A 57,671-nucleotide genomic window follows, 5' to 3' on the forward strand; every position below is an offset into this window, starting at 1 on the left:
TTTTGTCCCAGCCTCTTTTTTGTATTACATGATCCCGTTCTTTCCTGTCGGTAGGCTAATCCCTGCTTCCATCAAGGCATCATGGTAGAGTTTATAGTAGGTATGATAGACAGTCGTCTGGGTTCCATTTTGCGCAGTCATCGCAATTCGGAAGGAATAACGACCATTTTTTTCGATCTGTGGGCCTAAAATCGTAGGACCTGTCAACACCTCTGGGTGTTTATCTTGTTCAGACTGATTAACCTGAGCAATCACCTGATAGATCTTGTCGAGATCGGTATTTGCATCTAGCGGAATATCGATCAGCACGCGCATATCACCACGTGAGAGATTGCTGACGACGGTGATGTTGCGATTCGGAACAAAGTGGAGAGTCCCATCAAAGTCCCGCACCTGGGTCGTCCGAATTCCAACACTGCTGACGATTCCGGCAATATTGATAGATCCATTCGTGAGACGAACATTGTCTCCCACATCCAGCTGGCGTTCTAAAAGGATGAAGAAACCATTGACCAAATCGGAAAGAAAGCCCTGGGCTCCCATCCCAATCGCCACCCCAGCAATCCCAGCACCAGCCAAGAGACTAGAGACTGGAAGACCCAGTATCGACAAAATCCAGTAGATCAAGATGAAATACAAACAATAGTTTAAAAGGCTCTCAACCAAACGGAGAATCGTATTTTTACGGGCTTCATCCTGCACCGTATACTTAAAGGATGGGGTTAATATCCGCTTAACCAGGCTATGGATGACCTTTTTAGCAATAAAAAATAAGAGAAAGATAAAAATCAGAGAGATACATTTTGATATCAGATCATCAAAAATCTTCGTCCAGTCTATTTTACTGAAATAACGTTGGAAAGCTTGACTCATTTATTCGGGCCTTTCTATCAAAGAATAGTATGATTATATCAAATATTCGGAAATAAGGCTATTTTTTGAAAATTTCATTGCTTTTCCCCCCTCACTATCGTATAATATTCCTTAATTATTTTTTAAGGAGGTCTTACATGATTCATCGATTGATTACCACTTGGAATAAAACCAACCTTATGAAAAGGATCGCAATCGGGATTGTACTTGGTGTCATCCTAGCCCTTATCTTCCCGAAAGCAACTGGCATTGGACTCTTAGGAGAGTTCTTTGTTGGGGGGCTCCGTGCGATCGCACCCCTTCTGGTCTTTGCGCTCGTCGCAAACGCCCTCTCCCAACACCAAAAAGGGACAGAGACCAATATGAAAAAGGTCATCGTCCTCTATCTCCTAGGAACCTTTGCAGCTGCCTTCGTCGCTGTTTTGGTCAATTACATTTTCCCGATCACCATTACCCTGACTGGAAAGGCCGCTGAAGGATCCTCTCCAAACGGGATTGGCGAAGTGATTAGTAACCTCTTGCTCAAGATCGTCGACAACCCGGTCAATGCCTTGCAGCAAGCCAACTACATTGGGATCCTTTCTTGGGCAACTGTCTTTGGGATTGCCATGAGAGAGGCGAGTGAACATAGTAAAGACCTCCTCCAAACTCTAGCAGACATCACTTCAAAAATTGTTGAGTGGATTATCAACCTAGCTCCATTTGGGATCTTAGGCTTGGTCTTCACGACCATCGCTGGCCAAGGACTCAGTGCCCTTAGTAACTACGGGATTCTCTTACTTGTTTTGGTTGGTACCATGGCATTTGTAGCCCTGGTCATCAATCCATTGATCGTCTTTTTCATGATCCGCAAGAACCCCTATCCCCTTGTTTTTAAATGCCTCCGTGTCAGTGGGGTAACAGCCTTTTTCACTAGAAGTTCTGCAGCTAACATCCCTGTCAATATGCGTCTCTGTGAAGAGTTGGGGCTGAATCCAGATACCTATTCTGTCTCCATTCCACTTGGTTCAACTGTAAACATGGCAGGCGCAGCCGTGACGATCAATATTTTGACGCTCGCTGCTGCCAATACCTTGCACATTCAGGTTGACTTTGGAACTGCTCTCATTCTGAGTGTGGTAGCGGCTATCTCTGCTTGTGGAGCATCTGGAGTTGCGGGAGGATCTCTCCTTCTCATCCCTGTTGCTTGTAGCCTCTTTGGTATCACCAATGATTTGGCCATGCAAGTCGTCAGCGTCGGCTTTATCATCGGGGTCATCCAAGACTCTTGCGAAACAGCCCTCAACTCTTCGACAGATGTGCTCTTCACCGCCATCGCCGAAATGAGTAGCTGGCCAAAAGAAAAACGCTATTAAATGCTCCTATCTCAAATAGATAAGAAAACCCAGATCCATCAATCTGGGTTTTCTTATTTCTTAAAGTATTGTTTGCTTTCTTTGATGATGACAGGGGAGAGAGCTAAAAGGGCAATCAGGTTGGGCAAAGCCATCAGCCCATTCACAATATCCGCGATCACCCAGACCAGATCCAGCTTAAGGAATCCTCCTAGTCCAACCATAAAAACAAAGAAGGTCCGATAGAGGTTGATATGTTTAACACCAAATAGGAATTCAAAACACCGCTCTCCGTAATAAGACCATCCAAGAATGGTCGTGGTCGCAAAAAGCACTAAACATAGGGTCAGAATGATGCCTCCGACTGGGCCAAAGACGCCTGTAAACGTATCCTGAGTCAGGGTACTAGTACTGCCCTTAGCCGTCCACTCACCTGAAACCAAGAGCGAAAGTCCTGTCAAACTACAGATGATAATGGTGTCAATAAAGGTTCCTGTCATGGAGATCAAACCTTGCTCGACAGGTTCATTAGTCTTCGCCGCAGCTGCTGCAATGGGGGCAGATCCAAGACCCGATTCATTAGAGAAAACTCCACGCGCCACCCCTTTTTGGATAGCCATTTTGACCGTTGCTCCTGCGAAACCTCCCATGGCTGCAGTCCCTGTAAAAGCACCCGAAAAGACCGATTTCAAGGCTGGAAGCAATTGGTCCAGATGCAAGGCAATGATCGTGACAGTCGCAAAGATATAGGCAGCAGCCATAAAAGGAACCACTTTTTCAGAGACTTTGGAAATCCAGTGAATCCCTCCAAAGATGATGGTCGAAACCACCAGAGCAATCACTACACTAGCTACTTCTGGAGCTGTTCCAAAACTGGCTTGAAGGGATCCCGTAATGGAATTAACCTGGGTCATGGTTCCGATCCCAAAGAGGGCTACCAACACTCCTGCAACCGCAAAGAAAATAGCCAGTGGTCGCCACTTCTCTCCCATCCCGTGAAGAATGTAGTACATCGGACCACCTGAGATATGACCATTGTCATCCTTGGTCCGATAACGAATGGCTAAGAGCCCTTCTGCATACTTGGTCGCCATTCCAAAGAAGGCTGCCATCCACATCCAAAAGAGGGCACCTGGGCCACCTGTCTGAATCGCTGTAGCTACCCCTACAATATTCCCCGTCCCTACAGTAGCCGCTAGAGCTGTCGCAAGGGCTCCGAAACTCGAGATATCCCCGTGTCCCTCATCTTCTGTAAAGATCAAGCGAAAAGCTTTTGGAAGGTAGCGGATCTGAAGTAAACCCAAGCGAAGGGTCAGGTAGGTCCCTGTTCCTACCAAGAGCACCAACAGCGGGGCGCCCCACACTAGATTATCGAGTTGTTGAAAAAACTGCAATACATGATCCATTTTCTGTCTCCTTTTTCATCGACCACTCGACAGAAAAGAGAAAAAGAAAGAGCACATGTCAAACATGTACTCTGGTCCTGCTTAAAATAGGGGACTTCCCCTATTTTTCGCTCTGTCCTTTTACCTGAGAGTTTGAGTAGATGCATCCTCTACCTTGCCCCTTCGGTGCCATTTCTGGTCTCTCCAGAGTTCCGTCCATTCACAGTCACTCACGCTCCTACAAACTTCATTCGGTCGTATGTAATTTTCTCTATTTTAATCGATTTTCAAAAGTTTGTCAATCATTTCTGAAAATATCTTGTAAACTACCTGAAAATGCACAGTTTTTAATCACTCAAGGAGAAGTGATTGGTCATGAGGTTGCTAGCATCGAGCAAAATCTTGTCCAAGAGTTGATCTGTCGCTTCCTGGATTTGATCACTCATGGCTTGGTTTTCCGTCTCAAAATCAACGGTTTCACCTGCTGCAAGTGCACGATCGACTTTATTGATGCGTGCATGTCCCCAAGCCATTGTCGATTCTTGGTAGTCATCTAGATCCCCAACATGGTGAGCATAGTGAGGGTCAGCTAGTCCCGCAATAATCCGGTTAGCCCAGTAGAAGGAATCCGTAGTTACCTTAGCCGTCGTATTGGCAAAGTAGTCTGGCGTTGTATCCACTTGGGCAAAGAAAGGAACAGCTGTATTGTATGGCATGGAGCCATAAGAAATCCATTGGATGCCTGTCGTTTCTTGTGGTTTATTGGGACGCAATTGCAGAATCGCTGTCTGGCTGGTCCGGTTGATCCCGATCGTCCGGAAGGTCCGCTGACTCACGTGATCTCCTTCAGGGCCATAAGGATCGTAGATAGTGTCTTGGTAGTGGTTGCTCAAGACATATTTGACATCTTCAATCGTTACCTTGCGATAAGGTTTTTGACACCAAGGAATCTCAAAACTCCGTGGATCCTGCTCGATTTCAGGATTGAGGAAACGCTGGATGGCCCAAGCCCGCGGTGTATTGTAGTGACGGTCCTTGTCTTTTTGGCTACCAAAGGCATAGCGTGGATTAAAGCCTTTCCCTTCTTGATCCAGAATCAAATGGTGCTCTGTGACAAACTTTTCAAGATTCGGGTCACAAAGAAACTCATCGGGATTGCCAAATTCAAAATAATCACTTCCCAGTTGGTTCGGGTTAGTCACATAGGCATCATCTGGTACACGGCGCGCCATCCAGTGGTGACCTCCGATGGTTTCTAACCACCAGATTTCATTCACATCTGAAATGGCGATCCCGTTAGATTCATAGGTTCCGTACTCTTCTAAAATCTTTCCGAGACGCAAAACCCCTTCGCGGGCAGTCTTGACATAAGGCAAGACCAAGGTCAGCATGTCTTCCTCACCGATGCCACTCTCTACAAGAGGATCGGCCCCTAGCACACGGCTATTAGTCGTAATGGTCTCTGTCTCACTCATGGCGACATTGTAGATATTGATCCCAGCTTCTCCCCAGATCCCGTCTTTCGGAATGGCATCTGGTACCGCCGTATAGCGAACTGGATTATCTGGTAAGTCGATTTCAAAAGATGATAAAATAGACTTGTAATGACGCGGTTGATCTTCTGGTTTGACCACGATCAATTTCTTAGGCGTAAAAACGCCATTTTGAGAATCCTCTGTTCGTGCTACAATGGTCGAACCATCATAGCTAGCATTTTTTCCGACTAGAATCGTTGTACACGAATCTGCACTTTCACGTTTACGCATGCGTATCCTCCCAAATCATTCATTGCCTCTATTATAGCACTTTTAAAAGGGAGAACCTACTGAAAATCAGATTTGAAAACGGATCGCTTTCAATATTTTTCAATCATTTTCATTTTATAAAGTTTTAAAAACCCTAGCTGATAAACAGCTAGGATTTAGAATGTAGATAAAATTTTTACTTAAAACAACTTAACTGATATAGAATAATTAAAATTGATACATACTAATAGGCTCATTCAGACAAATACTGAAACTTTCCGCCGTGAGAAAAGTGCCTGAAACATAATTGTTTCATGCACTCGGGAGTTTTGAAACCTTAGGTTCAAAACTAAGTCATGGAACTTCTTCGAAGTTGGCTGACGTCCGTACTCACCTAAGGAAAGTTTCTAAGATAACTTTTTCTTCAATCTGGATCTAGCTGATGAACAACTAGGGCTTAACTTAGCCTTTAAACGTGACAATGGTTGCGCCGCTTCCACCTGCATTTTGTGGGGCATATTCAAAACTCTTGACATGCTTGTTGCGGCGGAGGTATTTTGTCACCCCTTCACGGATGACCCCTGTACCGATCCCGTGGATGATATCGACTTGAGCCATGTTGTTGAGCAGAGCCTGATCGATAAAACCATCTAGCTCTTGCATAGCCTCTTCATAGCGTTTTCCACGGAGGTCCAGACGCGCTCTCGGCCCGCTCGTGTTGGAGCGCTTGACGACATTCACCTGGCGTTTCTTAGGTTGAGCCGCTTCTTTTTCAGCCTTGATGAGGTTGAATTCTTTTTCTTCCAAGGTCATCTTGATCAAGCCGACTTGCGCCTCCCAGCGGCCATCTTTGAGTTGCTTGACCAGGGTTCCGCGTTGGCCATAGCTGATAACCAAGATTTCATCACCTACCTTAGGAGCACGCGCCTTTTTAGCTTTTTTCAAGACCTTGTTTTTAGAAAGGTCAACGGTTTCAGGCGCTAGTTTTTTCAACTGAGCCTTGGCCTCAATGATCTCATGTGGTTTTAACTGGGATTTAGCGTGAAGCCCTTGAAGGATACGGTCACTCTCTGAGAGGGCCATGTCCACAATTTCCTTGGCCTCTTCTCTTGCCTTATTGAGCTCTGTTTCTCTCTCTCTGGTCAATTCGTTATAGAGCTTTCGAAGAGCGCGATTGAATTTGAGATTTTCTTGCTCGACCTCTTGAATGGTATCCAAGCGCTTGCGACTTTCTAAGGTCTGCGCCTCCAATTTTTCAATAATTTGATTGACATCATTATCCGTATTGGTCATCTTCATGGCATCCTGGATAATAGTCTCAGACAAGCCCAAACGGCGGGCAATTTCAAAGGCATTGGAGCGGCCAGGAACTCCTTGCATGAAGCGATAGGTCGGACGCAGACTCGCTGTATCAAATTCCATGCTGGCATTTTGCACTCCTGCAGTCTCAATCCCGTAGGCCTTGAGCTCTGGATAGTGGGTTGTCGCCATGGTCTTAATCCCGCGTAAGCGCAGGTCTTCTAGAATGGCAATAGCAAGGCCAGCCCCCTCTTGAGGATCGGTTCCAGCCCCCAACTCATCCAGAAGGATCAAGGAGGCGGTATCCACTTGATGTAAGATAGATACGATATTGGTCATATGACTGGAGAAGGTCGACAAGCTCTGCTCGATCGATTGTTCATCTCCAATATCTGCAAAGACCTGTGAGAAGATCCCCACACGACTACCTGGATCCGCTAGGATGGGAAGACCAGACTGGGCCATAATTTGCGCTAGTCCCAGCGTTTTTAGCATGATGGTTTTCCCCCCTGTATTGGGACCGGTAATCACAATTTCTGTCAAGTCCTCGGTAAAATGCAGGTCATTCGCGACGGCATTTTCAATCAAGGGATGACGTAGTTGCAAGAGCTGAATAGAGCGATTGTTACTAACCTCTGGTACCACTGCCTTACAATCGCGCATAAACCGATACTTGGCCTTGATCAAGTCTAAGTGACCGATAATCCAAGCGTTGTTAGCAATCTCTGCTGCGTGAGGGCGCAGGGTGTCAGACAATTCCTCCAGAATCTGAATGATTTCATACCGTTCATCGGCTCGATGGTTGGCGATTTCTTCATTAAGATTGACGACTGACCGGGGCTCGATATAAACGGTATTCCCGCTGGCTGAGATATCGTGGACCACCCCTGCAATCCGGTTGCGATAGGTATTTTTTACGGGTAGAACATTGCGGCCATTCCGACTAGCAATCACAGCATCCGCTAACATATCGGCCTTGCTTTTCAGCAGGTCTTGTAGAATCTCTCTAACCTGGTGTTCATTTTCCTGGATTCGGCGACGGATTTTGGCCAATTTTTCACTGGCAAAAGACTCGACAAAACCTCCTTCGTTGATAGCTTGAAGCCCACCTTGTAGGCGAGGAAGATCCACCAAATTGTCAAAGAGGCGATTGAGGCTTTCCAGACGGACATTTTCCAAGTTGTCGTAGAAATCCTTGAGCTCATGTGTCACCCGAAGGACAGCTTTTAACGCTAGTAATTCATCAATATTGAGGGATGCCTCCATCTCCAAACGCTTGGCCACTGGACGAACATCTTGAATGGTCGACACGGCAAAACGAGGCTCTTCCAAGAGGATCTGCTCCATATCTTCTAGCTCCATAAAGGCCGTTTCGATGCTTTCTTTTTTATCAGTTGGAGTAAGGGCTGCTAGCTCCATCTCCCCTTGTTCTGTCTGTAGATAGGGTTCAAAGAGTTGCTTGACCTTGTCAAACTCCAGAATATCTAAGATTTTTTTGTTCATATTTCTCCTACAAAAAAAGTGAGCGTCCTTCTTTAAATCGGACTTGTCTCACTCCTTTCTTCATTTTTGCTCCTTAAGCTCCGATAATCGCAGTCACCCACAAGTTGTGGAACAGACTGGAACTGATCGGGGTATGAAGGATGATAAAGCGGATCAATCCACTTGCATTGAGTCTATTTTGGATGGAAGCCATGGGAACCGTTGAGAGGACAGTCAAGCCCATTTGAATGACCAAAAGAGTTATCACGACGGCGATCACCCCCGCTCCAATTTGATACTTGCGATCCTCCAGTTTTTCTGGCTGGGGTACCAAGTGCATAAAGATCCCGATCACACGACCAATCAGGTAGATCATCGCAAAAATCAACACATAAGCTAAACCTGCATAAAAGATGTCATCTAATTGAAATAGGTAGCGGTTGGCATAAAAATAATTCACCGATTGCTGGGTGGGACTCGAAAAAGGAACCCATAGAGACAACACCTTGGCCAGTCCCTTGTAGCTGCCACCTGCAATCAAGAGGGCCACTAAGGTCACTAGAAAATAATAGGACTGGAGGATAATCCCTCTTGCATAGCCAATATAAAAGCTCCATGCCAAAATCAATAAGATTAAGAAAGTTAACATGTATCTCCTCTTATTTGGATGATTTATCCTTTAAGTCGTCTAAAGCCTTGCGACGAAAATCATCTAATTCTTTTTCTTTGTCGTCAAACTCGATCTCGCGATTTAGTTGCATGGACAAACTATTTACTGCCAATAGGATCGCGATGGTTTCATCATCTGCCTCTGGCATTTGTTCCTTAATTGCTTGGTATTTTTCTTTCGCAACACGTTCGACTTCTTCCATAAACAAATTATCATGGTTGGTTGTTAAAGTGAGCGCTTTGTTTCCAAATGTAAATTTATATCTATTTAAGCTCGCCATAAAAATCACCTCACGGTATTATATCAAAAATGGCTAGCTTTGTCAGTAGCAAAGCCCCTCTTCACAGGGATTTTCCAGTGGATTCTTTCTTTCTTTTTGCTCCCTCTCTCCCTGAATTTGTGGTACAATAGTGGTTATGGAAAGTATGACACTCACTCCAACACAGGAGCAAATCCTTGATTTTGTCCATACCTATCGCCGTTCTCTCTCTCAAAGCAAGAATCCTCATATGGATTATTTCTTTCGACTAGAGGGAGCGACCGTTTCGATCTACAAGTCTGGAAAAGTCTTGCTTCAGGGCAATGACCTGACTCCTTACCTGGCCTTTTTCGGGCAAGATGCTGAGAACCCTAAAGGTTCTACTACTTCATCTGCAGGACAAGATTTAGCCATGATCGGAACCGACGAGGTTGGAAACGGCTCTTATTTTGGTGGACTCACCGTCGTTGCATCCTTTGTCACACCTGACCAGCACGACTGGCTAAAAAAGCTCGGTGTTGGGGATTCAAAGACCTTGGATGATCGAAAAATTCAGCAATTGGCTCCTCTCCTTGAGGAAAACATCCAGCACCAAGCACTCTTATTGTCTCCAAAGAAGTACAATGAAGTCATTGCTTCTGGCTACAATGCTGTTTCGGTCAAAGTGGCCCTGCACAATCAGGCTATCTATCTTCTATTGAATAAAGGAATCCAAGCAGAACGAATTGTGATCGATGCCTTTACGACGGCTAAAAACTACCAAAAATACGTGAAAGCTGAAAAAAATCAGGTCACCCAAGCCATTGAGTTGGAAGAAAAAGCAGAAAGCAAATATTTAGCGGTTGCAGTTAGTTCCATCATCGCCCGCAATCTCTTCCTTCAAAATCTAGAAGATCTGGGCAAGGAACTGGGCTTTAATCTCCCTAGTGGAGCAGGGGCGAAGTCAGACCAAGTCGCTGCTAAATTGCTTCAGACCTACGGGATGAAGGCTCTGGGTTATTGTGCCAAACTCCATTTTAAAAACACAGAAAAAGCAAAGAAATTACTAGAAAGATAAGTTATGTCAAAAAGAAGTTCAAAACAGTCATCTAGCTCACCAGTGGTGAGATTCCTTAAAGAATGGGGCCTCTTCAGTATTATTGTTGGTCTCATTATCGCCTCTCGCATCTACCTCTGGGCTCCGGTCAAGGTGGACGGCCATTCGATGGATCCAACCCTAGCAGATAGCGAGTATCTCCTTGTGGTCAACCACCTCTCAATTGATCGTTTCGACATTGTCGTTGCCAATGAAAAAGACGACGACGGCAAAACCAAGGACATTGTCAAGCGGGTCATCGGTCTTCCTGGAGATACCATCCAATACGATAACGATACCCTCTACATCAATGGGAAAAAGACCAATGAGCCCTATTTGAAAGACTACATTGCTCGTTTCAAAAAAGATAAATTGCAATCGACCTACACTGGAAAAGGGTTCGAAGAAAACGGAGAACTCTTCCGCCAATTGGCCAATACAGCCCAAGCTTTTACAGTAGACAAGGATGGCAATCCTAAATTTACCTTGAAGTTGCTCGACGATGAATACCTCCTACTTGGAGATGACCGGATCGTTTCAAAAGATAGCCGTCAGGTCGGAGCTTTCAAGAAAGAACAAATCAAAGGGCAAGCCGTCTTTAGACTATGGCCGATCTACCCTTTCAAAACTTATTAGTATAGATTAACAGACTGAGGCTGAGACAAGTATGTCCCAGCCTTGCTTTATAAAAAGGAAAGAAATGATGGAATATTATTTTTCTGGTACTATTGAGCGCATTATTTTTGAAAATCCTAGCAGTTTTTTTCGAATCCTCTTGCTCGATATCAGCGATACCGATGCCGAAAACTTTAATGATTTTGAGATTATTGTGACGGGCACCATGGCAGATATCATGGAAGGCGAAGACTACACCTTCTGGGGGGAGCTGGTCCATCATCCTAAATACGGAGAGCAGCTCAAAATCAGTCGCTATGAACGTGCCAAACCCTCTAGCAAGGGCTTAGTGAAATATTTTTCTAGTGATCACTTTAAAGGAATTGGTCTCAAAACAGCCCAAAAAATCGTGGACCTCTATGGGGACGATACCATTGACAAAATTTTGGAGGCCCCTGAAAAATTAGAAGAAATCACAGGCCTCTCCAAGAAAAACCGCCTGGCTTTTGTAGAAAAACTCCGTCAGAATTACGGGACGGAGCGCATTCTCGCCCAACTAGCCAACTATGGCATTCCCAATAAATTGGCCTTTCAGATCCAAGACTTTTATAAAGAAGAAACCCTCCAGATCGTGGAGCAACAGCCCTACCAATTGGTGGAAGATATCCAAGGCATGGGCTTTAAAATCGCGGACCAATTGGCAGAAGAATTGGGCATTGCTAGTGACGCTCCTGAGCGTTTCCGCGCGGGTCTGATCCACAGCCTCTTTAGCTACTCTATCGAGACTGGAAATACCTATATCGAAGCCAAGGATCTCCTGCGCTATACCATTGACCTGTTAGAATCAGCTCGGCCAATAGAATTGGATCCTTCCACTGTCGCCCAAGAATTAGGACGCCTCATTGAGGAAGACAAGGTTCAAAATGTGGACACCAAGATCTTTGACAACAGCCTCTTCTTTGCGGAGGAAGGCATTCGCAGCCATATTGGTCGATTGTTGGAAAAAGGAAAGCAAGCTTCATTTGAAGCCGAGAAAATCAACCGGGCTATCGAGGCGGTTGAAAAAGATCTGGGGATTCGCTACGATGCCATTCAAAAAGAGGCCATTCACCAGGCTATCCAAAACAAGGTCTTTATCCTCACTGGGGGTCCTGGGACAGGAAAGACTACCGTTATTAATGGGATGATCAGTGTCTATGCCCAACTCCACCAACTGGATCTTCGCAAGAAACAAGACCTGCCGATCCTCTTGGCTGCTCCAACGGGACGGGCAGCTAGGCGCATGAATGAGCTGACAGGACTTCCGAGCGCCACCATCCACCGCCATTTGGGGATGACAGGAGATGATGACACCAGCCACTTAGAGGACTATCTGGATGCAGACTTTATCATTGTGGACGAATTTTCCATGGTTGATACCTGGCTGGCTAATCAATTACTTAGCAACATTGCAACGGATACGAAACTCTTGATTGTGGGAGATGCCGACCAATTACCTTCCGTCAGCCCTGGTCAGGTCTTGGCTGATCTCTTGCAGATTCCGAGCATCCCTCAGACCAAACTGGAACATATTTTCCGACAGAGTGAGGACTCGACCATTGTCTCACTAGCAGGAGATATTCGCCAGGGCAAGCTTCCTCAAGATTTCACAGAACGAAAAGCCGACCGCTCTTATTTCGAAGCCGGAAGCGAACACATCCCTAAGATGATCGAACAAATCACTTCTGCTGCCCTTCGTAGTCAAATCCCTGCTCGAGATATCCAAGTCTTGGCACCCATGTACAAGGGCCAGGCCGGCATTGACAATATCAATACGCTCATGCAAGACCTTCTCAATCCAGCTGTCAAAGATCAGGTCGTCTTTGACACGCCAGACTGCCAATACCGCGATGGAGACAAGGTCATCCATCTGGTCAATGATGCAGAAAGCAATGTCTTTAACGGAGATATCGGCTACATTACCGATCTTCTCCCAGGAAAATATACAGAATCCAAGCAAGATGAATTGACTATCCAATTTGATGGCAATGAAATCGTCTATCCGCGCAATGAATGGTACAAGATTCGCTTAGCCTATGCGATGAGTATTCACAAATCGCAAGGAAGCGAATTTCCTGTGGTGATTTTACCCATTACCAATCAAAGCCACCGGATGTTGCAGCGTAATTTGATCTATACCGCCATCACGCGCTCAAAGAGCAAGCTGATTCTCTTAGGAGAATACAGCGCCTTTGATTTCGCTACTAAAAATACAGGTACAGCGCGCAAGACCTATTTGGTTGAACGCTTCAAGGAACTGGACGGAGGCGAAGCAACCACAGACTATTCTTCATCCCTTGCAACGGCTTCTGCTACAGTCGAATCTGCACGAAGCAAGGAAGAAACTGTTGAAACGAAAGCAGAGACGTCTAAACCTACTGTCTATCGACTAACAGAAGACAATCTCCACACCATCTCGCCTATGATTGGACTAACAGAAGAAGAGATTGCAGCCTTCTTTGATATCAAAAAAGACGACTAGTGAACAGACTAGTTGTCTTTTTCTTCCTCTACCAGAGGCAGTTCAGTATGATCGACGAAATTGGTCATGGTGACACCCAAGAGGCGGATTCCTGTATTTATCGATTCGATTTCTTGAAAAATGTGACGCGCTGAACGATTGATGCGCTCAGCATCTCGCGTTGGCTCCGTCAAGGTGATACGCTTAGTCAAGGTGGTAAAGTCTCCATAGCGCACTTTTAAGACCAAGGTCTTTCCTTGCTTGCCATGTTTTTCCAGCGATTGGGCCACCTTACTGGACAGATTGGCAATTTCTTCTAAAATATCATCCTCAGCATAAAGGAGCTTGCGGTAGGTCCGCTCTTTTCCGATCGACTTGCGGATGCGGTGACTTTTGACAGGGCTATTATGAATCCCTCGTGCCTTGCGAAAGAGATCATAGCCAAATCGCCCAAACCGATCAATCAAAGTCATCTCCGGGATGACTAAAAGATCCGCGCCAGTATAGACACCCATCTCATGTAGTCTCTCTACTGTCTTCTTTCCTACTCCATGAAATTTGGCAATGTCCATTTGGCTCAGGAAATCCTCAGCGTCCTCCGGTAAGACCACCGTTAGGCCACGAGGCTTTTGGTAGTCACTCGCCATCTTGGCCAAAAACTTATTATAAGAAACACCCGCTGAAGCTGTGAGATGCAACTCTTCCCAGATAGCATGCTGAATCAAGCGGGCGATTTTGACAGCTGATTTGCTCTGGATTTTATTTTCCGTCACATCTAGATAGGCTTCATCAATACTCATGGGCTCGATGAGATCTGTATAACGCTTGAAAATCTCACGGACCTGCTCACCTACTTCTCGGTATTTCTCATAATTTCCAGAGATAAAAATGGCTTGAGGACAAAGGTCCAGCGCTTCTTTAGAGCTCATAGCTGAATGAATGCCATATTTCCTTGCTTCATAGTTACAAGTCGAGACAACACCTCTCCCTCCTGACTGACGAGGGTCCTGGCCAATCACGACAGGCTTACCCTTTAAACTAGGGTTGTCTCTTTCTTCGACGGCAGCAAAAAATGCATCCATATCAATATGAATAATCTTGCGACTGGTATCATTCACTAATGGAAATATCAGCATTTTTCACCCTCCTTTCTTTCTATTATAGGAAGAAAATTTCAGAATTGCAAAAATCGGCTCTCCAGAAAACATGAAAATTGTTGAAAAACTGTGTTTGTTTTCAAAAATATAGTACAGTATCGCAGAGGATTTGAAACTGTATTACAAAAGAATCTGCTGTTTTTCGCAATTCGCCTTTGTGTAACCGATTTCTGTATGGTATACTACTATTGTAAGTGCAACAGATATAGTTGCTAGAAAGACAATAGAGGAAAATAAAAATGGTTGTTAAAACAGTCGTTGAAGCACAAGATATTTTTGACAAAGCCTGGGAAGGCTTCAAAGGTGAAGATTGGAAAGAAAAAGCAAGCGTTTCTCGCTTCGTTCAAGCTAACTACACACCATATGATGGAGATGAAAGCTTCCTAGCTGGTCCAACTGAACGTTCTCTTCACATCAAAAAAATTGTTGAAGAAACGAAAGCTCATTATGAAGAAACTCGTTTCCCATACGATAACCGTCCAACATCTATCGCTGATATCGCAGCTGGATATATCGATAAAGAAAACGAAGTGATCTTCGGTATCCAAAATGATGAATTGTTCAAATTGAACTTTATGCCTCGTGGTGGTATCCGTATGGCAGAAACTACTTTGAAAGAAAATGGATACGAACCAGATCCTGCAGTTCATGAAATCTTCACAAAATACGTTACAACTGTAAACGACGGTATCTTCCGCGCTTACACTTCTAACATCCGTCGTGCTCGTCACGCTCACACTGTAACTGGTCTTCCAGATGCTTACTCTCGTGGACGTATCATCGGGGTTTATGCTCGTTTGGCTCTTTACGGTGCTGACTACTTGATGGCTGAAAAAGCAAACGACTGGAACTCTATTACTGAAATTGATGAAGAATCAATCCGTCTTCGTGAAGAAGTAAACCTTCAATACCAAGCACTTCAAGAAGTTGTTAAATTGGGTGACCTTTATGGTGTAGACGTACGTCGTCCTGCCTTCGATACAAAAGAAGCGATCCAATGGACAAACATCGCCTTCATGGCTGTCTGCCGTGTGATCAACGGTGCTGCTACTTCTCTTGGACGTGTGCCAATCGTTTTGGATATCTACGCTGAACGTGACTTGGCTCGTGGTACATTTACTGAATCAGAAATCCAAGAATTCGTTGACGATTTCGTTATGAAATTGCGTACTGTTAAATTTGCTCGTACAAAAGCTTACGACCAATTGTACTCAGGTGACCCAACCTTCATCACAACTTCTATGGCTGGTATGGGTAACGACGGACGTCACCGTGTTACTAAGATGGACTACCGTTTCTTGAACACTTTGGACAACATCGGTAACTCTCCAGAACCAAACTTGACAGTTCTTTGGACTGACAAATTGCCATATAGCTTCCGTCGCTACTGTATGCACATGAGCCACAAACACTCTTCTATCCAATACGAAGGTGTAACAACAATGGCCAAAGACGGATACGGTGAAATGAGCTGTATCTCATGTTGTGTATCTCCACTTGACCCAGAAAACGAAGAACAACGCCACAACATCCAATACTTCGGTGCTCGTGTTAACGTGCTTAAAGCTCTTCTTACTGGTTTGAACGGTGGTTACGACGATGTTCATAAAGACTACAAAGTATTTGACATCGATCCAATCCGTGACGAAGTTCTTGAATTCGAATCTGTTAAAGCAAACTTCGAAAAATCTCTTGACTGGTTGACAGACACTTACGTAGATGCTTTGAACATCATCCACTACATGACTGATAAGTACAACTACGAAGCAGTTCAAATGGCCTTCTTGCCAACTCACCAACGCGCAAACATGGGATTCGGTATCTGTGGATTTGCCAACACTGTTGATACATTGTCAGCAATCAAATACGCTACTGTTAAACCAATCCGTGACGAAGATGGCTACATCTACGACTACGAAACAATCGGTGAATACCCACGTTGGGGTGAAGATGACCCACGTTCTAACGAATTGGCAGAATGGTTGATCGAAGCTTACACTACTCGTCTTCGCAGCCACAAACTTTACAAGAACGCTGAAGCTACAGTTTCACTTCTTACCATCACTTCTAACGTTGCTTACTCTAAACAAACTGGTAACTCACCAGTCCACAAAGGGGTATACCTCAACGAAGATGGTTCTGTGAACTTGTCTAAATTGGAATTCTTCTCACCAGGTGCTAACCCATCTAACAAAGCGAAAGGTGGATGGTTGCAAAACTTGAACTCACTTGCTAGCCTTGACTTTGGTTATGCAGCTGACGGTATCTCACTCACTACTCAAGTTTCACCACGTGCTCTTGGTAAAACTCGTGACGAACAAGTTGATAACTTGGTAACCATCCTTGATGGATACTTCGAAAACGGTGGACAACACGTTAACTTGAACGTTATGGACTTGAACGATGTTTACGAAAAGATCATGTCAGGTGAAGACGTCATCGTTCGTATCTCTGGATACTGTGTAAACACTAAATACCTCACTCCAGAACAAAAAACTGAATTGACACAACGTGTCTTCCACGAAGTTCTTTCAATGGATGATGCCTTGAACTAAGATTCAAATAGATCTTAAAAAACCAGTCGGAAACGGCTGGTTTTTTTCATCCCCATCGCAAGAGTATTCTGAATTTTGAAAGAGTTTAAGAGCTTACTATATAGGGTTTGACAGCGCTTTCTCCAAGTGTTATAGTAGAGCTGTAAATAAGATAGAAGGGGTGATCCTATGTTTTTAACATTTATTTTCGCTATTATTTGGCTCTTTATCCTGATTGCACTGATCTTTTTAGCAACCCTTCTCGTCCAGGATAGCACCGTGCAGCACCACCACCTGAGTTAACGAATGATAAACCTAAACAATAGCTATTCTAAATGAATTTAGAAAGGATAAGAAACAAACTAGAATTGTCAGATTTTAGTTCTGTCTCTCGTCCTTTTTTGCTATAATAGAAACAGATTATTTAGTAAGAAGGATATTATGGAAGAGTCAAAACTGATCAACCAAGTGATCGACGTCCTGATGTTAGCTGGAACCCTCCTGATAGAGAGCGGTTCTGAGATTCACCGGGTCGAAGATACCATGATCCGGATCGCCCATTCACAGGGAATCGTCGATTGCAATGTTTTAGCGATGCCAGTCGCTATTTTCTTTTCAATTGAGAATGCCAATGTCACGCGCATGAAACGGATCTTGCGGACCAATTACAATATCGAAAAGGTCTGTGATGTCAATCAGATCTCTCGTCAACTCGTCTCTGGAGAGATCGATCTCGAGCAAGCCTACCAAGCCCTGAGCGAGTTGAAAATGAAGCGAGTTCCTTATACCAATCTTCAGTTGACCATTGCGGCAACCCTCAGTGCTCCTTTCTTCTCCATCATGTTTGGAGGAAATTTCTATGATGCGATTGGAGCGGGTATTGCGACTGTCTTTGCCTTTGCTTTTTCTCTTGTCGTTGAGAAATACGTTCGCATTCCTTTTGCCACTGCCTTTGCGGCCGCCTTTGTCTTTGGTTTTTTGGCCCATATCTGGACGCGCTATAGTGGTTTTCCTTCCAATACCGATCTCATTATCGCAGGCTGTGTCATGCCCTTCGTTCCTGGAATCGCTATGACCAATGCCGTCCGAGATCTGATGAATTACCACCTCAATTCTGGGATGAGCAAACTCTTTGAGACTCTCCTCATTACTCTTGCACTTGGTGCCGGTACAACGGTCGCCCTCGTCCTTATGAAATAAAATGATGAACCTAACTGAATTTTTAATCCAAGCGGTGGCCAGTTTGATTGCCATCATCACCTTTTTAATCGTCCTAAATGTGCAGCGCTCCATGTTGATTCCTGGAGGAATCCTCGGTATGGGCATCTGGCTACTTTACTATATCCTGAAAGGGCCTACCAATGTCATCGTTGCAACCTTTATCGCAGCCATTGTCGGCTCCTGTATCAGTCAGATTTTAAGTATTATTCTCAAGACGCCTGTCGTGGTCTTTATGTTGTCCATTCTAGCCCCATTGGTTCCTGGATATATTTCCTATCGAACCACTTCCTTCTTTGTCAGTGGGCAATATCGCCAGGCAGTAACCAGCGTGACACTGGTGGTTATTCTGGCCTTGGTGATCTCCATCGGGATGGCTAGCGGCTCCGTTGTCTTGAAACTCTACCATTCTTACCAACGCCATCAAAAAAGAAAAATGACCAATGCCAACTAGCATTGGTTTTTCAAAACTTATCTATGTAATCGCTTGTATTTTTGTTTAAAAGTAGTACAATGATAGTGAAATAACAAATCCTTTAAAGGATGCGAGGTGCTGTAGGATGGTAAACAAGTATATCAAGTATCTTCCTTGGATGATCCTAGGAGCCTTCCCCTCCTATCAATCAGCGACTTACTATGCCCGTAATTCATTTGACTTGTTCTATCTGACCTTGAACTTTCTGATTGTGTACATCGCTTTAATCGTCTTCTACGAAAAAGTTCTAAGAGACAAATGCAAAGAACTCTTCATACGAATCATGAGCAATCCTAAAAAAGATAAGCAAGGATAAGAGTTGAAAAGTCATCTAAGGATGGCTTTTTTTATAGATTTTCTATTTTTTCTATGAAACATTGCAAAATCGGTCCCGAGAATGATTTCCTTGCTGATCTAGCTTTTTCAAGGGAGTTTTACCCTTAAATATGGTAAAATAGTAACGAAATATACTAGTAGATATCAAATAAAAAAGAGGTTAAGAATGACAATTGGGATTGATAAGATTGGTTTTGCGACGAGTCCTTATGTCTTGCGTTTAAAAGATTTGGCTGCTGCTCGTGATACTGATCCCGAAAAACTGAGCAAGGGTCTTCTCTTAAAAGAACAAAGTGTTGCACCGATCACAGAAGACATCGTCACATTGGCTGCTACTGCAGCAGATGATATTTTAACAGACGAAGATAAAGAAGCGATCGACATGGTGATTCTTGCGACAGAATCTGGAATTGACCAGAGTAAGGCTGCTGCTGTGTTTGTCCATGGCTTACTAGATATCCAGCCTTTCGCCCGCTCTTTTGAGATGAAAGAAGCCTGCTATGCTGCGACTGCTGCCTTGGATTATGCTAAACTCCATGTTGAAAAATTTCCACAGAGTAAGGTTTTGGTCATTGCCAGTGACATTGCTAAATACGGAATTGGAACTCCTGGAGAACCAACACAGGGGGCTGGAGCGGTTGCTATGCTGATCAGCCAAAATCCTCGTATTCTATCTTTTAACGATGATAATGTTGCCCAAACACGCGATGTCATGGATTTTTGGCGTCCAAATTATGCGACAACTCCCTTCGTGAATGGGATTTATTCAACGCAACAATATCTAGATTCTCTGAAAACAACCTGGGCGGAATACCAGAAACGGACTGGCCTTACCTTGACAGACTTTGCATCCGTCTGCTTCCATTTACCTTATCCAAAATTAGCTCTCAAGGGCTTGAAAAAAATCTTGGATAAGTCATTATCAGAAGAGAAAAAAGATCAATTACAATACAACTTTGATCAATCGATTCTATACAGCCAACGCGTGGGAAATATCTACACTGGATCTCTTTTCCTAGGCTTGCTATCACTACTGGAAAATGACCCCCAACTCAAAGCTGGGGACCGAATCGCCCTCTTTAGCTATGGAAGTGGAGCGGTTTCTGAGATCTTTAGTGCTAACCTTGTTCCTGGTTTTGAGCAACTCTTAGATCACAAACGCATGGAAAAACTGGACCAACGTACGGTTCTTAGTGTTGCTGACTACGAACGACTCTTTTATGAGGAAGTAGATCTAGATCCTAGTGGCAATCAAGTGTTTGAGCCTGCTACGCATCAAACTTTTGCTTTGACAGAGATCAAGGAACACCAACGCACTTACCAGAAAGTAGAAAAATAATGGCACGATTACCAGGTTTTGCAAAACTTTCTCCCACAGAACGCATAGAGGCCTTACTGAAGGAAGGCCTCTTAACTTGGGATGAAGCACAGATCTTAAAAGAACAAAAGGGACTTCCCCTTTCTATTGCAGATCAATTGACAGAAAATGTCTTGTCGACTTTTGACTTGCCTTTTAGCCTCGCTCCTTATTTCCTGATCAATGGTCGTGACTATGTACTTCCCATGGTCACAGAAGAGCCTTCCGTGGTTGCGGCTGCCAGCTTTGCAGCCAAGCTCATCCAACGTTCAGACGGCTTCACCACCCAGGTGCACCAGCGCCAAATGATCGGAGAGATTGCTCTGACGGAGGTTGAAGACGTGGAAGTTGCTAGCAAGCGCATCCTAGAAGACAAGGAAACCCTTCTTCAGTTGGCTAATAAAGCCTATCCTTCTATCGTTAAGCGTGGAGGTGGAGCGAGAGATCTTTGGGTCGAAAACAAGGGGGACTTTCTTATTGTCTACTTGGCTGTCGATCCTAAAGAAGCCATGGGAGCCAATATGCTCAATACCATGTTAGAAGCTCTGACTGATCGCATCCAGGAACTCTCTGGTGGTCAGGCCTTGATGGCAATTTTATCCAACTTGGCCACTCGCTCTTTGGTGAGTGCAAGGTGTGCCATCGATTTTAAAGCACTGAGTCGAAATCCTGAGGAAGCCATTGAGATTGCCCACCGGATGGAGCTAGCTAGCCAACTAGCCCAAGTGGATCCTTACCGTGCAGCCACTCATAACAAGGGAATTTTTAATGGGATTGATGCCCTGGTCCTTGCAACAGGCAATGACTGGCGGGCCATCGAAGCAGGAGCCCATGCCTATGCTGCACAAAATGGTTCTTACAAGGGTTTGAGTCACTGGACAAGTCAGCCGGAAGAGAAAAAACTCTATGGAGAGATCACCCTACCAATGCCGGTTGCGACAAAAGGAGGCTCGATTGGCCTCAACCCAACGGTTCAAGTCAGCCACCGTTTGCTAGGAGAGCCTTCTGCTATTGAATTAGCAGGTATCATTGCTTCGCTCGGTTTGGCGCAGAATTTCGCGGCCCTCAAAGCCCTTGTCACCACAGGAATTCAAGCAGGACATATGAAACTCCAAGCACGCTCCCTAGCCCTTCTAGCAGGTGCTAAAGAAGAGGAAGTTCCCCGATTGGTCAGCCAACTCCTTGAAAACAAACCCTTTAACTTAGAGAAGGCACAAACACTCTTACAAGAATTGAGAAAATAAAGAACTAAGACAAGGTTTTCGTTTTCAGATTGAAGACAAAGTCATTTTTGAAACTTTCCTTAGGTGAGTACGGACGTCAGCGAACTTCGAAGAAGTTCCATGACCTAGTTTTGAACCTAAAGTTTCAAAACTCCCGAGTGCTAGAAACAATCCTATTTCTAGCACTTTTCTCACTGCGGAAAGTTTCAGTGTATGTTTGAATGAGCCTATTGGTATGTGTCAGTTTTAATTATTCTGCATCACTTAGCTTGTTTTATGTAAAAAACAGTTTGTATACATTAAAAGAACTAAGACCCACGTCTTAGTTCTTTTGTGTTTGAAAAAAATTTCTTATTGTTTTAAAAATGGCAGATCAGGCTTTTTCTTGGTATAGAGCACCACTTCGATAAAGGTCCCTACTTGGACGGCAAAGAGCAGTCCGACGAGAAGATTAATCCGATGGTCTGTTTCATAAAACGGAGAGTTCCATAAGAAGTGATTGGCTACTGTTGAGAGAACACACCAGAGCCCAAAAAGTTTTTCCTTTTGCTGGGTCACTTGAGACAACAAGAGGAAGACACCAACTGATACAACAGCTGTATAGAGGGCATGTGAAGCTAATCCACCAGAGATCCGGTTGATGGCCTCAGTGACAGCGGCTAATTGGCTGGTTTTGGTTTGGCGGGCAACATACCCTAAATCCTCAATGATTTGAAAACCAAAGCCAGAGCCCAAGCCTGCAATTAGAATCGCTTTTAGATCTTTCTTGCCAACCATCAAGACAACCCAAAAGGCAACTAGAGCCTTAAAGAATTCCTCTGAAAATGGGGCCGTCAAGGCATCGGTCCACTTGTTAAAGACAGTGGCATCCTTGATCACATGGCTATTCATAATATCAATCAAGCTATTGCCTGAAAAGCTCAACCAGCCTGCTATGAAGGCTCCTCCAAACATGGCAATCCATAAGAGATAGGTTGGGACAGTCAACTGCTTGGCCAATCGTTTTGAAAAGAGATAGAGCGGGATAATAATAGCAGCTAAAACAGACAAGTTTAAGACCAAGTCTCTGCCTGCAGACTGGCTAAATTCTTGTTGAGAAAGATGACCGAGTTCAAACTCCAAGCCAATTCCTGCAAACAGTAGAAAAAGATAGATCGAGGCTCTTTGAATTTTAGTCATCTTGTTTTCCTCCCTTTTGTTTCTTTGAGCGAATCAAGTAGATCACAATCGCTAGAAGGGTTGCTCCGAACAAGCCTGCTGCTAAAATGTAATCATAGTCAAAATCAACGAGATCAATCTTTTCTTCATAAGCAGCATCTTCTTCGTCATCTAGATCCTGCAGGGCACTTTTTCCGTGTTCATCTGCTACCTTTTGTTCTGCTTCTTTTCTGATTTCTTGCAAGCGTTCGAAGGTTTTCTCAGCTCTCGCCAAGCTTTCCTCTGTTGCCTTCTTACTAGCTTCTTCAGGCTGAGAAGCAAGGGCGATTTGTTCCTGATCACTCAGATCTTGTTCGACCATCCACTGAGACTCCAATCGTTCCATTTCAGTACGAATCGCCCCATCTTCGAATAAATCTGGATACTTGGCCACAAGGTCATTGATTCTTGAAATGGTCCAATACCAAGAGCGATCATTGTAATGATCCCCTAATTCTTGGTAGGCTTGATAGGTGTTGAGAATATTGCCATAGTAGGGTAGGTATGGAGCATTTCGTGGACTACCCATCGACAGCCACATGGTGCCTCCACCTGCACTTGCTGGGACATCATCTTTCAGTTGGAAAATATGGGCCTCCATGACATTTGGATTGGAAATAGGGTATTTATAAACCGCATCAAACTCTCCTTTTTTCGGAATGCCTTTTCCATCCAACTCCATTTGATCCTGTGGTTTATATTTGGTTCCTTCCAAACGATTGCGTTGGAGATTCATGGCATCGCGGAGGGTTAATTTTCGATCGGTTGTATGAAGAAGGTCAAAGGACGCATCGTCATATTTAACAGGAGAGCTTGGGTCTAGCGATTTGATTCCCGACCAAACCCGAGAGCGATCTGCTTCTTGCAAAGGCGGATTATAGGATTGAGAAACGTGGAATTTTTCATCCACTTCCTTATAGCTATTGGCTTTTTTGGCGACTTTTTCAAGATCTTTTGAAGCGATCGTGCGTTCGGTATCTGATAGATCGACATGCCCTAAGAAGAAGGTATTTGGAAAGACCGCAAATCGATCCTCTGGGAAGAGAATCGCTGCATATTGATGGCCAGATAGGATTTCCATATACCAGACGCCTTCTTTATCGGCAATGGTCACAATATTTCCTTCTGCAGCGCCTTTTTCTTCGACGATCTTAGCAATGAGTTCAACCCCTTCTCTTGCGGTTTTCACACTAGGGAGAACGATACTGGTCAAGCCCGATTCTGCGAGGCCATCCTTGACGTAGGGATCCACTTTTTGGATCTTGTCATTTGCTGAAGCAGATACAGTGGCAGAAATGGAAACCCCATATTCATTGAATCCTGCTTCGTCAAAAATTCCCTGATCAGGGGTGACATCTGGAACCGCTGTATACTTATAGCTAATCTCTGGCAAGGGATATTGAAAACCATTGGCAGCATCCTCAAAGATGGCTCCTTTTTTATTGTAGACACGCTCTCTGACCACAAAATTTTTATTATGGTTTGGCTCTAAATCTTCTGTACGCCCTACCAAGGTCGAACCGTCAGCAGTCAGTTTCTTCCCGATGATGAACCCTGTACAAGCCTCAACAGGTTGAGCAATCAACAAAAGCGGAAGCAAGGCTGCTACAGCTGATCGAAAATAGTGCTTCTTCATCCTAAACTCCTTTTTAAAAATGTTTTTCCTTATTTAGTATACTCTTTTACAAGCCTATTTTGCAAGCGATTCCAGCAACCGTAAACAATTCGTAAACTATCAGAATTTTTGAGGAGAACACTTTTTAAAAAAAAGAAAGAATTGGCTTATTTTGCCAATCCTAAACGAATAGGAACTAATTTTTAAGTAAAATAAGTTAAGTGATTCTTCAAAGAACTATAAAAGAGTTCTAATTTTCAAAATGAATCATAATATACGAAAACTTTCCGCTGTGAGAAAAGTGCCTGAAACGTTTTTGTTTCAGGCACTCGGGAGTTTTGAAACCTTAGGTTCAAAACTAAGTCATGGAACTTCGTAGAAGTTCGCTGACGTCCGTACTCACCTAAGGAAAGTTTCTAAAATGATTTTTCTTCATTTTCTCTGTTGATTCGCTTGCCACAATTTTCCATAGAGGAGATAGTCGACTTCACGGAGCTCTTTCAGGTTCTGACAACCGAGCGCACAAAGGAGCAATCTGAGGTCTTCTTTCCAGCCTTGGACAAGGACGATTACTTCTTCAATACTCTTAGTCTCTACCATCTCAAGAAAAACGCGGGAAAGTCCTACGCCACGTGCTCCAAGGACCAAGGCCTTGACCATATCAAGGGGATGACGAATGCCCCCACTTGCTAGGACCTCAACCTGATCTATCTGATCCTGTAACTGTAAGAGACACTGCGCAGTTGATTGTCCCCAATCATCCAGATAAGCGCGATTGCCACCACGACGATTCTCAATATAGGCAAAACTAGTGCCACCACGACCAGAAATATCGACGGTTTTGATCCCAGCATCTAGCGCTGCCTGAACTGTTTTGGGATCCATACCAAAGCCAACTTCCTTCAGGACTACAGGCACTGGAAAGCCCTGCCCATAGCTCTTGAGATGGTCTTTCCAAGTGTGGAAAATCCGCTCCCCTTCGGGCATGAGCAACTCTTGCATCAGATTCACATGGACTTGAAGAAAGAGGGGGTGTAGCTCTTCCACTGTCCGCAAGCCCAAATCTGGCTCTTTATCGATGCCAATGTTGGTTGCTAAAAGAAGATGAGGATGGTCTTTTTTGACCGCATACGATTGATCGTTCGGATCCTTCAGCCCTGCGCTGTAAGAGCCAGTCACAAAGAGAATCCCACAGGCTTCGGCTACTGCTGCCAACTTTTGATTGATCTCTTTGGCCCGTTTACTCCCGCCTGTCATAGCATTGATATAAAAAGGGACCTCCCAATCACGCCCTGCGAAATGGGTTGTCAAATCAATCTCCGCTAGATCCACAAGGGGGAGGGATCGGTGAATCAGCTCGATCTCATCAAAGCTATTATAGGAGGAGCTTTGCTCCAAGGCATAGCGAATATGCTGGTCTTTTCGATTTTCGCTCACGAATCTCCCATCCTTTCTTGGTAAATGACTTCAATATTCTTTTCCTTCCAGCGCTCTATCAAGGTCTGAGTCTCAACTGGGTCAAAAATAAGGGCGATTCCACAGTCGCCTCCTCCAGCACCACTGGATTTGGCACAGACAGAAAGGCCCTCTGTCGCTTCTTGCAGCTCTTTTAGAGCTGGGGTATAGATCAAAGGGTTCAAAGACTTTAGGTTCTTATCGGCACGTTTGATACTGGTCTCAATTTCTTTTTTGTTCCCTTCACGGAGACCTTTTTCAAGAATCTTCACTGCGCTCTGACTTTCTTTGAGAAAGACTTCATTAATCGCTCCCTTGACCTGGCGGATCAAATCACTTGAAATCGCTGGTTCCTTGGTCCAACCAACCAGAAAATCATAAGAGATGGCTGGCTGGATCGAGCAGATCTGGTAGTCCCAATCCAGGTCTAAAACTTGTGAAAGAGGCTGAGAAGTCAAGACTTCATGCAACCAAGCCCGATCAAAGGATTGGTAATAAATCAAGTCCTCGAAGGCGATACAAGCCAAATCGCCCATGGAACCATTGTCCCCTCTTTGCACCAAGACCACTGCTGCTAGTCGAAAGAGCAGATCTGGACTTAAGTCTAGTTCATACAGAGCAGCCATGGCCTTGATCACGAGCAAGACCACACTTCCGCTGGAACCAATCCCATACTTTTTCCCCTCTTCGCCCAACGTCCCTCTAAGGTGAAGATCAAACGGTTTAGGGGCTATTCCCTGATCTTTCAGCCACTCTTCCATGAGCCGAATGGTCTCTTGAATCAAGGCGTAGTCCTTATTTGGGGTCAAATCCACCTGGTAACCAAAGAGATCTGAGGCTAGCTGATAGCTTCTAGATTCTTGGATAGTAGCTGACAGATAAATGGGAATAAACTGAATCACGGCTCCATAGCCAGGCGTTAGCACTGCGTATTCTCCAGCTAGATAGAGCTTGCCTCCAGTCTGTACCTGATACTTAGTCTTCATCTTGAGGGTCCTTTGTCTTAGATACGATGGTCCGATAGCGGGCGTCAAATAAAGGCACCAGCTGATCCAAGTCTTCTTCTAAACAGAGAACCTTAACGTTTGGCCCTGCATCCATGGTGAAGTAACAAGCATGGCCTGCAGCTCGAAGCTCACGGACAAATTCCATAGCTTTGTGGCTTTCTTCTGTCAAGTAGCTAAAGGCTGGAGTGGCTGTTCTAGTCGTCGCATGCATAGCAAGGGCATTGCGCTCTGTCAGCTGACCGACCCGTTCAAAATCATTGCCAGCTAGATAGTCCAGCATGTCCTTGTAATCTTGTCGAGACTCTTCGATCCATTCTTTGAAATTAGTCGAGGTCTCCATGCAACGTTTCATCCCTTCCCGGCTGGAAACGGGCTTTTGCTTGTCATTGAGGACCAGCATGATCATCGCGAGTTTTAGGTCTGTTTGGACCTTATAAATTTCTCCACTTTCTTTGTCCCAAGCTGCTAAGGGTCCAAAGAAAGAACGTGAAGAAGAACCCGAAGCAAACTTGGCTTTTTGAGCTAATTCCTCCTGACTCAAGCCCAAATCATAGTACTGATTGCAAGCCTTGACGAGAGCAGAGAGGCCGCTTGAGCTAGAGGACAAACCGGCTGCAGTTGGCATGTTGTTGCTGGTATCCACCCGAACAAATCCTGCTTCATCTGCTGGCTTCAAGCTATCAATCACAGCTCCAATTTTGGCTTGCTCAGCTGGATTTTGGAATTCCCCATCGATGTAAAATTCATGCGCAGTCGCATCTGCTGGTAAGGGAGAGAGACTCGTCTCTGTATACATATTCTCTAAGGTCAACGAAATCGAACTGGTCGAAGGGACCATCTGTTTGGCATCTTCTTTTCCCCAGTATTTGATAATCGCGATATTGGCATAGGACTTAGCCTTTACAGGTTTTCGATCCATGTATGGTGCGCTCCTTCTTTTTCTAATGCATGGGCAATGGTTGCTGCTTCACGAGAATCCTTGACGAGGGCAATCACACAGCCTCCAAGGCCGCCTCCGCTCATTTTAGCACCTAAGGCCCCATTTTCAAGGGCAACGGCGACCAGGTGGTCTGCTTTTTCACAGCTGACCCCTACGGCTCTCAAGTGGTCATGACAAGTAGTCAGAGCCTGTCCTAGGCTCATTAGATCATTCATTTTTAGAGCCTCTTCCACCTGCTGGGTCAACTGACCAATCTCATGGAAATGGGATAAAACTTCCTGCCCTTTGGCTTCAACCTTTTGAATCGCCTCACGGGTATTGCCGTGAATCCCCGTATCCGCAATCACCAAACTCGCTTTTATACCCAGCTCCAGCGGGTAAAAGCCGACATTCCGGATGAATTTAATGGCTTGATCGCTCAGACAAGTCTTGGCATCCAGACCGCTTGGATTCATATGGGCAATGGTTTCTGCTCGATTGACCAGGATTTCTAAGGTCTCATCGTCCAGCTCCTCTTGATAATAGTCAAAAACTGCACGAATAGCTGCGATACTGACCGCCGCAGAGGACCCCATCCCCCGTTTTTCCGGTACCATAGACTGAATCCGACAGCGAATCCGGGCCTCACGAATCCCGAGGTGCTCAAGAGACGCAAAAACCGCCATGGACAATGTGTCATCTTCAAACAAAATCCATGGACTGTCTGCCGGGATGATCTGGCAGATCACTTCGATATGATGGAGTGGCAGGGCAATAGCCGGATAACCATAAACCACCGCATGCTCTCCAATTAAGATAATTTTACTATGCGCCTTTCCGACGCCTATCTCTTTATGCATATTCATCTCGCTCTACTAAGGTCATTACTATTTTAATATAAATCAGCCAAAAAAGCGATGCTTTTGAAGGAAATCCAACCTAAGACGGAGTCCAAAAATGAATCACCCAGAAGAGCTCCTTCTTATGGACAGACAAGAAAAGGCCGGGATCCGTCATCCCAGCCATCCATTTCTATTTTTCACATTCTTGTTTGATCAAGTCCATCAAAGAGTTGCGGTCTAAGATCCATTGGGCCCGTTCGTCCTTCTCATAGGTCCGGTTAGACAAAAAGATCACAGCTTCCTGCCTCTTTCGATTGTACATGATGAAGGTTCCAGTATAGCCCGTATGATCCAACCAGTCACCCTCTAGATTCCATCCGAGAGCGCGGGTCTTGCCCTCTTCACGCGCAAAATTCTGAGACAAGTCACGCGCAAAATCATCCTTCAGATAATGCTCTAAGAAGCGCTCTAGATCAGCAACAGTTGAAAAAAGTCCAGCACTTCCCGCATGACAGCCCAATACTCTCGCTTTGGGATCATGAACACTTCCAGAAGCAAGGCCACGGACCGTTGGCACCGCCTTTTCGACCGGTCCAAACCGTGTCTCTGTCATCTTCCAAGGTGTAAAGATCAGCTCTTCAAATAAACGATCCAAGGGCTGGTGAAACCTGTCTTCTAACCAAAAGCCCAGCAGAAGAAAATTGACGTCGGTGTAATGAAAACTCTTGTCTTCTTTCAACTGCAAATTTTCAAGAGCTGTTTTCAACTGTCTCGCATCCAATTGATCCCGGTTGGGGATAAAAGGATCCAGCCCAGAAGTATGGGTCAAGAGTTCCCGGATGGTCGTCTTCTCATGAGCAAAACGCGGGTAAAACTCTTTAAAGGGACGATCGAGCGGAAGCTCCCCTTTCGCATACAAAAAAGCACAGATGGTAGCGACTCCGACGACCTTACTGACACTGGCCAAATCATAGACCAGGTCAGCCACTACTGACTCTCCTTTTTCAGGATCCGCTAGTCCCAGATAGTGCTCACTCCACTGACCCTTGCGGTAAAGCGCAAGAGAGGCACCTGGATAGATGCCTTCTTGGATTTGTTCGGTAATTTTTTCGATGATTGCATTCACGCTCATCACTCCATTCTTATTCTTCATAAGAAATATGGACCTGATCTTGATTGGCTTCAAACCAGAGTTCAATCTGACTTGGATCTTTGGCAATCAAGAAAGTTCCCTTACGGTGCACAAAATCGACAGTTTCTCCCAAGCGTTCTTTCACGACTTCCACATCAAAAGATGCCAATTCGACCTTGATCATGCTCAAATCCCAAGTCACCTTGTTCTCCACTTGGAGATCTTCTCCTTGAGCTTCCTGCAAATGGATAAAGTGGGCCAAAGCTGGCAAGTTGCTATAGAACTTCTCAGCCTCAGCAAAATCGGCCACATTGACCTCAAGAAAGTCCACATCAAAGCTGGTCAAACCTTTGAAATCTTCTGGCACGTCAACAAGAGGCGCTTTCTCCAACGGTTCTAGGCTTTCAAGATTTTCTTCAGCATGCACGAAAATGGTATCTCCTTGAGGAGACACAACTTCAAAGGCGCGACCATTAGCTCCTTGGTAAAGGGCGCTTGTTTCTGGCTGGCGGGCCAACAAATAATCAATTTCTTGAGCTTGTGCCACTTTCACCACGATGCGACCCAATTTCTTTGGACCTTCGACCTTACGCGAACGCATACTCGGTGACTCTTCTAAGACAATTTTCTCTACTTTTGAGGCATCTCCTAAAGATAGGAGAGCTCCTTCTTCCACTAATACTTTCATTCCCAATGTCTCTTCATAAAAGCGTTGATTGACATTTCGGTTATTCACTTTCAAGACTGGGATCACTCTTACGATCTGATTTGCTGTCATACTTTCCTCCAAGCACTTTTTATTGTAAAAGATTTTCTGGCTTTTTACAAGAAATCTTGTGCAAAAAAGACAGATTTTTCAAAAATAAAAATCTGTCTTTCTTTTTTTAGTATACTGTTCGTGTATGGACCCGCCCGTTTGGAGCTTCAAATTCGTATTCTAAGTAATCCTGATAGGTCCCTGGTGCAATCACTCCACGCACATCTAATACAGCCGTTCCTGCCTGTCCCACAATGGAATCTGCTAACAGGCAGCAATTAGTAGACAGAACAAAGTAAGATTTAAAACGCGAAGAAGTAAATTTATATAGCTCAGCCCCTAAATCATATTTCAATTTGTAAGCGTAGGTCGGCTGACCGTCTTCCAGTAACCTCCTAGGTGGATCCCAAGGTTCTAACAACTGATCAATTTCAGCTAGACGCTTCTCTACTGCCTGATTCTCTTCTTCGGTAAGGGATAGGCTGTAGCCAAACAGCGTCTTTTGACTCTCTTTTTTACATAGTTCGATGTATGGTTCCTTATCCACTTTAAACAGTACGCCATCCCCAATCGTCCCAAATAGACGCTCTGAAAAGGGATCGTAACTTCCGTAAGAAATGACCTTCCCCTGATAACAAATATCTACATGCCCAATCGCTCCAAATAAGTTGCTGTCAGAAGTATGAACCAAAATTTCTAATTCCCTTGCCTCTTCTTCTTTTTTCACCAATCGATAAGGGCCTGTGTGTCCCGCCGAGCTCCCTTTTTGAAGAAACTGGTTAAACCGTTTTAACTCCTTAGCAGGGATAAAGGCTGCAAAGATAACCGGTAGGCTAATACGAAAGCGACGTTTTAACTCTTGGCCTTGTTGGTCTTTGTCAAATAAAATACCATCTCGAATATTAGAAATCCCCAACAAGACCAGATAAGCCCCCAAGAGGATAAATTGGAAGTGCCCATCTGAACCAGGTTCCAAGACAGTTGCTAGACCAAGCCCACCGTTTAAAAGCGCATCCCATAAATAGAGCCAGCCTCCTTTTACCCGATTGGCCTTATAAAGCCAAAATGTGATCCCATAGACAATGGCACTCCCCAACTGATATGCCCCTAAACAAATCACAACTAAGTTTACGGGCAGACTACTCAGTCGATTCAACCAGATCAACGCAAGTGAAAGAAAAATAAACCAAATAGAGTGGCTATAGGAAATAGACTTGCTACGTAACAAAAAGCGAAGAAGAAAGCTTCCTAGTCCATCAACTAAAAAGTAAATGGCTAATAGATCCAAGGAAAATTTGGTGAAACCAACGCCGTTTCGAAAAATGAGAATCCCAAAAATGACGGCAAGAACCCCAAACAATAAGGTCCGTCTTCTTGCAACTTGTTCAAAAGATATTTTTTTCAATATTCCTTCTCCTTATAGACGAAAGGTCTTTAGACAAATACTATTTTATCAAGTATAATATAAGAAGTAAAGAAAAAAGAAACTGATAAAAGGAGCAGTCTATGAAATACAATCAATATAGCTATCTATCTGTTGACCAAAAAGACATTCTTAAGGAACTAAAAGAAATTGGGTTTGACCTTCCCACCCACCTCCCAGAAAAAGAACTGTTTGAATGGTTTGTCCGCAAGGTTTACTTCACCTATAAAGATACAGATTATCCCCTCTCTAACCTAGTGGTGGATTCTAAAACAGACTTTTTAACGTATATCCAATCTGACTGCGAATGGTCTCCGAACATTTTTTACACAGTAGCCCTCCAATTACTCGGTTTCCGCTATTTTATTGATTTTGAAGATACGGATAGCTTCTTGAAAGAAGTCCAATTTCCGATTGAGTATGGAAACTTGGTAGAAAACCTCTATCACCTTCTCAATACTCGAACAGTAAAAGGAAATTTACTCATCGATCAGTTGGTCAGCGATGGCTTGATTCCTGAAGATAACCAGTATCACTATTTTAACGGCAAGAGCCTCGCAACCTTTACGAGCCATGATGCCATCCGCGAGGTCGTCTATGTGGAAAGTCGGGTCGATACCGACAAAGATGGTCTGCCAGACTTGGTCAAGGTCAGCATTATCCGTCCTCGCTATGAAGGCAAGATTCCAGCTGTTATGACCGCAAGTCCTTATCACCAAGGGACCAACGATAAGGCCAGCGACAAGGCCCTCTACAATATGAATGTCGACCTCGAGGTCAAAGAACCTCATACCATTCAAGTAGAAGTACCTCAATTAGAATTGGTGGATCCTGTCGGTTCAGCTGAGCTAGTCGATGAAGCTGAAGAAACTCTCACCCATATCAATTCCAGCTATACCCTCAACGACTACCTCCTTCCACGCGGCTACGCTAATCTCTACGTATCTGGAGTGGGGACAAAAGATTCGCAAGGCTTGATGACCAATGGAAATTACCAACAAATCGAAGCCTACAAGAACGTTATCGACTGGCTCAATGGCCGTTGCCGGGCCTTTACAGATCACACACGCAAACGCCAAGTCAAAGCTGATTGGTCTAATGGAAAGGTCGCAACCACCGGGATCTCTTACCTTGGAACCATGTCTAACGGTCTTGCAACCACAGGTGTGGATGGTCTTGAAGTCATCATTGCAGAGGCTGGGATCTCTTCTTGGTACAACTACTACCGGGAAAACGGACTCGTGACGAGTCCTGGGGGCTATCCTGGAGAGGATTTTGATTCGCTCGCTGAGTTGACCTATTCACGCGCCCTTCGGGCAGGTGACTATCTCCGCCACCATGCAGCCCATCTAGAGGATTTGAAACGACTCAAGGAGCAATTGGATCGCAAAACAGGGGACTACAACCAGTTCTGGCACGACCGTAACTACCTTCTTCAGGCAGACAAAGTCAAAGCTGAAGTCGTCTTCACCCATGGTTCGCAAGACTGGAACGTGAAGCCCCTCCATGTCTTTAATATGTTCCAGGCTCTTCCAGCAAACATCAAGAAACACCTCTTCTACCACAATGGAGCCCATGTTTACCTCAACAACTGGCAGTCCATTGACTTCCGTGAGAGCATGAATGCCCTTCTCTCTAAAAAATTGCTAGGCTACAATTCAGATTATGAATTGCCAACTGTCATCTGGCAGGACAATACAGGAGAACAAAGTTGGGCCTCCTTGGATGATTTTGGCAATCAAACAAGTCAGCGGACCTTCCTACTCGGAGACGGTGAAAAAGTCATCCAAAACCGCTATGCGACAGAAGATTACGAGCGCTATGGCAAGGCTTATCCGACCTTCTTAAGCGATCTCTACCAAGACAAGGCGCAACAGGTAACCATCGATCTTCCAATCGAAGAAGACCTGCACCTCAACGGAAAAGCTCGCCTTCACCTGCGACTTCACTCCAGCACCAATAAAGGTCTTCTCTCAGCCCAACTCTTAGAGCTTGGAAGCAAGAAATACCTCCAACCCTATCCTGCAGTCTTATCGGTCCGTACGCTAGATAACGGTCGCTACCATATGCTAGACAACTTGACCGAGTTGCCTTTCAAAGAAGCTGGCCAACGGGTAATTTCTAAAGGTTATCTCAACCTCCAAAATCGTCATGATCTCTTAGAGGTTGAGGCCGTGACGCCAGGCGAGTGGATGGAATTTGACTTTGATCTCCAACCAACCATCTACAAGCTCGAAAAAGGAGCGACCCTTCGCCTGGTCCTTTACACAACGGACTTTGAAATCACTGTTCGCGATCAAACCGATTACCAACTGACCATTGATTTAGCACAATCCAGCCTCTATCTTCCTGAAATGACAGAGACCCGCTAATCGTGGTCTCAAGGCTTGCCCTTACTCGGCTTCATTTGACAGCTTAGCCTACTTATGTTACTATCTAATAGAGTATTTCATAGAAAAAGATATTAGAGGAAGTTATGGCGATTGAAAAAACTGTCAGCGAAATTGCTGAAATTTTAGGAGTCAGCCGCCAGGCGGTCAATAACCGTGTCAAGGCGCTGGATCCAGAAGATACACAAAAAAATGAAAAAGGGGTTACCGTTGTAACCCGTAGTGGCTTGATCAAGCTCGAAGAAATCTACAAAAAAACTATTTTTGAAGATGAGCCAGTCAGCGATGATGTGAAGCAACGCGAATTGATGGAAATTTTGGTGGATGAAAAAAATGCTGAAATCGTCCGTCTCTACGAGCAACTCAAGGCCAAAGACGAGCAACTCGCTAAGAAAGATGAACAGTTGCGCGTGAAAGACGTTCAAATTGCTGAAAAAGACAAGCAATTGGACCAACAACAACAATTGACTTTACAAGCAATGAACGACCGCGATACCTTGAAACTTGAACTCGAACAAGCCAATGAAAAAGTTCAAGAGCAAGAAAGCAAAGGTTTCTGGGCACGCGTTTTCCGTCGATAATCCGGGGCTGGATCCTACCAGTCCCTTTTCTTTTCTACCACAGGAGATTTCCCATGAAAGCATTAGAAGATTATATCGCCTTTGATCTCGAATTTAACCAATACGAAGGCGCCTATCAGATCATCCAGGTGTCTGCCGTACGTTTTACGGACGGTAAAGAAGTCGACCACTACGACTCCTACGTATACACCGATAAGCCTCTAAAAAGCTTTATTAACGGCCTGACTGGCATAACCCAGGACAAGATCCAAAATGCTCCACAACTAGAGCAGGTCCTCAGCGAATTCAAGGCCTTCGTTGGAGATCAGCCCTTGATCGGATACAATGCCAAAAAGAGCGACCTTCCCATCCTACTTGAAAATGGGCTGGATCTAGAAGACCAGTACGCCGTCGATGTCTTTGACGAGGCTTTCGAACGTCGTCCATCTGACCTCCACGGCATTAAAAATCTCCAACTCCACACCGTTGCAGAATTTTTGGGAGTTGCAGGAAAATCACACGATAGCTTAGAAGACGCCCGCATGACAGCTCTTGTCTACGAACAATTCCTCGAATTTGATCAAGGCCGCACCCTCCTTGAAGAACAAGAGAACTTCTCCACCAACCCCTTCGGAGGCTTGGACTTATCCGGATTTTTTGATGAATAAAAAGAGAGAGTGGGACAGAAATCGGTAATTCGTTAGAATTCGATTTCGTCGTCCCACCTCCGCACAGTTGAGTAGGGCTGTAAAAGCTGATGAAATCAGCGTAGTAGAGCCCACTCAACCACTGCGTCTTGCTCGACAATCCAAAAACAATTAAGAGGCTAGGACTTTTGTCCCAGCCTCTTTTGAGTTAATGAAAACTTCCTTAGCTTAAAATGGCAATTTCCCTGCGAAAGCACCGAGTTTTTTCTTGGTTGCAGCATCAATTTCTTCAATTGCAGCATTGATAGCTTGAACCGTCATATCAGAAAGCGTTTCTGTATCTTCAGGATCGACCACTGCAACATTGAAATCGATAGAAACAACCTTCTTATCACCTGTAAGAGTTGCAACAACCAAGTCTTGAGCAGATTTCCCTACAAATTGAGTTGCGGCTAATTCCGCTTGGCTTTGCTCCATTTGCTTTTGCAATTTTTGAGCTTGCTTCATCATATTTTGCATATTCATCATAGCAATTACATTCCTTCCAACTTCTGAAATTTACAGTTCATTATACCATTTTTTAGACGCTTGGAAAAGCTTTGGTGAGGGAACTCTGACATCATGCCTGCTGTTTCAGGCAATTTCATGAAGAGAGAAAAGAGTTTTGAAATCTGTGGGCCTCATCTTCCTTTAAAAGCCAGAATGTCCTTTCAAATACTCCTCTTCTTCCTTGGTCGAAGGCCGTCCTAAGATGGCATTCCGATGTGGATAACGCCCAAATTGTTGAAGAATGTCCATGTGCATCTTCTCATACTTCAAACGCTTTTCTAAGCCCGGTTGATCAAATAGGCGCAGGGCTTCTTCATGAATGGTTAAAGATTCCGAATGCATAAAGGGCATGTAGAAAAAGCCTCTTTGTACAACTGGTAATTCTTGAGCTTGTGTTAGGCCTTCTTGGGCCAAGACCAAGGCCAGGGAATCTGTCGCAAAAGCTTGGGCAGTCCCTCGAAAAATATTGCGAGGAATTTGGTCCAAGAGCAAAATCTCTGCTAAACGCCCTTCTGCCGTAGCCCGCCAGTGAAACAATTCCCCACGACTGGCCTTCCAATAAAGTTCCTCAAAGCGCTCCCGCATTTCTTGATCCAGTGCTTCTGATTTTTTGAACCAATCCTCTGGCTTCAACTCTTCGAACCAGAACCTTATCACTTCCTTCATTGCTTAACCTGCCATAATTTTTTCTTTTGTTTTTTCATCCAATGCATCATTCATCCGGCCGTACTTATATCCAGCCAAATCCAAGGCTACATAGGTAAATCCGATTTTTTTCATGTAGTCATTGATCTTGTCATGCAGTTGGATGGCTTTAAGCAGATGGTCTTCTTCCACTTCGATGCGCGCCAAGTCTCCATGCACACGCACACGGACTTGCTCAAAGCCAAGTCCTACAAGGAACTCTTCCCCTTCAAAAACCCGTTGTACATTTTCTGAAGTGATTTTCACTCCGTATGGGAAGCGTGAGGCAACGCTACAAGATGGCACCTTATTCCAATTGGAGACCCCTCTTTCCTTGGCCAATTGACGAATTTCTGTCTTATAGAGGCCGGCTTCTTGCAAGACACTGCGGACACCCGCTTCGTCCCGAGCCTTGATACCAGGGCGAAAATCGTCGATATCATCCATAATATTGCCGTCTACCAATTGCTTAAAGCCCAGTTCTGTAACTGAATCCTTAATAGTTTGGTACATCAATTGTTTGGTGTAATACCAAATATTGGGCGTATTGGCAGCAATCCGTGGATCACTCAATTCTCTCATTTCCAGTCCAAGCACAGGTGCTCCTAGCTGATCGGCCAAGTCGAGCGCTAGATCGAATTCTTCATTTGAAAACATCTCAGAGTTCACGACGGCCGCAATAACATTGTCAGGTCCCAAGGTATCCAAGGCCACCTTCAAGAGATAAGAGCTGTCAATCCCACCTGAATAGGTAACGGCTACCTTTCCGATTTTTCGTAAAATATCTTGTAATTTTTCTTCTTTTTCTTTTCTGATTTGTGCTTCTGTTGCCATCTTAGAATAGCTCCCTTCCGATAAATTCTTCAATCCGTTCATTATCCAAAATCACGATCTTTTGCTGTCGAATATCCAAAACACCTTCTCGTTTTAATTCATTGAGAATGCGATTGACACTGTTTCGCGTCGAAATCCCACAAAAACCGGCAATATCTTCATTGGTAATGTTGAAATCAATCAAGAAGCCGTCTTCTTGCTCCACACCAAACAAACTGCTTAGTTTTTGCAAATGAAAACAAACCGCCCCTTTTTTACCATTCATCATCATATACTGCTGAGACTCCATACTTTCAGACAGTTTATTGCGATAATAGTCCCTCACATAGTCCTGCAGCTCTTTATGCTCTTTGACAAAATTCCAAAACTTGACCCGAGGAATACGATAAAAACTTGCTTCTTCTGTCTCCACTCGCACATTGAAAGGTGAGTCTGTATAGTTGGACACCTCATCACGAATCAAAGAGACAATGTCAATGGCTTTTAGATAGGAAAAGTTAAACTCACGCCCATCACGCATGATGACACTTGTCTTGACCACACCTTCTTTCAAGATGTAGATGTAATCCTCTTTGATCCCACGATAGGAGAGGTAACTATGGTATTTTTTCTTGACGATCGGCGTTCGCCTCTCTTCCAAAAATTTCACTAAAAATTCTGAATTCACGACGGTTTTTCCTCCCCATCTGCTCTTTCTTGAAATCACACTAATGATACACCTGTTCTTAAACAATATAGTTAACATTTGTTGACATCAATTGATGCACACCTCTTTTTAAAAAGAATTATACTATAAGTATCAGTATTAATAAAGGAGATCGCAAATAATGGTAGAAATTAAATTACCGTACGACAAAAAATCGATTGTTGCAAAGATTCCAGATGAAAACTTTGCAGGATTGTTAGAGTCTAAGGCGGAAAACTTCCATAACCCACTGTCTGAAGAAGAAACTGTTGAACGTTCAATGGACAACCCTATCGGCAGCCCTACTTTGGAAGAACTTGCTAAAGGCAAAAAAGACATCGTGTTGATCAGTTCTGACCACACTCGTCCCGTTCCTTCTCACATCATCACTCCAATCATTTTGCGTCGTATTCGCTCAGTTAACCCTGATGCACGCGTGCGTATCTTGGTTGCTACTGGTTTCCACCGTCCTTCAACTCGTGAAGAATTGATCAATAAATACGGCCAAGAAATCGTTGACAATGAAGAAATCGTTATGCACATTTCAACAAACGACGATGACATGGTTAAAATTGGACAACTCCCTTCAGGTGGTGACTGTATCATCAACAAAATCGCTGCTGAAGCTGACTTGTTGATAGCAGAAGGATTCATCGAATCTCACTTCTTCGCTGGATTCTCAGGTGGACGTAAATCAGTCCTTCCAGGTATCGCATCATACAAAACTATCATGGCGAACCACTCAGGTGACTTCATCAATTCTGATAAGGCACGTACTGGTAACCTTGACCACAACCCAATCCACGAAGATATGCTTTACGCTGCTCGTACTGCAAACTTGGCCTTCATCGTCAACGTTGTATTGGACGGCGAAAAACACATCATCGGATCTTTCGCTGGGGACATGGTTGAAGCCCACAAAGTCGGTTGTGACTTCGTTGCAGACTTGGCACGTGTGTCTAAGATCGAAAGCGACATCACAATTTCTACAAACGGTGGTTTCCCACTTGACCAAAACATCTACCAAGCTGTTAAAGGGATGACTGCAGCCGAAGCTTCTAACAAAGAAGGCGGAACAATCATCATGGTGGCTGGATGTGCAGACGGTCACGGTGGAGAAGGTTTCTATCGCAACCTTGCTGACGTAGAAGATCCAAAAGAATTCTTGGAACAAGCCATCAATACACCTCGTTTAGAGACTGTCCCAGACCAATGGACTTCTCAAATCTTGGCACGTATTTTGGTACACCACCATGTTATCTTTGTATCTGACCTTGTAGATCCTGAATTGATCAAAGGTATGCATATGGAACTTGCAACTTCATTTGACGAAGCGCTTGAAAAAGCCTTTGCTCGTGAAGGAAAAGATGCTAAAGTAACAGTTATCCGCGACGGACTTTCTGTCGTTGTTGAATAGAATCAAACATGGATTTTCAACCCAATCTAGAACAGACACTCCGTTCTTTGCAAGCAGGTCATCTCTCAGTAGAGGATGCGCTTGAGCAAATCAACGGGGTTAAAGAACTAGGGTATGCAGCAATTGATACTGACCGGCAACGTCGCAACGGCTTCCCTGAGGTCGTATACGGCGAAGGAAAGACAGTTGAGCAAATTGAAGGGATCCTGCAATTTCTTTCAGAAAAAGAATTGCCGATCCTCACAACAAGGGTCTCTCTCCAAAAGGGAGAGGCTCTTTCTCAGCGCTTTCCGACTGGCCACTATTATCCAGAAGCTCGCTGCTTCGTTCTCAACTCTAAAAAAGAAGAAGCCGATCCTGAACACTACATTGCGGTCGTCACAGCAGGGACAAGTGATGTTCCTGTTGCAGAAGAAGCTGCAGTCACTGCAGAAACCTTTGGCCATTCGGTTCACCGAATCTATGATGTGGGAGTCGCCGGCATCCATCGCCTCTTCAATCGCTTAGAAGAGATCCAAAAGGCCAGTGTGATCATCGTGATTGCTGGTATGGAAGGAGCTCTTGTCAGTGTCGTTGGAGGTCTTGTGGATGTGCCTGTGATTGCCGTTCCGACTAGTATTGGATACGGAAGCAACCTTCAAGGGCTAACGACCTTGATGAGTATGTTGACCTCTTGTGCTTCTGGAGTCACCGTCGTCAATATTGACAATGGATTTGGTGCAGCTTATTCAGCATGTATGATCAACCGACTCAACCTCAATCGAAAGGAAAACTGATGACCAGTCTATTTTTAGAACCTTTTTCTGGAATAAGTGGCGATATGCTAAACGGTCTTCTTGTGGACCTTGGGGCAGATGTCGAACTTCTTCACACAGAACTCGAAAAAATGGGAGTGGATGGTTTTCACCTCCACGTTCATCGCGTCGCAAAAAGCGCAATTTGGGGAACTGATTTCGATGTTCACCTTCACCACGGGGAGAAAGATACGGGGATTGAAGGTGATTTTGATCACGATCACGATCACGATCACGATCACGAACATCATCACGATCACGAACACCATCACGATCATGAACATCATCATGATCATGAACATCATCATGATAACGAACATCATCATGATCACGAACATCATCATGATCACGAACACCATCATGATCACGAACATCATCACGATCATGAACACCATCATCACCATTCCCACGCGGATGCTCGCAGTTATGCGGATATCCACGATTTGATTGCCGCTTCACAGTTGAGTCCTTTTGTGAAAGAAAAAAGTCTTGGAGTCTTTCTTGATATCGCAAAGGCCGAAGCAGCTGTGCACAACATGCCTGTTGAGCAGATCCATTTCCACGAGATCGGTGCCATTGACTCGATCGTCGACATCGTTAGCTTTTTCATCCTAGTGGAATCGCTCGAGATCGACACAGTCTATTCCACTCCTCTCACGGAGGGAAGTGGAACCATCTCAGTTGCCCATGGGGAAATGCCAGTTCCAGTTCCTGCTGTCATGCAGTTGAGAAAGGAAACTACCATTCCGATCACTCAAGACTTCACCGTCAAAACAGAGTTGATCACCCCAACAGGGTTAGCCCTCTTGAAAGCAATGGACCCGATCTTTGAACCGATCCCATCCCACTTTGCCATCCAAAGTGTCGGCTATGGCTTTGGTAAAAGAGATACCGGAAAATTCAATGCTTTACGCGGTTCGCTATTGAAAGAAGACACCTCTCACAGCACCACTGTTGTTCATCACACGGAAGATCAAATTATTGAGATCACCACTACGATCGATGATCAAACACCAGAGCAACTCGGTTATATTATCCACCGTTTCCTGGACGCTGGAGCTTTAGATGTCTACTATCGTAGCGTCGTTATGAAAAAGAATCGCCCTGGCTTTGAATTGATTCTCTTGATTCAGGGAAGTCAGTTGGAAGATTTTTCAGCCCTCTTGTTCAAAGAAACCAGTACCATTGGTTTTCGATACCAACAAGTCGACCGAAAGGTCATGCAACGTCGATTTGAACAAATCGATACGGAATTTGGACCCGTTACGGTAAAAATTAACCAGTACGGATCTACCACTAAAAAAACACTTGAATACGAAGACTGTCAGCGTATTGCTAAGGAGATGCAGTTGCCGATTCAAGAAGTTTATCACCAATTACAAAAATATATTTATTAATTTAGGAGACATTTATTAACATGACACATCAATTACTTGCAGAAGTTATGAGTACAGCTTTGATGATTATCTTCGGGGTTGGCGTACACTGTGACGACGTTTTGAAGAAAACAAAATATGCTGGAACTGGACACTTATTTGCGATTACTACATGGGCATTCGGTATCACTGTCTGCTTGTTTGTCTTTGGCGGCGTTTCAATGAACCCTGCAATGGCTTTGCTTAAAGTCCTTCTTGGTAAATTGACAATCGCTCAATTCTTCCCAATTGCAATCGCTGAAATGATCGGTGCCTTCCTTGGAGCTTTGATTGCTTACTTTATGTATGCTGACCACTTCAAGATTTCTGAAGGTCAAATTGATGGTGTTGCTATCCGTAACATCTTCTCTACAAACCCTAACTGCCGTAACCTTCCACGTAACTACTTCGTCGAAGCGTTCGCAACATTTATCTTCTTGACATCTATCATGGCTGCTGAACATGCCAACGAAGCAATGCTTCCATTCACTGTTGGTTTGATCGTTTGGGCTATCGGTATGGGTCTTGGTGGTACTACAGGTTTCGCGATGAACCAAGCGCGTGACCTTGGACCTCGTTTCGCTTACCAAATCTTGCCAATCAAAGATAAAGTAAACAACGACTGGCAATATGGTCTTCTTGTACCAGGTACTGCCCCATTTGTTGGTGCTGTCCTTGCCTTCTTCTTCATCCGTTACTTCCTTGGAATCATGTAATGAGTTGATCAAAGAATCATTCAAAAACAAGCATCGAAAGGTGCTTGTTTTTTGATTCCTTCATTTCCGAAGCCGTCCATAAAATGATATAATGGACAAAGCAAATCATGAAAGAAACAAGAGAAGGAAGAACGACATGACTCATTTTCACACCATTGTCATCGGTGGTGGCCCAGCAGGTATGATGGCGACCATTGCCAGCGCCTCTTATGGCCAACCTACGCTACTGATCGAAAAAAATAAAAAGCTAGGTAAGAAACTTGCAGGTACCGGAGGAGGCCGCTGTAATGTCACGAACAACGGTACCTTAGACGATTTGATGGCCGGTATCCCTGGAAATGGCCGTTTTCTTTACAGTGTGTTTTCCCAATTTGATAATCATGATATCATCCAATTTTTCACCGATAATGGCGTCAAACTAAAAGTCGAAGACCATGGTCGGGTCTTTCCTGTTAGTGATCAATCTCGCACCATTATTCAAGCCTTAGAAAATAAGATCCTCGAGCTTGGTGCTAGCATTGCCACCAACTGTGAAGTGGTCTCTGTCACCAAGCCAGAAGACGTCTTCATCGTCAAATCTGCTGAAAAAATATGGACAGCTGACAAGCTGATTGTCACAACTGGGGGCAAATCCTATCCTTCTACCGGCTCTACTGGCTACGGACACGAAATTGCCCGCCACTTCAAACACACCATCACCGATCTCGAAGCGGCAGAAAGTCCTCTTTTGACAGACTTCCCACACAAGGCCCTCCAAGGGATCTCTCTGACAGATGTGACCCTCAGCTACGGCAAACACATCATCACCCATGACCTGCTCTTTACGCATTTCGGTCTTTCTGGCCCTGCAGCCCTTCGGATGTCTAGCTTTGTTAAAGGTGGGGAAATCTTATCTCTGGACCTCCTTCCGACTACCTCTTCTCAAGCGTTAAAAGACTTTCTAGAAGAGCATCGAGAAAAGTCCATTAAAAATAGCCTCAAAACCCTTCTTCCTGAACGGTTAGCTGATTTCTTGGTGCAAGAATTCCCTGAAAAAGCCAAGCAACTCACTCCTACTCAGACAGAAGAGATCATTCAAAAAATCAAAGAGATGCCTATTCCTGTCACTGGGAAGATGTCTCTAGCTAAGTCCTTTGTAACCAAGGGTGGCGTCAGCCTCAAAGAAATCAATCCTAAAACCCTAGAAAGTAAGCTAGTTCCTGGGCTCCACTTTGCAGGAGAAGTCCTCGATATCAATGCCCATACAGGCGGTTTTAATATCACATCCGCCCTCTGTACCGGTTGGGTAGCAGGAAGCCCTCATTACTAAAAAACGAACTCGATTTGTTCGAGCTCGTCTTAGAATGATGACAAACTATTTTAAAGTAAAATAAGTTAAGTAATTCTACAAAGAAATATAAATGTGGTCCAATTCTTAGAATGAATCAAGAAAATGCCGAAACTTTCCGCTGTGAGAAAAGTGCCTGAAACTTTTTGTTTCAGGCACTCGGAATTATTGAGACCTTTGGCTCAATAATTAGTCATGGAACTTCTACGAAGTTCGCTGACGTCCGTACTCACTTAAGGAAAGTTTTTAAGAGGACTTTGTCTTCAATCTGAAACGAACTCGATTTTCCATCGAGTTCGTCTTTTTATTGTTCTTTGGTTAATGAAAAGCGGAAATCATTGTATTTAGTATAGTCAAATTCTGTATTGAGATCCGTTGTGAAAACAATCGGTGTATAGTGTCCTTCTTCTAAGACAAAACCAGGCTCAAATCGGAAGTTTGCTCCACCTAAGCCTGTGATCCCAGGGAGCAAGGCATCAGCCCCATCAAAGCCTTCAACATTCCAATAGTAGATATTTCCAGTTGCTTGGACGGCTCTTGCCGTATAGGTCGCCGTCCGAGTCGGTTCGCTGTCATTTTTGAAGCTTACCACTGTTGTCACATTTCCATTGGCATCCACTGTCATTTTAATCGCATCCGCTTGTGGACTAGATCCTACCCAAGTTCCCACTAGTTCTGCAGGGACAGTAGCTTGCGTCGTAGCAGACGCATTCTCGGTCTTACTAGAGTCTTTTGTACCTGTCGCGCTACTGGCTTGAGTTGAAGAGCTAGCTGTATCTTTTGCTTGAGCAGAAGATGCTGCACTCTTTTTGCTATTACTTTTGGTTTTTTTCTCTACCTTACTGGTAGATACTTTTGCGGAGGAGGAAGCTGTCTTTTTATCCTTAGCACCACAACCACCGAGAGCTAGACCAAGTGAAGCAGCCACCAGAACAGCGGCACTCCAACGGAAGATTGATTTTTTCATAAGATCACCTCTTTATCTTTCTGACTCCCATTATACCTCAATTATTACAAATATCAAGTTTTTTTTGTAACAATTGTAATTTTTTTGTAACATATTTTTGCATTTAAAATGTCAATCGTAATAGAGCGATCAAGACAATTCCAAACAAAACGGTTCCCATAAGGTTTTTGTAACGAAAGGCTACAAAGAAGCTAGGAATGGTCACCATGAGGTCCAACCAGTGGAACTGCGGGAGACTTCCCATTTTCCCCTCTACTAAACTCGATAAAACCAAGGCAAAGATAATGGAAATGGGCAGGTATTTGAGAAAGCGGGTCACAGGAGCCGGCAGTCCCTTGTATTTAACTAAGAGGAAGGGTAAGATCCGAGGAATCCAGGTAACGAGGGCTGAGGCCAGAATGGTCATGAAGATAGAACTATTCACACGCATCACAGACCACCCCCACAAAACAGCCGATCAAGGTCGCAGCTAGCACTGCTAGCGGTTGCGAAACAAAAAAGAGGAAGAGAAAGAAACTCACTGCTACTGCTAAGAGCACCATTAGCATGGTCTTGGTCTTTTCTGTCAGTTGCATACCTTGAAACTGGGCTGCAAAAATCCCAATAAACATAGCCACTAAGGCAAAATCAAGCCCAAAAGCCTTTGGATCTGGTAGGAGAGATCCCAGAGCTGTTCCGATAACCGTCGCACCGATCCAGGCTACATAGCCTACTAGATTGTTCCCATGCATCCAAGGAACTGTAATAGTATCCGTCTTTAACTTCTCACTCAAGTAAACCCCATAACTCTCATCGGTCAAGAGACTTCCAATCCCAATGGTATGAGCGAGACTCGCATCCTTAAAATCAGAGGACGTATGCAGACTCATCAACATATTCCGGAGATTGATCAAACACACGGTCAAGGCCATATTCAAGATCGAAGAGTGGGCCGCAATCAGAGAGATCATCGCAAACTGAGCCGCCCCAGCATAGACTAGAATACTCATCAAGGCCATCTCCAAAGGAGAAAGATAGGGAGACGCCACCACACCGCAAGCCAGGCCGATACTGATATAGCCTAGAGCTGTCGGCAGTGCATCCCTCACCCCCTGCCAAAAATCTTTTTCCACTCTCTCACTCCTTTCTGAATCATTGAGCTCTATTATAACACAAGAAAAAAGCTTGAAAAAGGACCAATGAGAGAGAATGGATAAGCCCTCGATATATTTCTATCTCTCCCCTACTGATTCACTTTTAAATCCGACATTTCTAATGACATCTTTTCTTCTTGTGTCATGCTCTCGACAATTTGTTTTTGCTCGCTGGATATTGGCAAGGTCAAAATCGTGGCAGATTGATCAGGCAATGTTCCACTGTCACTAATTTTATAGCCAATCCGTTGATGTTGATAAATGAATTGCCCATCATATTTCCAACTCAATGAAAACTCAAAATCCTTATCAATTTGAAGTCCAGCTTTGTTAATCAATAGAAATACGGCATATTCTTGTTGATTGGATGAGAAAGTTGCGCCAGTATAGTTGACCGATAGGCTTCCTTGATTTCCTAGTTCTGGATGTTCCTTGGTTAATTTCTTCCCTAGATCAATTAAGTTTGATTCTGTTCCTTCATATTGTGGTCCCACCACAAACTGCAAGCCTTTTTCATTTTTAACAGCTGAGGACTCTTTTGAAGTCTGCTCCGTTTTACTCGGCGAAGAATCTTTTGAGTCCTGTCGAGACTGGGCGCATGCTGTTAATGATAGAAGCGCTACTAACAAAACGATTGTTTTTTTCATGATTTCTACTCTTTTATTCTTGTCCATTCTATTCTAGTTACTTTTTTCAATGATGATCTCTTCTACACTATCAAGACTTAAATTCCCTGTTTTAGCTCCTAAAAGAACTGGAACTTTACCAAATTCGAAGGTCAATAGAAAAGCTGTAAGAATACCGCCTATCACTAAAAAGATACCTTCTTGACCATTATTATTAAATAAATACATAGCTAAACAGGCCAGTAAGACAAGATTTAATAGATGGGCATCAAAAATTTGCTTTCTTTCTGCTATCGGCTTGAAAGTCACAATATATCTCTTCCTTGCTGTAGGAAATAGATTCTTGACCTTTTTACGTGCCTTTTCTACAGAACATCGGAAGAGCACATAAGATATAAGCATGGCAACCACAAATAAGACTATCTTTAGAAAAATTTGTTGACTAATGGCATACTCACTGAATAGCTTTTTTAAGAGACTATAAACCACTCCAACAAATGGCTGGACTATGATAGCTACTGTTCCTCCATTTATTTTATGGATGGGTGTGCCTGGAATTGTAACTTTTTTATCTACTTCCATCATCTCAACAGTGATAGCTTCCGTTGGCAACCCCCAATAATAGAACTTAGGCTTCATGGTACTAGCATCTAACAGAAATTTTTTGCCATCGTACTCTACCAGTTGATGACAGAAAATACTTGTTTCTTTATATTCTAACATCCTATTTACTTCCTACATACTTTCAGGATAGCAGCCTAGACCATGTAAAGCAGTCAAACTCAGCTTCCTTCGACTCCCGTTCTTCCAGATGAGGCTTCACTCACTTAACTCACTACCTATGCTATTTTAGAAACTTTCCTTATCTTCCTTTTCTACTTTTTTGGCAATGATCTCTATCATATCAGGCCATTTGGATAATTGATAATCAAATTTAAACATAAATATCACTATAAAACTAATGAGCAAAAAGAGTACTGCAATGGTTTCATTTCCGATGACAAACAAAAGAATAGCGGCTACAGTTAGGCACCTAAAAAGATTGACCAGAAATGTAAAGTAGACCTTCCGTCTCTTTAATGCCTTGATTAACTTCTTGCACTGATCCACATCCAACTTGGATGGCTGTAATTTCAGACTTGCATGGTAATATCGAATGATCCACGCAGCTAAGAAGTAGGAGATAACACCTAAAATTGGAATCGTTCCAAGTCGTACCAACTGATTGTCAAATATTCCAGCCTCCGCTAATCCATCCGAAATTTTGTTGATAATAAATAATGTAATAGGGAGAAGTACATAAGACCAGTAGTTAGGAGAAGATGTCTCTTCTAGTAAGATTTTTTCCTCCCAATCAAAATGGTAATTCTTGTTCTCCCATATCCCTAAATTAATCATTGTTTGCATAACAACCTCTTTTTCACTCTCCTTGTATGTTTCCTAAAAATTCTCTCAGTGCCAATTTGAAACAGATTTACCATTATAATACTGTTGAATCTCATCGAATTGAGAGATTTTCGTATCTTTATTTTCAATACTCAGTTCTTTAGGCAGATAGGCATAATCGTACACAGAGGAACCTAATGTAAGAAATTCTGTTTCTAGATCAATCAGTTCTTTCCCATTCGTAATGGCACCATTCTCAGAATTGATCACTTTATAAGCAAAACCTTCTGGTTTTGAAAAGAGTTTAAATGCTGTCGGATAAGACGCTCTTAAATTGATATCCCCTTTGAAAGATTTTTCCTTCCAAAATCCATTATCAAACGGAAGAACTCCAGCAGTGTAACCTTTACGGGTAGAAATAAAGAGATACACTCTATTCTTCTCATTTAATTTTTCTTCCGTTGTTTCTTTATCAATTTTAAGTGTTTTAAGATTAAGTAAGAAATAACGATATGTTAGTTGATCATTTATTCTAATAACAACATAATCATTGTTTTCTATCCTTCTTAGAGTTGGCAAGGTTCCAACCAATTCAAAATTATCATTTTTTAAATAGTTAACCATTAATTTCCAAACATTAACTTCTTTCTTAGAGGCTTTTTTATTGGTTAAATCAAAGACATCTAAATACGAGTATTCATCTGACTTCATTTTTTTAGAGGCAGACGCTAGTCTTAATTTCTCCCTCGCTCTAACAAGATAATGTTGATTTACTCTAATCCAATCAGGGGAATTGACTGCTTTTGCTACTTTATTATTTTCAAACTTCCATTCAACTACTATACCATTTTTAGCATGGATAAATTGAAAATCCTGGATATCTGCATTAAGATTATAAGTATTAAAATATTCATTTTCATCTCCATTAGTAGATCTCTTAGTATCTTCCTTCAAATATTTTGAGCAACCAAAAAGAAATAAAATAAACCCCATTCCTAGTAAAATTAAGCTAGAATATACAACTACATTCTGTTTAATTTTATTTCTGTTTCGTACCATCCGACTTCCCTCTCTTCCATCTAGGTTTTATTCCTTCTATCATACCGAATTTTCTTTCACCTCGCAAATCCGCTACTAGTTGGTGAGATCCCAGCAAAAAAGCCATTGGAATCGCACATCCAATTGGCTCCTTTTTCTTATTCAATTCCTTCAAAGGCTAGGCTTGGTTTGGCGTTGAGGTCCCAGCCTGCGAAGTTTTCTTTGTTCCACTCACTGACACTGGCATAGGCGATCATCCCTGCATTATCCCCGCAGAGGCGCAGAGGCGGAATGATGACCTTAACATCTGTGATCTCAGAAGCCAAGCGTTCGCGAAGACCTTGGTTAGCTGCGACCCCACCAGCAACGACCAGGGTTTTGACCGGATATTTTTCTAAGGCCTTCTTGGTCTTGGCCATGAGAATGTCTAGTACGGCTGCCTGAAAACTTGCAGACAAGTCTGCATTGGAGAGACTTTCTCCTTTTTGCTCGGCATTATGGTGCAGATTGATAAAGGCAGATTTGAGTCCTGAAAAGGAGAATTCCAGATTGTCTTCCTTGATCATGGCCCGAGGGAAATCATAGATATCAGCCCCTTGGTGGGCCAGCTGATCAATCTCACGTCCTGCTGGATAGGTCAAGCCCATCACGCGCCCAACCTTGTCATAAGCCTCTCCGACAGCATCATCACGGGTCTCTCCGACGATCTTATAATCACCCGCTTCACTGACGTAGACTAGTTCTGTATGTCCTCCACTCACCAGCAAGGCCAAAAGCGGAAACTCTAAGGGCTCGACGCTTTGAGCGGCCATCAAATGCCCTGCCATATGATTGACAGGAATCAAAGGAAGTCCATGCGCCCAGGCAAAGGCCTTGGCTGCAGCTAGGCCGACTAAAAGAGCTCCAACTAGGCCTGGACCGTAGGTGACAGCCACAGCTGTGACATCTGCTTCTGTGATACCGGCTTCTTCCAGGGCTTCTTCAATACAAGCGGTGATGACTTCCACATGGTGACGAGAGGCTACCTCAGGCACCACCCCACCAAAACGCTTGTGACTTTCGATTTGACTGGCAATGACATTGGACAAGAGTTGGTCGTCATTTTTCAAGACAGCCACACTGGTCTCATCACAAGATGTCTCAAAAGCCAAAATATATCTATCTTTCATTTGGGTTCCTCTTCATGATCACAGCATCCTCTATGGGATCGTGATAGTAGTTTTTCCTCCGTGCAATTTCTTCAAAATGCATTTTTTTGTATAGGCCTTGGGCCGGTTGATTGGACACGCGCACTTCTAAGAAAATTTCTTTATGGTCCGGCAACTGCGCGAGTAACTGCTGAGCTAGGCCTTGGCCTTGAAAGGCGCGCTTGACCGCAATCTGTAGGACCTCTGCTTCATAGAGAGTCTCTTGAATGGCGACAAATCCAAGGACTTGTCCTTCATCCACAGCTAGGAAATAGGAGGTCGATTCCTGCTCTAAATCGGCTTCAATCTGCTCCAACTTCCAGGGACTCGCTTCATAGACATCTTCCATGACAGCGAGAATGGCAGCCGCATCCTGGCTGCTCCCTTTCTTGATTGTTCCTTTCATCATAGACGCTTGATGTAAGAGGTCGTTGTTTCCGTGTGGTCTTTGAGCCAATTTTCCTCTGCTTCGACCCGTTTGAGATAATGAGGGACAAAATCATGGAGGCTAGCAGTCGCTTGTTTGAGACCGAGACGTCCGATTTTCACTGCATCTGGCAGCGTTTCATAGTAAGCAGCCCTTGGCAGGCTAGAGGCGATCTGCTCCTTAAAGGCCGTGACTTCTCCGACAAAGGTGACCTGCTCACTCGTCGCTGCATGCTCTAGGACTTCCTCAAATGGAAAATACCCTTCTGGTGCGACCAGCTGATCATCTTGGTAAAAACCTGCATAAACGTTGTTCCGACGGGCATCCATGACAGGCACTACCAAACCTTCTAGATCATCTGGCACTAGGGCTAAGAGGCTCGAAACCCCGACCAATTCAATTCCTAAGGTATGAGCCAAGGTCTTTGCGGTTGCGACCGCAATGCGCAGTCCAGTGTAACTCCCAGGACCTTCTGCCACCACGATCCGGTCCAAGTCCTTGGGTGTCAAGTCGATTTGTTGCATCAAAAAATCGATGACCGGCATCAAGGTAATACTATGATTTTTTTTAATGGTTAATGTTGTTTCTGCAAGTAGAGTCTCATCTTCTAAAATCGCTACAGAAAGAGCCTTACTCGAGGTATCAAATGCTAATAATTTCATTTCCTACTCCTCTTGAACTGGATTATATTATACAACAAATTCCCTTCAAATCCCAGCGAAACTCTCCTCTAGAACGCAGGATTTTCCTATCCAAAACCGCTTAAAAGCTTCTCTATTATAGGTCTTTGCCTTTCTGACTTTTCCAGTCTATCTTTTACTTACAGGCGAATTTATGATATAATAATAATTAATTGTATCGAATCAGGTCCACTAGTTGCGAGTAGGAAACTCTAGTGATTGCACTCCTTCGCAGCTAACAAATAGACCGAAATAATGAAAGGAAAATTACTTCATGATTTACAAAGTTTTTTATCAGGAAACAAAAGACCGGAACCCTCGTCGTGAAACCACGCATGCACTTTATCTCGATATTGATGCACCAAATGAACGCGAAGGACGTATCCAAGCACGTCAATTGGTTGAAGCAAACACAGATTTCAACATTGAATTTATCACACCACTTTCTGAGCAACACCTTGCTTACGAGAAAGAGTCAGGTGCTTTTGAACTAACGGAGTACTAATCCATGGCTTATACCTTAAAACCTGAAGAAGTTGGTGTATTTGCCATTGGTGGCCTTGGAGAAATCGGAAAAAATACCTACGGGATCGAATACCAAGATGAAATCATCATTGTCGATGCCGGGATCAAATTTCCAGAAGATGACCTCCTTGGGATCGACTATGTCATCCCAGATTACTCTTATATCGTTGATAATATCGATCGCGTCAAAGCGGTCCTCATTACCCATGGACACGAAGACCACATCGGTGGGATTCCTTTCCTTTTAAAGCAAGCCAATGTCCCTATCTACGCTGGACCTTTGGCGCTTGCCTTGATCCGTGGAAAATTAGAAGAGCACGGCCTTCTTCGTGATGCCAAACTCTACGAAATCAACCAAAACACTGAGCTTCAATTTAAAAATCTTAAAGCAACCTTCTTCCGTACGACTCACTCGATTCCAGAACCTTTGGGGATTGTGATTCACACCCCTCAAGGAAAGATTGTCTGTACCGGAGACTTCAAATTCGACTTCACACCTGTTGGAGAACCGGCTGACCTCCATCGTATGGCGGCCCTTGGGGAAGAAGGCGTTCTCTGCCTGCTCTCAGACTCAACCAACGCAGAAGTCCCAACCTTTACCAACTCTGAAAAAGTGGTTGGCCAATCCATTATGAAGATCATCGAAGGCATCCACGGGCGCATCATTTTTGCTTCCTTTGCTTCGAATATCTTCCGTCTTCAACAAGCTGCTGAGGCAGCAGTTAAGACAGGTCGTAAGATCGTCGTCTTTGGACGCTCCATGGAAAAAGCCATCGTCAACGGAATCGAGCTTGGCTATATCAAGGTCCCTGCTGGAACCATTATCGAGCCAAATGAGATCAAAGACTATGCGGCCAATGAAATCCTGATCATGTGTACAGGAAGCCAAGGAGAGCCAATGGCAGCCCTCTCTCGGATTGCCAACGGAACGCACCGCCAAGTGCAACTCCAACCAGGAGATACCGTGATCTTCTCTTCTAGTCCGATTCCTGGTAATACAACCAGTGTGAATAAATTGATCAATACGATTTCTGAAGCGGGTGTCGACGTCATTCACGGGAAGATCAACAACATCCATACTTCTGGACACGGGGGGCAACAAGAACAAAAACTTATGCTCCGCTTGATCAAACCAAAATACTTCATGCCTGTCCATGGTGAATACCGGATGCAGAAGATCCACGCAGGACTTGCGCGTGATTGTGGAGTAGAAAAAGACAATATCTTCATCATGAGTAATGGTGATGTCCTCGCTCTTACAGCTAACTCTGCTCGGATCGCAGGAAGCTTCAATGCTCAAGATATCTATGTCGATGGAAACCGCATCGGGGAAATCGGGGCTGCTGTTCTTCGTGACCGGAGAGACCTTTCCGAAGACGGTGTTGTGCTTGCTGTTGCGACTGTTGACTTCAAATCGAAGATGATCCTGGCTGGACCAGACATCTTGAGCCGTGGTTTTATCTACATGCGTGAATCAGGAGATCTGATTCGTGAAAGCCAACGCATTCTCTTCAATGCTATTCGTATCGCCTTGAAGAACAAAGATGCCAATATCCAAACCGTCAATGGTGCGATTGTCAATGCCCTTCGCCCATTCTTATACGAGAGCACAGAACGTGAACCTATCATTATTCCAATGATTCTCACGCCAGATGACGAAAATTAAAAAACAACCAGTTGAGACCACTGTTTCAACTAATTTTATAGTAACCTTTTGAGGATCAAAAAGAGAGTGGGACAGAAATCGGTAATTCGTTAGAATTCGATTTCGTCGTCCCACCTCCGCACAGTTGAGTAGGGCTGTAAAAGCTGATGAAATCAGCGTAGTAGAGCCCACTCAACCACTGCGTCTTGCTCGACAATCCAAAAATAATTGAGAGGCTAGGACTTTTGTCCTAGCCTCTTTACTCTTGTTTCTTAATAAAGATCTAAATAGTTGTCTACTTCCCATTGAGATACGAAGGTCGCATAACTTGCCCATTCGATTCGTTTGGCTTCAAGGAAGCTGGTGTAGATGTGTTCACCCAAGGCAGCTTTCACCACTTCGTCTTCTGTCAAGGCTTTCAAGGCATTGTGAAGGGTAGAAGGTAGATCTGTGATTCCAGCTGCTCTACGTTCTTCCGGTGTCATCACATAGATATTTTCTTCGATCGGAGCAGGTGCTTCGATTTTATTTTCAATCCCGTGAAGGCCGACTTCAAGCAAGACTGCCAAGGCTACATAAGGATTGGCCATTGGGTCTACGGAGCGCAATTCCAAACGAGTTCCCATACCACGTGATGCTGGCACACGGACCAATGGGGAACGGTTGCGTCCTGCCCAAGCGATATAAACAGGTGCTTCATATCCAGGAACCAAACGTTTATAAGAGTTGACGGTTGGGTTGGTCACCGCTGTAAAGTTGTAGGCATGCTTGATCAAACCACCCAAGAAGTGATAAGCTGTTTCTGACAATTGCATGCCCTTTGGATCTTCTGGATCAAAGAAGGCATTGTTGCCATCTTGGTCAAAGAGAGACATATTACAGTGCATACCTGATCCGGCAATTCCAAATTTTGGTTTGGCCATAAAGGTTGCATACAAGCCGTGTTTACGAGCGATGGTCTTCACAACGAGTTTAAAGATTTGGATCTTGTCACAAGCGCGGAGCACTTCGTCATACTTAAAGTCGATTTCATGCTGACCAACGGCTACTTCGTGGTGACTAGCTTCTACTTCAAAGCCCATCTTGGTCAAGACATTTACGATTTCACGACGAGTATTGTCTGCAAGGTCTGTTGGAGCCAAGTCAAAATAGCCACCTTTGTCGTTTACTTCAAGAGTTGGATCTCCATTTTCGTCCAACTTAAAGAGGAAGAATTCTGGTTCTGGTCCAAGGTTAAAGGATTTGAATCCAAGTTTTTCCATATGACGAAGGGCACGTTTCAAGTTGCCACGTGGGTCTCCTGCAAATGGTTCTCCTTCTGTCGTATAGACATCACAGATCAAGCCAGCTACGCTACCATTTTCATCTCCCCAAGGGAAGACTGTCCATGTATCCAAATCTGGGTAAAGATACATATCTGACTCGTTGATACGGACAAATCCTTCGATAGAAGAACCATCAAACATGGCTTTGTTTGAAAGAACCTTGTCCAGTTGCTCATCGGTAGCTGGAATTTCGACGTTCTTCATGGTTCCCAAAATATCAGAGAACATCAAGCGAATAAAAGTAACATTTTTTTCTTTTACTTCACGGCGAATATCTGCAGCAGTAATTGACATTTTTGTCTCCTTAAAATAGATTACAAGCTTATGAAATGATCAACGAAATTGACCATATGGCGATGGGGAAGATGTGAAGCGACTTTGCTGAAGAATGTCACGATGAAGAGCCTTACGGATCTCTTCTTGACTGACAACCTTGGTTTGCTCTTGCTCTTTTTCCGCATATTTCTTCTTAATATCCGCAATATTGAAGCCATCTGAGATATAATCTTTGATCTCAAGTAGGCGGTCCATATCGTCCAACGAATACATGCGGCGATTGCCTTCTGTCCGATCAGGAGAAATCAATCCCTGATCTTCATAATAACGAATCTGGCGAGCTGTCAAGTCGGTCAGCTTCATAACACTGCCAATCGGAAAGACTGCCAGCGAGCGTCGTAATTCCTTTTCCTTCATACCATTCCTCTTTCTATTCTATTATATCGAAAAAAAAATCTATGTCAAGATTAAATGTTATATAATCTTACATAGTTTTTTTGTGTTTCTTGAGAAAATCGCGAATGCGATCCACATCCGAATTGACCAAAATCGCAACGAAAACACCAATAAAGGTCTCAAATATTCGGGCAAAAACATACAAGAAGGTTTCTCCGTTAGGAATCGAGAGGGTAATGATCAGCATTGCCGAAACTCCTCCGATAATTCCTGCTTTATTATTCATAGCGACATTTGTCATAATGGTTAACATGGTCGCAATAGGTACAAAAATCAGAGTCACCCAATACGCCCCATGAAAGAGCGTTTTTAAAAGGAAGAACAATACAGCATAAAAACCTCCGATACTGTTGCCCATGACACGCGAAGCCCCGAAGTGGACACTCTTATCAAAGTCTTCCCTCAAACTAAAAACAGCTGTCAAAGTCCCGATCTGAAGGCCTCGCCAGCCAAATATTCCAAAAATAAGTAGTACAATAAAAACGGCAATCCCTGTTTTAAAGGTTCTCATCCCCAAACGGAATTTGGACCAATCAAATTTGTGTCGTTTAAAGTAATCCATGGTCACCTATCTTTCTATTTCTATTATTCTACCATATTTTCAGAAAGGAGAGAACAGTTATCAATAGAAAGAAAAAAGAGAGTGGGACAGAAATCGGTAATTCGTTAGAATTCGATTTCGTCGTCCCACCTCCGCACAGTTGAGTAGGGCTGTAAAAGCTGATGAAATCAGCCTAGTAGAGCCCACTCAACCACTGCGTCTTGCTCGACAATCCAAAAATAATTGAGAGGCTAGGACTTTTGTCCCAGCCTCTTTTCATTCTATTTAGATTATTTGTCTGTAAGAGCAGCCAATCCTGGAAGTTCTTTACCTTCAAGGAGTTCCATAGAAGCACCACCACCAGTAGAGATCCATGAGAATTTGTCTGCACGGCCAAGGTTGATCGCAGCAGCAGCTGAGTCACCACCACCGATGATTGATTTAACGCCTGGTTGTTTCACGATAGCGTCCATCACACCGATTGTACCAGCTTGGAAGTCAGGGTTTTCAAATACACCCATAGGTCCGTTCCATACAACTGTTTTCGCACCAGTCAATTCTTGGTCGAATTTAGCGATTGATTTAGGACCGATATCAAGACCAAGGAATCCTGGATCTACTGCTTCACCTTCAGTGTCTTTCACTTCAGTGTAGTCAGCAAATGCGTTTGCTTCTTTTGAGTCAACTGGCAAGATCAATTTGCCGTTTGATTTTTCAAGAAGAGCTTTCGCAACATCCAATTTGTCTTCTTCTACAAGTGAGTTACCGATTTCGATACCTTGTGCTTTGTAGAATGTGTAAGTCATCCCACCACCGATAAGGACTTTATCAGCTTTTTCAAGCAAGTTTTCGATAACACCGATCTTGTCAGATACTTTAGATCCACCAAGGATAGCTACGAATGGACGTTCTGGAGCTTCAACTGCTTCTTTGATATAAGCAATTTCGTTTTCAAGAAGGAATCCAGCAACAGCTTTATCAACGTTTGCAGAGATACCAACGTTAGATGCGTGTGCACGGTGAGCAGTACCGAATGCATCGTTTACGAAGATACCATCTCCAAGTGATGCCCAGTATTTACCAAGTTCAGGATCGTTTTTAGATTCTTTCTTGCCGTCAACATCTTCGAAACGAGTGTTTTCAACCAAGAGAACTTGTCCATCTTCAAGAGCGTTAACAGCTGCTTCCAATTCAGCACCACGTGTAACACCTGGGATAAATTTCACTTCTTGACCCAATTTAGCAGCCAAGTCAGCAGCTACAGGAGCAAGTGATTTACCTTCTTTATCTGCTTCTTCTTTTACACGTCCAAGGTGAGAGAAGAGGATTGCACGTCCACCTTGTTCAAGGATGTACTTGATAGTTGGAAGAGCTGCAGTGATACGGTTATCGTTAGTGATCACGCCGTCTTTTACAGGAACGTTGAAGTCAACACGAACGAGAACTTTTTTCCCTTTCAAGTCAACGTCTTTAACAGTCAATTTTGCCATTAGATATGACTCCTTCTTTTTTTAATACATGATAATTATATCACAAAAGCTGTAAAAGAGGTAGAAA

General features: G+C 43.9%; 54 protein-coding genes and 1 riboswitch. Of the genes, 20 read left to right on the plus strand and 34 right to left on the minus strand.

Features of this window, described 5'->3' with window-relative positions:
- Window positions 1-24 precede the first annotated feature (24 nt).
- Window positions 25-873: a mechanosensitive ion channel family protein gene (locus O3629_RS07845; RefSeq protein WP_070846220.1), complete on the minus strand. Its 849-nt coding sequence runs from the start codon at window positions 871-873 to the stop codon at window positions 25-27.
- Between the two features lie 137 nt (window positions 874-1,010).
- Between O3629_RS07845 and sstT the strand changes: the two genes are divergently transcribed.
- On the plus strand, window positions 1,011-2,228 hold the full coding sequence (gene sstT, locus O3629_RS07850) for a serine/threonine transporter SstT (RefSeq protein WP_023919132.1): 1,218 nt from the start codon (window positions 1,011-1,013) through the stop codon (window positions 2,226-2,228).
- Between the two features lie 53 nt (window positions 2,229-2,281).
- Here the strand turns inward: sstT and O3629_RS07855 are convergent, their stop codons facing one another.
- The 5 genes from O3629_RS07855 to O3629_RS07875 all read right to left on the minus strand — a co-directional run bounded on the left by O3629_RS07855 (window position 2,282) and on the right by O3629_RS07875 (window position 9,068).
- Entirely contained in the window at window positions 2,282-3,613 is a 1,332-nt protein-coding gene (locus O3629_RS07855; protein ID WP_155167301.1) for a sodium:alanine symporter family protein, read from the minus strand.
- A 102-nt stretch (window positions 3,614-3,715) separates the two neighbouring features.
- Window positions 3,716-3,810: riboswitch (glycine riboswitch) on the minus strand.
- 129 nt (window positions 3,811-3,939) lie between these two features.
- On the minus strand, window positions 3,940-5,358 hold the full coding sequence (locus tag O3629_RS07860) for a C69 family dipeptidase (RefSeq protein WP_371608996.1): 1,419 nt from the start codon (window positions 5,356-5,358) through the stop codon (window positions 3,940-3,942).
- Between the two features lie 441 nt (window positions 5,359-5,799).
- A complete protein-coding gene (locus O3629_RS07865; protein ID WP_201087552.1) occupies window positions 5,800-8,139 on the minus strand; it encodes an endonuclease MutS2 in 2,340 nt (779 codons plus the stop codon).
- 73 nt (window positions 8,140-8,212) lie between these two features.
- Window positions 8,213-8,767: a CvpA family protein gene (locus O3629_RS07870; protein ID WP_021153876.1), complete on the minus strand. Its 555-nt coding sequence runs from the start codon at window positions 8,765-8,767 to the stop codon at window positions 8,213-8,215.
- Window positions 8,768-8,777: 10 nt separating this feature from the next.
- On the minus strand, window positions 8,778-9,068 hold the full coding sequence (locus O3629_RS07875; protein WP_003005477.1) for a hypothetical protein: 291 nt from the start codon (window positions 9,066-9,068) through the stop codon (window positions 8,778-8,780).
- 136 nt (window positions 9,069-9,204) lie between these two features.
- Between O3629_RS07875 and rnhC the strand changes: the two genes are divergently transcribed.
- From rnhC to O3629_RS07890, 3 genes are all read left to right on the plus strand, one after another.
- On the plus strand, window positions 9,205-10,104 hold the full coding sequence (gene rnhC, locus O3629_RS07880; RefSeq protein WP_118227825.1) for a ribonuclease HIII: 900 nt from the start codon (window positions 9,205-9,207) through the stop codon (window positions 10,102-10,104).
- A gap of 3 nt (window positions 10,105-10,107) precedes the next feature.
- Window positions 10,108-10,758 carry a signal peptidase I gene (lepB, locus tag O3629_RS07885; protein WP_003008799.1) on the plus strand — a complete coding sequence of 217 codons (651 nt, stop codon included), beginning with the start codon at window positions 10,108-10,110 and terminating at the stop codon, window positions 10,756-10,758.
- A 67-nt stretch (window positions 10,759-10,825) separates the two neighbouring features.
- A complete protein-coding gene (locus tag O3629_RS07890) occupies window positions 10,826-13,258 on the plus strand; it encodes an ATP-dependent RecD-like DNA helicase (RefSeq protein WP_150906849.1) in 2,433 nt (810 codons plus the stop codon).
- A gap of 8 nt (window positions 13,259-13,266) precedes the next feature.
- Here the strand turns inward: O3629_RS07890 and dinB are convergent, their stop codons facing one another.
- Complete coding sequence (gene dinB / locus O3629_RS07895; protein ID WP_150906556.1) at window positions 13,267-14,373, minus strand: DNA polymerase IV; 1,107 nt, start codon at window positions 14,371-14,373, stop codon at window positions 13,267-13,269.
- Window positions 14,374-14,633: 260 nt separating this feature from the next.
- Between dinB and pflB the strand changes: the two genes are divergently transcribed.
- The 6 genes from pflB to O3629_RS07925 all read left to right on the plus strand — a co-directional run bounded on the left by pflB (window position 14,634) and on the right by O3629_RS07925 (window position 21,558).
- A complete protein-coding gene (gene pflB, locus O3629_RS07900; RefSeq protein WP_031575567.1) occupies window positions 14,634-16,949 on the plus strand; it encodes a formate C-acetyltransferase in 2,316 nt (771 codons plus the stop codon).
- Between the two features lie 420 nt (window positions 16,950-17,369).
- Window positions 17,370-18,128, plus strand: a complete 759-nt coding sequence (locus O3629_RS07905; protein ID WP_031575570.1) for a threonine/serine exporter family protein — start codon at window positions 17,370-17,372, stop codon at window positions 18,126-18,128.
- A gap of 4 nt (window positions 18,129-18,132) precedes the next feature.
- Window positions 18,133-18,600: a threonine/serine exporter family protein gene (locus O3629_RS07910; RefSeq protein ID WP_003005049.1), complete on the plus strand. Its 468-nt coding sequence runs from the start codon at window positions 18,133-18,135 to the stop codon at window positions 18,598-18,600.
- A gap of 106 nt (window positions 18,601-18,706) precedes the next feature.
- The gene (locus tag O3629_RS07915; protein ID WP_101770620.1) at window positions 18,707-18,937 is read left to right on the plus strand and encodes a hypothetical protein; all 231 of its coding nucleotides are present in this window, start codon (window positions 18,707-18,709) and stop codon (window positions 18,935-18,937) included.
- A gap of 186 nt (window positions 18,938-19,123) precedes the next feature.
- Complete coding sequence (locus O3629_RS07920; RefSeq protein ID WP_031576299.1) at window positions 19,124-20,296, plus strand: hydroxymethylglutaryl-CoA synthase; 1,173 nt, start codon at window positions 19,124-19,126, stop codon at window positions 20,294-20,296.
- Window positions 20,296-21,558: a hydroxymethylglutaryl-CoA reductase, degradative gene (locus O3629_RS07925; protein WP_031576301.1), complete on the plus strand. Its 1,263-nt coding sequence runs from the start codon at window positions 20,296-20,298 to the stop codon at window positions 21,556-21,558. The genes O3629_RS07920 and O3629_RS07925 overlap by 1 nt, the downstream gene beginning before the upstream one ends.
- Window positions 21,559-21,888: 330 nt before the next feature.
- Here O3629_RS07925 and O3629_RS07930 read toward each other — a convergent pair whose 3' ends face one another.
- The 9 genes from O3629_RS07930 to O3629_RS07970 all read right to left on the minus strand — a co-directional run bounded on the left by O3629_RS07930 (window position 21,889) and on the right by O3629_RS07970 (window position 31,866).
- The gene (locus O3629_RS07930; RefSeq protein ID WP_155124626.1) at window positions 21,889-22,716 is read right to left on the minus strand and encodes a PrsW family glutamic-type intramembrane protease; all 828 of its coding nucleotides are present in this window, start codon (window positions 22,714-22,716) and stop codon (window positions 21,889-21,891) included.
- On the minus strand, window positions 22,709-24,370 hold the full coding sequence (locus O3629_RS07935; RefSeq protein WP_045759881.1) for a C69 family dipeptidase: 1,662 nt from the start codon (window positions 24,368-24,370) through the stop codon (window positions 22,709-22,711). The genes O3629_RS07930 and O3629_RS07935 overlap by 8 nt, the downstream gene beginning before the upstream one ends.
- 411 nt (window positions 24,371-24,781) lie before the next feature.
- Window positions 24,782-25,786 carry a type 2 isopentenyl-diphosphate Delta-isomerase gene (fni, locus tag O3629_RS07940; protein ID WP_003008820.1) on the minus strand — a complete coding sequence of 335 codons (1,005 nt, stop codon included), beginning with the start codon at window positions 25,784-25,786 and terminating at the stop codon, window positions 24,782-24,784.
- The gene (locus O3629_RS07945) at window positions 25,783-26,790 is read right to left on the minus strand and encodes a phosphomevalonate kinase (RefSeq protein ID WP_003008822.1); all 1,008 of its coding nucleotides are present in this window, start codon (window positions 26,788-26,790) and stop codon (window positions 25,783-25,785) included. Before O3629_RS07945 ends, fni begins: the two co-directional genes overlap by 4 nt.
- A complete protein-coding gene (mvaD, locus tag O3629_RS07950) occupies window positions 26,780-27,730 on the minus strand; it encodes a diphosphomevalonate decarboxylase (protein ID WP_371608997.1) in 951 nt (316 codons plus the stop codon). The genes O3629_RS07945 and mvaD overlap by 11 nt, the downstream gene beginning before the upstream one ends.
- A complete protein-coding gene (mvk, locus tag O3629_RS07955; protein WP_049498558.1) occupies window positions 27,712-28,590 on the minus strand; it encodes a mevalonate kinase in 879 nt (292 codons plus the stop codon). Before mvk ends, mvaD begins: the two co-directional genes overlap by 19 nt.
- A 172-nt stretch (window positions 28,591-28,762) precedes the next feature.
- Window positions 28,763-29,704, minus strand: coding sequence for a serine hydrolase domain-containing protein (locus O3629_RS07960; protein ID WP_037613944.1), 942 nt, complete (start codon window positions 29,702-29,704; stop codon window positions 28,763-28,765).
- A gap of 10 nt (window positions 29,705-29,714) precedes the next feature.
- Window positions 29,715-30,482 (minus strand): CppA N-terminal domain-containing protein, encoded by a 768-nt coding sequence (locus O3629_RS07965; RefSeq protein ID WP_024055030.1) that lies wholly within the window; start codon window positions 30,480-30,482, stop codon window positions 29,715-29,717.
- 106 nt (window positions 30,483-30,588) lie between these two features.
- Entirely contained in the window at window positions 30,589-31,866 is a 1,278-nt protein-coding gene (locus O3629_RS07970) for an HdeD family acid-resistance protein (protein ID WP_023919173.1), read from the minus strand.
- 101 nt (window positions 31,867-31,967) lie between these two features.
- Here O3629_RS07970 and O3629_RS07975 point away from each other — a divergent pair, with 101 nt between their 5' ends.
- The 3 genes from O3629_RS07975 (at window position 31,968) to O3629_RS07985 (ending at window position 35,502) form a co-directional block, all read left to right on the plus strand.
- On the plus strand, window positions 31,968-34,256 hold the full coding sequence (locus O3629_RS07975) for a Xaa-Pro dipeptidyl-peptidase (RefSeq protein WP_371608998.1): 2,289 nt from the start codon (window positions 31,968-31,970) through the stop codon (window positions 34,254-34,256).
- A gap of 104 nt (window positions 34,257-34,360) precedes the next feature.
- Entirely contained in the window at window positions 34,361-34,855 is a 495-nt protein-coding gene (locus O3629_RS07980; RefSeq protein WP_371608999.1) for a DUF536 domain-containing protein, read from the plus strand.
- A gap of 53 nt (window positions 34,856-34,908) precedes the next feature.
- Window positions 34,909-35,502: a 3'-5' exonuclease gene (locus O3629_RS07985; RefSeq protein ID WP_070466615.1), complete on the plus strand. Its 594-nt coding sequence runs from the start codon at window positions 34,909-34,911 to the stop codon at window positions 35,500-35,502.
- A 207-nt stretch (window positions 35,503-35,709) separates the two neighbouring features.
- On the opposite strand, the gene O3629_RS07990 is transcribed toward O3629_RS07985, so the two are convergent.
- The 4 genes from O3629_RS07990 to O3629_RS08005 all read right to left on the minus strand — a co-directional run bounded on the left by O3629_RS07990 (window position 35,710) and on the right by O3629_RS08005 (window position 38,215).
- Window positions 35,710-36,009 (minus strand): YbaB/EbfC family nucleoid-associated protein, encoded by a 300-nt coding sequence (locus O3629_RS07990; protein WP_021153902.1) that lies wholly within the window; start codon window positions 36,007-36,009, stop codon window positions 35,710-35,712.
- Window positions 36,010-36,171: 162 nt separating this feature from the next.
- A complete protein-coding gene (locus O3629_RS07995; RefSeq protein WP_155167269.1) occupies window positions 36,172-36,696 on the minus strand; it encodes a DUF924 family protein in 525 nt (174 codons plus the stop codon).
- Between the two features lie 3 nt (window positions 36,697-36,699).
- Complete coding sequence (gene larE / locus O3629_RS08000; protein ID WP_023919180.1) at window positions 36,700-37,548, minus strand: ATP-dependent sacrificial sulfur transferase LarE; 849 nt, start codon at window positions 37,546-37,548, stop codon at window positions 36,700-36,702.
- A 1-nt stretch (window position 37,549) separates the two neighbouring features.
- Window positions 37,550-38,215: a Crp/Fnr family transcriptional regulator gene (locus O3629_RS08005; RefSeq protein WP_021153951.1), complete on the minus strand. Its 666-nt coding sequence runs from the start codon at window positions 38,213-38,215 to the stop codon at window positions 37,550-37,552.
- Window positions 38,216-38,375: 160 nt separating this feature from the next.
- Between O3629_RS08005 and larA the strand changes: the two genes are divergently transcribed.
- The 5 genes from larA (at window position 38,376) to O3629_RS08030 (ending at window position 43,884) form a co-directional block, all read left to right on the plus strand.
- Complete coding sequence (larA, locus tag O3629_RS08010; protein ID WP_049489292.1) at window positions 38,376-39,650, plus strand: nickel-dependent lactate racemase; 1,275 nt, start codon at window positions 38,376-38,378, stop codon at window positions 39,648-39,650.
- 8 nt (window positions 39,651-39,658) lie between these two features.
- Complete coding sequence (gene larB, locus O3629_RS08015; RefSeq protein ID WP_070466622.1) at window positions 39,659-40,426, plus strand: nickel pincer cofactor biosynthesis protein LarB; 768 nt, start codon at window positions 39,659-39,661, stop codon at window positions 40,424-40,426.
- The gene (gene larC / locus O3629_RS08020; RefSeq protein WP_371609000.1) at window positions 40,426-41,841 is read left to right on the plus strand and encodes a nickel pincer cofactor biosynthesis protein LarC; all 1,416 of its coding nucleotides are present in this window, start codon (window positions 40,426-40,428) and stop codon (window positions 41,839-41,841) included. Before larB ends, larC begins: the two co-directional genes overlap by 1 nt.
- A 20-nt stretch (window positions 41,842-41,861) precedes the next feature.
- The gene (gene larD / locus O3629_RS08025; protein WP_024056458.1) at window positions 41,862-42,575 is read left to right on the plus strand and encodes a D/L-lactic acid transporter LarD; all 714 of its coding nucleotides are present in this window, start codon (window positions 41,862-41,864) and stop codon (window positions 42,573-42,575) included.
- Window positions 42,576-42,711: 136 nt separating this feature from the next.
- Window positions 42,712-43,884 carry an NAD(P)/FAD-dependent oxidoreductase gene (locus O3629_RS08030; protein ID WP_070466626.1) on the plus strand — a complete coding sequence of 391 codons (1,173 nt, stop codon included), beginning with the start codon at window positions 42,712-42,714 and terminating at the stop codon, window positions 43,882-43,884.
- A 322-nt stretch (window positions 43,885-44,206) separates the two neighbouring features.
- Here the strand turns inward: O3629_RS08030 and O3629_RS08035 are convergent, their stop codons facing one another.
- From O3629_RS08035 to tsaB, 10 genes are all read right to left on the minus strand, one after another.
- A complete protein-coding gene (locus O3629_RS08035; protein ID WP_049507503.1) occupies window positions 44,207-44,869 on the minus strand; it encodes a hypothetical protein in 663 nt (220 codons plus the stop codon).
- Window positions 44,870-44,972: 103 nt separating this feature from the next.
- Window positions 44,973-45,299 (minus strand): AzlD domain-containing protein, encoded by a 327-nt coding sequence (locus tag O3629_RS08040; RefSeq protein WP_371609001.1) that lies wholly within the window; start codon window positions 45,297-45,299, stop codon window positions 44,973-44,975.
- A complete protein-coding gene (locus O3629_RS08045; RefSeq protein ID WP_070466628.1) occupies window positions 45,286-45,981 on the minus strand; it encodes an AzlC family ABC transporter permease in 696 nt (231 codons plus the stop codon). The genes O3629_RS08040 and O3629_RS08045 overlap by 14 nt, the downstream gene beginning before the upstream one ends.
- 110 nt (window positions 45,982-46,091) lie before the next feature.
- Window positions 46,092-46,649: a hypothetical protein gene (locus tag O3629_RS08050; protein WP_371609002.1), complete on the minus strand. Its 558-nt coding sequence runs from the start codon at window positions 46,647-46,649 to the stop codon at window positions 46,092-46,094.
- A 33-nt stretch (window positions 46,650-46,682) separates the two neighbouring features.
- Window positions 46,683-47,351: a DUF443 family protein gene (locus tag O3629_RS08055; RefSeq protein WP_195326999.1), complete on the minus strand. Its 669-nt coding sequence runs from the start codon at window positions 47,349-47,351 to the stop codon at window positions 46,683-46,685.
- 126 nt (window positions 47,352-47,477) lie between these two features.
- Complete coding sequence (locus O3629_RS08060; RefSeq protein WP_195327000.1) at window positions 47,478-48,035, minus strand: hypothetical protein; 558 nt, start codon at window positions 48,033-48,035, stop codon at window positions 47,478-47,480.
- 45 nt (window positions 48,036-48,080) lie between these two features.
- Entirely contained in the window at window positions 48,081-49,073 is a 993-nt protein-coding gene (locus O3629_RS08065; protein WP_195327001.1) for a hypothetical protein, read from the minus strand.
- A 137-nt stretch (window positions 49,074-49,210) separates the two neighbouring features.
- A complete protein-coding gene (gene tsaD / locus O3629_RS08070; RefSeq protein ID WP_024054743.1) occupies window positions 49,211-50,221 on the minus strand; it encodes a tRNA (adenosine(37)-N6)-threonylcarbamoyltransferase complex transferase subunit TsaD in 1,011 nt (336 codons plus the stop codon).
- A complete protein-coding gene (gene rimI, locus O3629_RS08075; protein WP_024054742.1) occupies window positions 50,211-50,648 on the minus strand; it encodes a ribosomal protein S18-alanine N-acetyltransferase in 438 nt (145 codons plus the stop codon). The genes tsaD and rimI overlap by 11 nt, the downstream gene beginning before the upstream one ends.
- Window positions 50,645-51,328, minus strand: a complete 684-nt coding sequence (gene tsaB, locus O3629_RS08080; protein WP_371609003.1) for a tRNA (adenosine(37)-N6)-threonylcarbamoyltransferase complex dimerization subunit type 1 TsaB — start codon at window positions 51,326-51,328, stop codon at window positions 50,645-50,647. Before tsaB ends, rimI begins: the two co-directional genes overlap by 4 nt.
- A gap of 292 nt (window positions 51,329-51,620) precedes the next feature.
- Here tsaB and O3629_RS08085 point away from each other — a divergent pair, with 292 nt between their 5' ends.
- Window positions 51,621-51,851, plus strand: coding sequence for a DNA-directed RNA polymerase subunit epsilon (locus tag O3629_RS08085; protein ID WP_003008866.1), 231 nt, complete (start codon window positions 51,621-51,623; stop codon window positions 51,849-51,851).
- 3 nt (window positions 51,852-51,854) lie between these two features.
- Entirely contained in the window at window positions 51,855-53,537 is a 1,683-nt protein-coding gene (gene rnjA, locus O3629_RS08090) for a ribonuclease J1 (RefSeq protein WP_003008868.1), read from the plus strand.
- A 251-nt stretch (window positions 53,538-53,788) separates the two neighbouring features.
- Here rnjA and glnA read toward each other — a convergent pair whose 3' ends face one another.
- The 4 genes from glnA to pgk form a co-directional block, all read right to left on the minus strand.
- Complete coding sequence (gene glnA, locus O3629_RS08095; RefSeq protein ID WP_049474644.1) at window positions 53,789-55,135, minus strand: type I glutamate--ammonia ligase; 1,347 nt, start codon at window positions 55,133-55,135, stop codon at window positions 53,789-53,791.
- Window positions 55,136-55,174: 39 nt separating this feature from the next.
- Window positions 55,175-55,534, minus strand: coding sequence for a MerR family transcriptional regulator (locus O3629_RS08100; RefSeq protein WP_003008872.1), 360 nt, complete (start codon window positions 55,532-55,534; stop codon window positions 55,175-55,177).
- Between the two features lie 67 nt (window positions 55,535-55,601).
- A complete protein-coding gene (locus O3629_RS08105; RefSeq protein ID WP_070466639.1) occupies window positions 55,602-56,135 on the minus strand; it encodes an aromatic acid exporter family protein in 534 nt (177 codons plus the stop codon).
- Window positions 56,136-56,404: 269 nt separating this feature from the next.
- Complete coding sequence (gene pgk, locus O3629_RS08110) at window positions 56,405-57,604, minus strand: phosphoglycerate kinase (RefSeq protein ID WP_003008876.1); 1,200 nt, start codon at window positions 57,602-57,604, stop codon at window positions 56,405-56,407.
- Window positions 57,605-57,671 lie beyond the last annotated feature (67 nt).

This window comes from Streptococcus sp. 27098_8_12, assembly GCF_041432115.1.
Taxonomy (GTDB): Bacteria; Bacillota; Bacilli; order Lactobacillales; family Streptococcaceae; genus Streptococcus; species Streptococcus parasanguinis_V.

Coding starts and splice junctions, on each gene's coding strand:
- O3629_RS07845 (WP_070846220.1), bottom strand. CDS start 873: ATGAGTCAAGCTTTCCAACGTTATTTCAGTAAAATAGACTGGACGAAG.
- sstT (WP_023919132.1), top strand. CDS start 1,011: ATGATTCATCGATTGATTACCACTTGGAATAAAACCAACCTTATGAAA.
- O3629_RS07855 (WP_155167301.1), bottom strand. CDS start 3,613: ATGGATCATGTATTGCAGTTTTTTCAACAACTCGATAATCTAGTGTGG.
- O3629_RS07860 (WP_371608996.1), bottom strand. CDS start 5,358: ATGCGTAAACGTGAAAGTGCAGATTCGTGTACAACGATTCTAGTCGGA.
- O3629_RS07865 (WP_201087552.1), bottom strand. CDS start 8,139: ATGAACAAAAAAATCTTAGATATTCTGGAGTTTGACAAGGTCAAGCAA.
- O3629_RS07870 (WP_021153876.1), bottom strand. CDS start 8,767: ATGTTAACTTTCTTAATCTTATTGATTTTGGCATGGAGCTTTTATATT.
- O3629_RS07875 (WP_003005477.1), bottom strand. CDS start 9,068: ATGGCGAGCTTAAATAGATATAAATTTACATTTGGAAACAAAGCGCTC.
- rnhC (WP_118227825.1), top strand. CDS start 9,205: ATGGAAAGTATGACACTCACTCCAACACAGGAGCAAATCCTTGATTTT.
- lepB (WP_003008799.1), top strand. CDS start 10,108: ATGTCAAAAAGAAGTTCAAAACAGTCATCTAGCTCACCAGTGGTGAGA.
- O3629_RS07890 (WP_150906849.1), top strand. CDS start 10,826: ATGGAATATTATTTTTCTGGTACTATTGAGCGCATTATTTTTGAAAAT.
- dinB (WP_150906556.1), bottom strand. CDS start 14,373: ATGCTGATATTTCCATTAGTGAATGATACCAGTCGCAAGATTATTCAT.
- pflB (WP_031575567.1), top strand. CDS start 14,634: ATGGTTGTTAAAACAGTCGTTGAAGCACAAGATATTTTTGACAAAGCC.
- O3629_RS07905 (WP_031575570.1), top strand. CDS start 17,370: ATGGAAGAGTCAAAACTGATCAACCAAGTGATCGACGTCCTGATGTTA.
- O3629_RS07910 (WP_003005049.1), top strand. CDS start 18,133: ATGAACCTAACTGAATTTTTAATCCAAGCGGTGGCCAGTTTGATTGCC.
- O3629_RS07915 (WP_101770620.1), top strand. CDS start 18,707: ATGGTAAACAAGTATATCAAGTATCTTCCTTGGATGATCCTAGGAGCC.
- O3629_RS07920 (WP_031576299.1), top strand. CDS start 19,124: ATGACAATTGGGATTGATAAGATTGGTTTTGCGACGAGTCCTTATGTC.
- O3629_RS07925 (WP_031576301.1), top strand. CDS start 20,296: ATGGCACGATTACCAGGTTTTGCAAAACTTTCTCCCACAGAACGCATA.
- O3629_RS07930 (WP_155124626.1), bottom strand. CDS start 22,716: ATGACTAAAATTCAAAGAGCCTCGATCTATCTTTTTCTACTGTTTGCA.
- O3629_RS07935 (WP_045759881.1), bottom strand. CDS start 24,370: ATGAAGAAGCACTATTTTCGATCAGCTGTAGCAGCCTTGCTTCCGCTT.
- O3629_RS07945 (WP_003008822.1), bottom strand. CDS start 26,790: ATGAAGACTAAGTATCAGGTACAGACTGGAGGCAAGCTCTATCTAGCT.
- mvaD (WP_371608997.1), bottom strand. CDS start 27,730: ATGGATCGAAAACCTGTAAAGGCTAAGTCCTATGCCAATATCGCGATT.
- mvk (WP_049498558.1), bottom strand. CDS start 28,590: ATGCATAAAGAGATAGGCGTCGGAAAGGCGCATAGTAAAATTATCTTA.
- O3629_RS07960 (WP_037613944.1), bottom strand. CDS start 29,704: ATGAGCGTGAATGCAATCATCGAAAAAATTACCGAACAAATCCAAGAA.
- O3629_RS07965 (WP_024055030.1), bottom strand. CDS start 30,482: ATGACAGCAAATCAGATCGTAAGAGTGATCCCAGTCTTGAAAGTGAAT.
- O3629_RS07975 (WP_371608998.1), top strand. CDS start 31,968: ATGAAATACAATCAATATAGCTATCTATCTGTTGACCAAAAAGACATT.
- O3629_RS07980 (WP_371608999.1), top strand. CDS start 34,361: ATGGCGATTGAAAAAACTGTCAGCGAAATTGCTGAAATTTTAGGAGTC.
- O3629_RS07985 (WP_070466615.1), top strand. CDS start 34,909: ATGAAAGCATTAGAAGATTATATCGCCTTTGATCTCGAATTTAACCAA.
- O3629_RS07990 (WP_021153902.1), bottom strand. CDS start 36,009: ATGATGAATATGCAAAATATGATGAAGCAAGCTCAAAAATTGCAAAAG.
- O3629_RS07995 (WP_155167269.1), bottom strand. CDS start 36,696: ATGAAGGAAGTGATAAGGTTCTGGTTCGAAGAGTTGAAGCCAGAGGAT.
- larE (WP_023919180.1), bottom strand. CDS start 37,548: ATGGCAACAGAAGCACAAATCAGAAAAGAAAAAGAAGAAAAATTACAA.
- larA (WP_049489292.1), top strand. CDS start 38,376: ATGGTAGAAATTAAATTACCGTACGACAAAAAATCGATTGTTGCAAAG.
- larB (WP_070466622.1), top strand. CDS start 39,659: ATGGATTTTCAACCCAATCTAGAACAGACACTCCGTTCTTTGCAAGCA.
- larC (WP_371609000.1), top strand. CDS start 40,426: ATGACCAGTCTATTTTTAGAACCTTTTTCTGGAATAAGTGGCGATATG.
- larD (WP_024056458.1), top strand. CDS start 41,862: ATGACACATCAATTACTTGCAGAAGTTATGAGTACAGCTTTGATGATT.
- O3629_RS08030 (WP_070466626.1), top strand. CDS start 42,712: ATGACTCATTTTCACACCATTGTCATCGGTGGTGGCCCAGCAGGTATG.
- O3629_RS08035 (WP_049507503.1), bottom strand. CDS start 44,869: ATGAAAAAATCAATCTTCCGTTGGAGTGCCGCTGTTCTGGTGGCTGCT.
- O3629_RS08040 (WP_371609001.1), bottom strand. CDS start 45,299: ATGCGTGTGAATAGTTCTATCTTCATGACCATTCTGGCCTCAGCCCTC.
- O3629_RS08050 (WP_371609002.1), bottom strand. CDS start 46,649: ATGAAAAAAACAATCGTTTTGTTAGTAGCGCTTCTATCATTAACAGCA.
- O3629_RS08055 (WP_195326999.1), bottom strand. CDS start 47,351: ATGTTAGAATATAAAGAAACAAGTATTTTCTGTCATCAACTGGTAGAG.
- O3629_RS08060 (WP_195327000.1), bottom strand. CDS start 48,035: ATGCAAACAATGATTAATTTAGGGATATGGGAGAACAAGAATTACCAT.
- O3629_RS08065 (WP_195327001.1), bottom strand. CDS start 49,073: ATGGTACGAAACAGAAATAAAATTAAACAGAATGTAGTTGTATATTCT.
- tsaD (WP_024054743.1), bottom strand. CDS start 50,221: ATGAAAGATAGATATATTTTGGCTTTTGAGACATCTTGTGATGAGACC.
- rimI (WP_024054742.1), bottom strand. CDS start 50,648: ATGATGAAAGGAACAATCAAGAAAGGGAGCAGCCAGGATGCGGCTGCC.
- tsaB (WP_371609003.1), bottom strand. CDS start 51,328: ATGAAATTATTAGCATTTGATACCTCGAGTAAGGCTCTTTCTGTAGCG.
- O3629_RS08085 (WP_003008866.1), top strand. CDS start 51,621: ATGATTTACAAAGTTTTTTATCAGGAAACAAAAGACCGGAACCCTCGT.
- rnjA (WP_003008868.1), top strand. CDS start 51,855: ATGGCTTATACCTTAAAACCTGAAGAAGTTGGTGTATTTGCCATTGGT.
- glnA (WP_049474644.1), bottom strand. CDS start 55,135: ATGTCAATTACTGCTGCAGATATTCGCCGTGAAGTAAAAGAAAAAAAT.
- O3629_RS08100 (WP_003008872.1), bottom strand. CDS start 55,534: ATGAAGGAAAAGGAATTACGACGCTCGCTGGCAGTCTTTCCGATTGGC.
- O3629_RS08105 (WP_070466639.1), bottom strand. CDS start 56,135: ATGGATTACTTTAAACGACACAAATTTGATTGGTCCAAATTCCGTTTG.
- pgk (WP_003008876.1), bottom strand. CDS start 57,604: ATGGCAAAATTGACTGTTAAAGACGTTGACTTGAAAGGGAAAAAAGTT.